Source organism: Pseudomonas sp. DWP3-1-3b3 (assembly GCF_049896305.1).
In the GTDB taxonomy this organism is placed as follows: Bacteria; Pseudomonadota; Gammaproteobacteria; order Pseudomonadales; family Pseudomonadaceae; genus Aquipseudomonas; species Aquipseudomonas azotoformans_A.
In genome coordinates this window covers 1,180,841-1,235,804 of sequence record NZ_JAFCUA010000001.1, presented here as the reverse complement: position 1 = coordinate 1,235,804, position 54,964 = coordinate 1,180,841, and the positions used below count along the sequence as shown (strand labels likewise).

Below are 54,964 nucleotides of genomic sequence, written 5' to 3'. Positions count from 1 at the left end.
TAGATGAAGTTGAAGTCAGCCTGACGCTTACCAATACCCCACTAACATGAAGGCGGATCACAATGTCATCTTGTCCTTCAAGTAAGGTTATTTGTTCTTTGCCGCTCTTCAACCAGTCAATGATGAGCGCTTTCAAATCACTGAAAGCTCTCGATGGTTGTTTTGATCGTTTCGTGAATGACGCGCCCTTGCTCCAGATAGGCAAAGTTGGCGAAGTCTTGCTGTAGTATGAGCGAGTAGAACGCCTGAATGTCTTCCGATGTTGCAGGATCTTCACCCGCGCGTACGACTTTCTGGTTGGCGGTGGTGCTGTTTCTCGCAAGCTGAAGCGATAAGTTGCTTAAAGAACTCATAGTGATTCCTCAATGTTTTTTGTGTTGTGGTTTGTCACCGCCAGTCAGTTCCGTGCACAAGAAACTATTTGATACGAGGTGAACCATTGAGCAAGCGCTTATGGTTTTATCGACTCTGTTTGAGAAACATCTCGAGCATCGATTGCCAGTTGATCAGAAAATCTCCCTCGTCTGTCCTCAGTGTCAGGGTTTGAGGGAGGGCGGTGGCGTCTGGTTGCAGCTTCCAGAGTGTCGCCCCGTGAGAAGCAAGGTACTTTTTTATATACTCGAATTCGGTTGGGCAGCAGAGCAGCGTTGCGTTGACCTGCGGTATCTGATTTGCCAGCAGCTGCTGGATGAGAGCTTGCAGACGCTGAGGCTCGACAGTCTCGTCAAGGATGCGCTGGATGGCTTGGTTGATAACTAAGGTCGCATGGTGTTCAAGACTTGCCAGAATTGCCTCACGCTCATGTTCCCAGCACTTGAGCTGCTTATCGGCGCGTTGCCAAAGTTCCAGCGAGGCTTTTTTCTGCATCGCCTCACATTTCTCACCTGCTCTTCTTATCAGCTCGTCAGCCTTCGCTTGCGCATGCAATAGGATCTGATTGGCGTTTTCGACGTCTGCGAGCACTTCTCGGGGAACCAAGGGGTTTGGAAAACTGGCAGCGTTCTGGTGCAACTCAATTTTTTGCAGTTGAAGCATTATCGATCTCCTGGCGTGTGCATGTCAGGAAGTGTGTCGTGGCCGTTTCGTGATGTGGCACGCCAGACCACGGCTTGCCAGAGCGTGATCAATCGGCTGCATGCGTTTTCAAATGCAGGAGCTCTTTCTTCCACCGTGAGAACTCGCTCCACGGGAAAACGTAATCGAAGCCGCTGCCAGACTGCGGGTGCGATCCAATTGCACAGTAATTGCAAAGGGTCATCTTCGGGCAGAAGCATGTCAGGTGAGAGGGCTTTGGAAAGGCTCATGCACCATAGGTCATCGCCTTCGTTCAAAGAGGGTGCAGATTCAGGCGTGACAGTAAGGTGAATCAATTTGAGCGCAAGGTTGAGTTGGTCCGTTGAGGCAAGAGCCAGCCGAAGCACCGCGAACTGAGGCGCAGGGGGCAAGGAGGGGGCCGCGCCTGCAAGTCCGTTCTTCATCAGGACCTCACAGCATTGCATCAAAGCAATTTCGGGGTAAAAAGATCTCCAGCTTTCGTGAGAGGCTTTCCAGGGAAATGCCCACCATTGAGCCCAAGCAAGATGGTCACTCATGGATAAGGAGTGGCTAATGATCATGTGCAGGACCTGCCGTTACATCAGGTATCGACTGCGCCATCCGCTGTCGCCGGTTTAACAGGAAGAGTGAACCGGCCACCGTGACAATCAAACCACCCAGCACACCCACGAAGCACGTCCACCAAAAGCTACGGTCATCTGCCGGAATTAAGAAAGGTCCGAAGTAGACCAATCGTTTTTGTTCCTGGTAAGCCGCGGCGGGTACAAATATGACGCTAAGTTTTTGTGGGTTGTCCACGGCGGTTGTCATCCCCGGAATACTGCTTGCGACCATTCTGCGAACACGGGCTCTGATATTGTCGGGATCAAGACGAGGATCGTGTTTGATGAAAACCGAGGCGGATGCAGGCTGCACCGGTTCTCCTGGCGCAATGCGCTCGGGAAGCACGACGTGCACTCGGGCAACGATGACGCCGTCGATGTTCGACAGGGTGGCTTCGAGCTCCTGGGATAAGGCGTAGATGTAGCGTGCGCGCTCTTCCAGTGGCGTAGAGATAACGCCCTCTTTGCGAAACGTATCGCCGAGTGTGGCGCGAGCGAGCTTGGGCAGGCCCACAGCCTCCAGCGTGCGAACGGCTCGGCCTATGTCGTTTGCATCAACACTTACCGTTACACCATCCTTGGTCGGGATCTTTTGAGCTCGAATATGTTTGTCTGCCAGTTCTGCAATGACTTCATTGGCCTCCTGCTCGGAGAGTTGTCGATGCAGTTCGACACGGTCACCGCAGCCACTCAACAGAAACAGAAAACTGAGCGCCAATAGCGTTGACTGCAGGAAGCGCCTGCGCGCTACTGCAGGTTGCATATTTTGTCGATGCACTGGGTTGTTTTACCAAGGGTTTTTACGATCAAGTGCGACATGAGCAAAGCGTTGGAAAGATCATTTGGATACTTACGTAACGCCTCTCTGTCGATATTTTTGCTGAGTTTGCTGAGGTCTCTCGTGATTTTGTTTTTTGTTGTATCGATCGCCGTTGCCGCGTTCGCCAGCAAACTCATTGCTTCAAATTGTGCTGCCATAGGTTTTGTTGAAACGGGACGTTAGAGTTCTGAGGTGAAAAAGTCGACATCCGTACTTGAGGGTGGGCTATCAGATGAACGAAGGGTGCTTTTATGGCTGCTAAGCGCGATTGAGCTATTGTCTTCTACAAGCATCGGTAATCCCGGTAGGTGAGCAATGGTACTTTTACGCAGGCTTTAAGTGTCGGCATCCTTTTTAATACAAGATGCACCTCCTCGGCGGGTAAGCCGAGGAGGTCTTGCATTAACGCCTTTTCTCAGCAGCGCCTTTGACGTTGCTATCTTGAGTTGCGTCGTTGCTCAGTTTCAGGCCCTGAGTCTGTATTTCCTTCGACCGCTGACTTTCTGCATCAAGGCCGGGGTTTCCAGCGGTGTCGCCGGCGCCGTAGCCGGAGTTATAGGGGTTGTAGGAACCGTAACCGTTAACTTGAGACATGGACCTTCTCCACTTCGCTAGTTTTAAATATAGTGCATTACTCAGTCATCATTTTTTGCAAGGTTTTACAGTGTGATGTCTGACGTTAACTGTGTGGTATTCGCTATTTAAGTAGTTCCAAGCTATTGCAAAAAAAACTGGAGGCCTCCAACTTTTTACAACAGTGTTGGGATTTAAACATTGGTTTAATCAATCCCCAATTGTTTCATCCGGTAATAGAATGTACGTTTGGCGACTCTCAAGTCAGCCGCCGCCAGGTCCACATTACCGTTGTGCCGATGCAGTGATTCCTCAATCAGTGACTTCTCAATACGTTGTAAGCGTTCCTTGAGGCCTGCTTCAGATACCTCAGGATTCCTATCCCTCACTGAGAGTGGAGGAAGGCCCAAAACAAAGCGTTTAGCGGTGGAACTCAGTTCGCGAACATTACCAGGCCAGGGATGGCATAACAGCTGCTGTAACAAGGAATTTGGAGGCTGCGGAGAAGGGCACTTAAAAGATTCCGCTTCTTGGCGGATCATGCTCAAAAAAAGCGGAATGATACGATCTTTGCATTCTCGCAAAGACGGGAGCTGGATATCGACGACACTTAAACGAAAATACAGGTCCCGTCGGAAAGTCCCTCGTTCAACCATTTCGTAGAGCGACTGTTGAGCCGATGCGATAACACGCATGTCTACCGGTATAAACCGGGTCGAGCCGAGGCGCTCGACACCGCGCGACTCCAGCGTGCGCAGTAGCTTGGCTTGCAAGGAAAGCGGCATGCTGTCGATTTCATCCAGGTACAAAGTGCCTAGATGTGCGGCTTCGATAAAGCCTGCCCTGGACTGTACAGCGCCCGTGTAGGCTCCGCTATTGACGCCGAACAGTTGGCTTTCTGCAAGGGTTTCTGGAATGGCGGCACAGTTCACTGCGATGAAGCTCCCCCGTCGTCCGGATAAACGATGGATTCGCTGTGCCAAGGTGTCCTTGCCGGTTCCGGTTTCTCCCAGCAGCAAAATATCAATATTGAGCGAGGCAGTGCTGCTCAATATTTCTTCAATGTCGGGGCCTGCAAGCAGTGAAACATTCGCTTTATTGTCCAGGGTGTCAGAGGCCGACATTGCATGATTACTCCATAATCGTTATTACTTCGCTATTGGTGTGCAGGCTCGGCTCAGTAGATAGAATTCTATAAGTGTTGTCACTTATTGTTGATCGTGTTGGTCGCCAATGTTGTGTAGGATAAGTTTGGTTTTGACTTGGATTTAATTTCTCGTCACAAGACTCAGGAATGTCAGTAGGGGAAGTCTGAAAAACTCTAATGCTTGGCGTACGTATTGTTGAATGTGGATAAACAGCGCCCACAAAAAAGCCGATGCAATGCATCGGCTTTTTTATTCGCGGTATAAACCGCAGGTAACGCTTACACGTTAAAACGGAAGTGCATCACATCGCCATCTTTAACGATGTATTCCTTACCTTCCAAGCGCCACTTACCCGCTTCCTTGGCACCGGCTTCACCCTTGAACTGGATGAAGTCGTTGTAGGCAATCACTTCGGCGCGGATAAAGCCTTTTTCGAAGTCGGTGTGGATCACGCCAGCAGCCTGTGGTGCGGTAGCACCGACCTTGACGGTCCAGGCGCGGACTTCTTCGACACCGGCGGTGAAGTAAGTCTGCAGGTGCAGCATTTCATAGCCAGCGCGGATCACGCGGTTCAGGCCAGGCTCTTCCAGGCCCAGGGCCTCGAGGAACATGTCTTTTTCTTCGCCGTCATCCAGTTCGGCAATTTCTGCTTCGATCTTGTTGCACACCGGTACCACGATCGCGCCTTCTTCGTCGGCGATGGCCTTGACCACGTCGAGCAGCGGGTTGTTCTCGAAACCGTCTTCGGCGACGTTGGCGATGTACATGACAGGCTTGGTAGTCAGCAGGTGGAAGCCCTTGATCACCGCTTTTTCGTCGGTGCTCATGTTCTTCATCAAGCTGCGCGCAGGCTTGCCTTCGGTGAAGTGAGCGATCAACTGCTCCAGCAGGCCTTTCTGGACCACGGCGTCCTTGTCACCACCCTTGGCGTTGCGTGCGACTTTCTGCAGTTGTTTCTCGCAGCTGTCGAGGTCGGCGAAGATCAGTTCCAGGTCGATGATCTCGATGTCGCGCTTGGGGTCGACACTGTTGGAGACGTGAATCACGTTCTCGTCTTCAAAGCAGCGGACCACGTGGGCGATGGCATCGGTTTCACGGATGTTGGCCAGGAACTTGTTGCCCAGGCCTTCACCTTTCGAGGCGCCGGCAACCAGGCCAGCGATGTCGACGAATTCCATGGTGGTCGGCAAGATGCGCTTCGGATTGACGATGGCCGCCAATGCCGCCAGGCGCGGGTCCGGCATGGCCACGATACCGCTGTTAGGCTCGATGGTGCAGAAGGGGAAGTTCTCCGCTGCAATACCGGACTTGGTCAGAGCGTTGAACAGGGTGGATTTGCCGACGTTGGGCAGGCCGACGATGCCGCAATTGAATCCCATGGTGTTTCCCCTCGGTAAGAGTCAGGCCTTCTGGCTGTGCAGGTTTTTCATCGCGCGGTTCCATTCACCGGCGAAGATATCCGGCAGCACGCCGAGGGCAAAGTCGATGCTGGCATCGAGTTTTTCCTGTTCGGCGCGTGGCGCACGACCCAGGACGAAATTTGAAACCATACTGGCAACGCCTGGGTGGCCAATGCCGAGCCGCAGACGGTAGAAATTATTCTGATTGCCCAGCTGCGCAATGATGTCGCGCAGGCCATTGTGCCCGCCATGCCCGCCGCCCAGCTTGAGCTTGGCAACACCGGGTGGCAGGTCCAGTTCGTCATGGGCCACCAGGATCTCCTCAGGTTTGATCCGGAAGAAGCCCGCAAGCGCCGCGACAGCCTGGCCGCTGCGGTTCATGTAGGTGGTGGGAATCAGCAGACGAACATCCTGACCCTGGTGCGAAAAGCGCCCGGTCAGGCCAAAATATTTGCGATCGGCCACCAGGTTCACACCTTGCGCGTGGGCGATGCGCTCAACAAAAAGGGCCCCCGCGTTATGCCGGGTCTGTTCGTATTCGGCGCCTGGATTTCCCAGGCCAACGATCAGTTTAATGGCAGTCACGACAGGGGCCCTTCCTTTGGAGTTGTGGATAACATCGCCGCAACCTGTGTGCGGCGAAAGTGGACGACAGAAGCTATTTACTCAAGAGTAAACGCCGCGTTATCGCCCGCTTTCTCGCTACGTTCCGGTCCGCGATGTTTCCTCAAGCTCCGGCAATACAGAGTGAATTACTCTGCAGCGCCTTCTTCAGCTTCTGGAGCAACGCGTGGAGCGTGAACGTTGGCAACCGCTTTGTCATCACCGTGAGCCAGTGCAACAAACTCAACGCCTTTAGGGGCTTTGAGGTCGGACAGGTGGATGATGGCGCCAACTTCAGCAGCCGACAGGTCGACTTCGATGAACTCAGGCAGGTCTTTCGGCAGGCAGGTCACTTCGATTTCGTTCACAACGTGAGAAATCTCGCCGCCTTTCTTGATCGGAGCTTCTTCACCGATGAAGTGAACAGGCACGATAGCGGTCAGTTTCTGGCCAGCTACAACGCGAACGAAGTCAGCGTGCATGATGAACTGCTTGGACGGGTGACGCTGCATCGCTTTAACGATGACGTTCTGCTTGGCGCCGTCGACGTTCAGCTCGATAACGTGGCTGTAGGCAGCTTCGTTTTCGAACAGCTTGGCGATTTCCTTGGCCAGGATGGTCACGGATTCAGCAGGCTTGTTACCACCGTATACAACGGCTGGGATGTTGGCGGCGTGACGCAGGCGGCGGCTCGCACCTTTCCCCAGGTCAGTACGCGCTTGAGCGTTCAGAGTAAAGTCAGTCATTTTGTATCTCCAAAATAGCCATCATCGAGGGGCGTTTGCGACCAGCGCCGTACTCGACATGGGCAAAAAAGCCCCGCCCCAACAGAATGTCGGGGCGGGGCGCTTTTCGTCAGTGGGATGTGCCGAAGGTGTGACCCTTAGCGGAACATCGCGCTGATCGATTCTTCATTGCTGATGCGGCGGACCGCCTCGGCAACGACCGGTGCGATATCCAGTTGACGGATACGCGCACAGGCTTGAGCAGCGGCGGACAACGGGATGGTGTTAGTCACCACCAGTTCGTCCAGCACGGAATTCTCGATGTTCTCGATCGCTCGGCCCGACAGCACAGGGTGTGTGCAGTAGGCGAAGACTTTAGCCGCACCGTGCTCTTTCAAGGCTTTCGCCGCGTGGCACAGGGTGCCGGCGGTGTCGACCATGTCATCAACCAGAATACAGGTACGCCCTTCGACATCACCGATGATATGCATCACTTCAGAGTGATTGGCTTTCTCACGGCGTTTGTCGATGATCCCGAGGTCCACGCCCAGGGATTTGGCAACAGCCCGTGCACGCACGACGCCACCAATGTCCGGGGACACGATCATCAGGTTTTCAAAGCGCTGGTCTTCGATGTCATCCACCAATACGGGGGAGCCGTAGATGTTATCTACCGGAATATCAAAGAACCCCTGGATTTGGTCAGCGTGCAGGTCAACCGTGAGAACACGGTCGATACCTACCACGGTCAGCATGTCAGCGACGACTTTCGCGCTGATAGCCACACGTGCGGAACGCGGACGGCGATCCTGACGGGCATAACCAAAATAAGGGATTACAGCTGTGATTCGAGTCGCTGAGGAGCGGCGGAAGGCATCAGCCATCACGACGAGTTCCATCAGGTTATCGTTGGTCGGAGCGCAAGTCGGCTGAATAATGAAGACGTCTTTACCGCGAACGTTTTCATTGATCTCGGCTGTAATTTCGCCGTCGGAAAACTTACCGACAGAGATGTCACCGAGAGGGATATGCAGCTGACGTACGACACGCCGAGCCAGATCGGGGTTAGCATTCCCCGTAAAGACCATCATCTTGGACACGCGCAGTACCTAGAGGCTGAGGGTAACCTGGATGAGTATAGAAAATGGCAGGGGCGGCTGGATTCGAACCAACGCATGGCAGGATCAAAACCTGCTGCCTTACCGCTTGGCGACGCCCCTGTATCTGTTGCAACGAGTGCCTAACACTCGGTTCCTTTAGAGCAGACTTTGCAGCTTGCGATGCAACATCGAAACGTTGCTTCCCTTTGCTACAAACCCTGTAAGGGTCTCTGTAAGAAGGGCCGAGACTTTATCAGCTTCAGCTTTGCTTGGGAAGCCCCCAAACACACAACTTCCAGTTCCGGTTAATTTTGCTTCGGTAAATTTACCTAACAAATTCAAAGCGTTACGTACCTCTGGATAACGCCTTGCTACAACCGGTAAGCAGTCATTTCGACTGTTTCCCTTGGGAACGGGGCGCACTTTAATGGGAGAAGAGTTACGTGTCAACAACGGATCTGAAAAAATTTCTGCTGTACTTACAGATACTTGCGGCACAAGCACGACATACCATGGCTCTTCGGGGTATTCCGGGCTGAGTTTCTCCCCCACGCCCTCGGCGAAAGCCGCGTGCCCACGCACGAAAACCGGGACGTCGGCGCCCAGTGTCAGGCCCAGCGCGGCCAGGCGATCTTCGTCCCAACCCAGTTGCCACAAGTGATTCAGACCCAGCAATGTGGTGGCGGCATTCGAGCTGCCGCCGCCGATTCCACCGCCCATGGGCAAAATTTTATCGATCCAGATATCGATACCTAGCCCGCATCCGGATTGTTCCTGAAGTTTTTTCGCCGCCTTCACGATCAGGTTGCTGTCGTGAGGCACGCCTTCGAATTCGGTATGCAGCTTGATCACGCCGTCGTCGCGCACGGAGAAGGTCAGCTCATCGCCGTAGTCGAGAAATTGAAACAGCGTCTGCAACTCGTGATAGCCGTCTTCACGGCGACCGAGAATATGCAGCATCAAATTGAGTTTCGCGGGGGAGGGCAGCGTCAGGCGTTCTACAGTCACTTTATTGCCCCAGTTTGCGCGGTTGCCAGTCCTTGATCACCAGCGTGACGTCAAGGTCGGGACCGTGCAGCTTGATGCGCTCAGGCAGCGAATAACCGCTTTGCTCTACGTAGCTCAAATATTCCACCTGCCAGCCATCCTGCTCCAGTGTGGCCAGGCGGCTGTCGCCATTGAGGCTCAGGCGGCTCTTGCTGTCAGGCGCGGGCAGGCCGCGTACCCACCAGACCAGGTGAGACACCGGCAGCTTCCAGCCAATCTGTTCTTCCAGAAGCGTTTCCGGCGAAGTCGCTTCATAGCGCCCCTGATTGGCCACCTCGAGGCTGACTTGCCCTGGTCGACCGGTCAGGCGTGCCGCGCCACGCCCCAGCGGGCCGGACAGGCGAATATCGTAGTAATCCTGGCGTTGCAGCCAGAACAAAGTGCCGCTGCCCGAATCCTTTGGCGCGCGAACCCCGACTTTGCCTTCGATCTGCCAGCCGTCGATGCTGCTGAGCTGATCTTTATGCTGCTTCCATTGCGCCGGGTTGCCCTGGCCTTCAACGGATTCACGGGCGCCGAAACCCGCGCAACCGGCGAGCAGGGCGATGAAGCTGAAAACGACAATGTGGCGCAAGAACATAAGCTTAAAGGGTCTCGGATCCGGTCAGGCGCTTGATGGTGCCGCGCAGGATGGGGCTTTCGGGTTGTTCCTTGAGGAATTTTTCCCAGATCTGGCGTGCTTCGCGCTGTTTGCCATTGGCCCAGAGCACTTCGCCCAGGTGAGCAGCGACTTCCTGGTCGGGGAAGCGTTCCAGCGCCTGGCGCAGCAAGCGTTCGGCTTCGTCGAGGTTGCCCAGGCGGTAATTCACCCAGCCCAGGCTGTCGAGCACGGCCGGGTCTTCCGGGTTGAGCTTGTGGGCTTGTTCGATCAACACCTTGGCTTCGGCGTAACGCGTGGTGCGGTCGGACAGCGTGTAACCCAAGGCGTTGAGGGCCATGGCGTTGTCCGGGTCGCGCTTGATGATCAGGCGCAGGTCTTTTTCCATCTGTGCCAGGTCATTGCGTTTTTCCGCCTGCATGGCGCGGGTATACAGCAGGTTCAAATCGTCGGGGAATTGCAGCAAGGCCTGTTGCAGCAGTTTCCAGGCGCGCTCACCCTGATTGTTGGCCGACAAGGTCTCGGCCTGGATCAGGTACAGCTGGATCGCATAGTCCGGCTCGGCATCGCGGGCCGCAGCCAGGCGTTTTTCCGCCTCGTCGGTGCGACCGTTGCTCATCAGTATATCGGCCTGGCGCAATTGGGCTGGCAGGTAGTCATTGCCGGGGCCGACCTGGGCGTATTCGAGCAGGGCGGCCTGTGGATCGTTGCGCTCCTCGGCGATACGGCCAAGGTTCAGGTGCGCCGAATCCACATGGCTTTCGCGCTGGATCAGCTCTTCCAGGTAACCCTTGGCCTCGTCCCAGGCCTTGGCTTCCAGGCACACCAGTGCCAGTGAATAGCGCAATTCGTCATCGTCCGGGTATTGCTGGACCAAACTGGCGAACTGCACTTTGGCGTCCTCCATGCGGTCCTGCTCGACCAGCATGCGCGCGTAGGTCAGGCGCAGGCGCTTGTCTTCCGGATACTTCTTGATGCTTTTTTCCAGCAGTGGAATCGCTTCCTTGCCGCGATTGAGGTTCTGCAGCAGGCGCGCACGCAGCAGGATCGGCGCGATTTCGCCTTCTTCCGGCGGATTCTGCTCCAGCAGCTTCAGCGCGGCGTCGGCTTCGTCATCCTGTTGCAGCAGCAAGGCCTTGCCGAAAATCAGCTGGCTGTTCTTCGGGTGTTTTTGCAGCAGGCGGTCGAAGCTCTTCATCAAACCGTTGCGCGTGTCCTGGTCCGTGTCGGCCGCCGACAGCGCGAGAAAGTCGAAATGGGTGTCGCCCTTGCCCTGCAGGACCTTCTCCATATAGACCATGGAGTCGTCATAGCGCCCGGCGCGTGCCAGTTGAACGGCCGCCGCGCGTTGGGCTTCGAGGTCGTCCGGTGCGTTTTTGGCCCAGATCAGCGACGTGTCCAGCGCAGCCTGGTCGGCGCCCAGGTACTCGGCGATGCGGAACGCGCGCTCGGAAATCCCCGGATCCTGAGTGTTGATGGCCTGGGTCACGTAGTTATCCAGGGCAATGTCGAAACGATTGCGCTGGCCGGCGAGTTCTGCGGTCAGCAGGCTGTACACCGTTTCTTCAGTGAACGAGGAATAAACCTTGGGCTTTTCAGGGGCGGGGGTGCTCTCTTCCACCGGCGGCGTACCGTCCGGCGACACGGGTGCCATGGCCTGGCAGCCGCTGAGGAAGACAAAAGCAAGGAGCAACGCGGAAGATCTATTCATATAGGAAAAGGACGACTAACCTGCGGTCGGATCATCATGACACAAGCCTTCGGCCAAACATAACCGAGTCTCAATGGGTGCCTTTATAGACACAAGGCATTAGGACAATAGCTTACGGTGGTTGTTCTGAATCTTTCGAAGTAGGACAATTGTCGGCTTCCCGACATCATCAGCGATATTGAATGGCCTTCCTCGCACTCGGTATTAACCACAAGACTGCCTCCGTAGACGTGCGCGAGCGCGTGGCGTTTACGCCAGAGCAGTTGGTTGAGGCCCTGCAGCAGCTCTGCCGGCTCACCGACAGTCGCGAAGCTGCGATCCTTTCGACCTGCAATCGCAGCGAGCTTTATATAGAGCAGGAACATCTTTCAGCGGATGTCGTACTGCGCTGGCTCGCCGATTACCACCATTTGGACCTCGACGACCTGCGCGCGAGCGCTTACGTGCACGAAGAGGATGCGGCAGTTCGTCACATGATGCGTGTGGCGTCCGGTCTCGATTCGCTGGTGTTGGGTGAACCGCAGATTCTTGGCCAGATGAAGTCCGCCTATGCCGTGGCGCGCGAGGCCGGCACTGTTGGCCCGTTATTGGGCCGTTTGTTCCAGGCCACCTTCAATTCCGCCAAGCAGGTACGCACTGACACCGCCATCGGTGAAAACCCGGTATCGGTGGCGTTTGCTGCCGTCAGCCTGGCCAAACAGATTTTCAGTGACTTGCAGCGCAGCCAGGCCCTGCTGATCGGCGCCGGCGAGACCATCACCCTGGTCGCCCGCCACCTGCATGACCTGGGCGTGAAGCGCATTGTGGTCGCCAACCGTACCCTGGAACGGGCGAGCATCCTCGCCGAGCAGTTCGGTGCGCATGCCGTGTTGCTGGCGGATATCCCGGCCGAGCTGGTGCGCAGCGATATCGTCATCAGCTCCACCGCCAGCCAGTTGCCGATCCTGGGCAAGGGCGCGGTCGAGAGCGCCTTGAAGCTGCGCAAGCACAAGCCCATCTTCATGGTGGATATTGCCGTTCCACGCGATATCGAGCCCGAAGTCGGCGAGTTGGACGACGTTTACCTCTATAGCGTCGACGATCTGCACGAAGTGGTCGCCGAAAACCTCAAGAGCCGCCAGGGCGCCGCCCAGGCGGCCGAAGAGATGGTCAGCACCGGCGCCGAAGACTTCATGGTGCGCCTGCGTGAACTGGCGGCGGTGGATGTGCTCAAGGCGTATCGTCAGCAGGGCGAACGCCTGCGCGACGAGGAGTTGATCAAGGCCCAGCGTTTGCTGGCCAACGGCAGCAGCGCCGAAGAAGTGCTGATGCAACTGGCGCGCGGTCTCACCAACAAATTGCTCCATGCGCCCAGCGTACAATTAAAAAAGCTTACCGCCGAAGGCCGCCTCGATGCGCTGGCCATGGCCCAGGAACTCTTTGCCCTCGGTGAGGGCGCGTCAGATAGCTCTTCGGATAAAAAACCGCAATGAAAGCGTCACTGCTCAATAAACTGGACGTGCTCCAGGACCGTTTCGAAGAACTGACCGCCTTGCTCGGTGATGGCGAAGTCATCTCTGATCAGGCAAAATTCCGTACGTATTCCAAGGAGTACGCGGAAGTTGAGCCAATTGTGACCACCTATGGGCAGTGGCTTAAAACCCAGGCCGACCTCGAAGGCGCCCAGGCGCTGCTCAAGGATAGCGACCCGGACATGCGCGAAATGGCCGTGGAAGAAGTCCGCGAAGCCAAGGAAAAGCTGGCTGCGCTGGAGGGCGACCTGCAACGCATGCTGCTGCCCAAAGACCCGAATGATGGGCGCAACGTATTCCTTGAAATCCGTGCCGGCACCGGCGGTGACGAGGCGGCGATTTTCTCCGGCGACCTGTTCCGCATGTATTCGCGGTATGCCGAGCGTCGCGGTTGGCGGGTAGAAATCCTCTCCGAGAACGAAGGCGAGCACGGCGGCTATAAAGAAGTCATCGCGCGGGTTGAAGGCGACAACGTCTACGGCAAGCTCAAGTTCGAATCGGGTGCGCACCGCGTACAGCGCGTACCGGCGACCGAGTCCCAGGGCCGAATTCACACATCCGCCTGCACCGTGGCCGTGCTGCCCGAGCCGGATGAGCAGGAAGCCATCGAGATCAACCCGGCCGACTTGCGCGTCGACACCTACCGCTCGTCGGGCGCTGGCGGTCAGCACGTCAACAAGACCGACTCCGCCATCCGCATCACTCACTTGCCGTCGGGCATCGTGGTGGAATGCCAGGAAGAGCGCTCCCAACACAAGAACCGTGCGCGGGCCATGTCCTGGCTGTCGGCCAAACTCAACGACCAGCAGACCAGCGCCGCCGCCAACGCGATTGCCAGCGAGCGCAAGCTGTTAGTGGGCTCGGGCGACCGCTCCGAGCGCATCCGTACCTACAACTTCGCCCAGGGCCGGGTCACCGACCACCGGGTCAACCTCACGCTTTACTCCCTGGACGAGATTCTCGCTGGTGGCGTAGACGCCGTGATCGAGCCGTTGCTCGCCGAATACCAGGCGGATCAACTCGCAGCGATAGGTGAATAAATGACCATCATCGCCAGCCTGCTGCGCGCCGCCGACCTGCCCGACTCGCCTACCGCGCGCCTGGATGCCGAATTGTTGCTGGCGGCGGCCCTGGGTAAGTCCCGCAGCTACCTGCACACCTGGCCCGAGAAAATCGTCAGCAGCGAACACGCGCTGGCGTTTGCCGGTTACCTGCAACGCCGTCGAGGCGGTGAGCCGGTGGCGTATATCCTTGGCCAGCAAGGTTTCTGGAAGCTGGACCTGGAGGTCGCGCCCCACACGCTGATCCCACGTCCGGACACTGAGTTGCTGGTGGAAGCCGCCCTGGAATTGTTACCGGCCACGCCCGCCAAGGTCCTCGACTTGGGCACCGGCAGTGGCGCCATCGCCTTGGCCTTGGCCAGCGAACGCCCGGCCTGGCAAGTCACCGCCGTCGACCGTGTGCTGGAAGCCGTGGCCCTGGCCGAGCGCAACCGTCAGCGGTTGCACCTCAATAACGCCACAGTGTTGAACAGCCATTGGTTCAGTGCGCTGCAAGATCAGGCCTATGACCTGATCATCAGCAACCCGCCGTACATCGCAGCCAACGATCCGCACCTGGTGGCGGGCGATGTGCGCTTTGAGCCGGCCAGTGCATTGGTGGCTGGCCATGATGGCTTGGACGACCTGCGCCTGATCATCAAACAGGCCCCCGCTCATCTGAAGGCGGGCGGCCGCCTACTGTTGGAGCATGGTTACGATCAGGCTCCGGCTGTGCGCGACCTGCTGTTGAGTGAAGGTTTCGAAGACGTGCACAGCCGCATCGACCTCGGCGGCCACGAGCGCATCACCCTGGGACGCCTGCCGTGCTGACCGATCAGGAGCTGTTGCGCTACAGCCGACAGATTCTGTTGCAGCATGTCGACATCGACGGCCAATTGCGCCTGAAAAATGGCCGTGCCTTGATCGTCGGTCTCGGTGGCCTGGGCGCGCCCGTTGCGCTGTACCTGGCGGCGGCGGGCGTGGGCGAACTGCATCTGGCGGACTTCGACACTGTCGACCTGACCAACCTGCAACGCCAGATCATCCACGACACCGACAGTGTCGGGCAGACCAAGGTCGACTCGGCCCTGCGCCGCCTGACCGCCATCAACCCCGAGATCAAACTGATCGCTCATCGCTCCGCGCTGGATGCCGACACACTGGCAGCAGCGGTCGAAGTGGTGGATGTGGTGCTTGATTGCAGTGACAACTTCTCTACCCGCGAAGCGGTCAACGCGGCTTGCGTCGCGGCCGGCAAACCCTTGATCAGCGGTGCCGCCATTCGCCTTGAAGGGCAACTGTCGGTGTTCGACCCGCGCCGCGCCGAGAGCCCGTGCTACCACTGTTTATATGGGCACGGCAGCGATACCGAACTCACCTGCAGCGAAGCCGGCGTAGTCGGCCCGCTGGTGGGGCTGGTCGGTAGCCTGCAAGCGTTGGAAGCCTTAAAACTGCTGGCCGATTTCGGTGAGCCCCTGGTGGGCCGTTTGTTGCTGATCGATGCCCTGACCACGCGTTTTCGCGAGTTACGCGTCAAGCGAGACCCCGGTTGCAGCGTGTGCGGGACGCAACATGGTTAAGGGCGCGCCAATCGGTGTGTTCGATTCCGGTATCGGCGGGTTGACCGTGCTGGAGGAAATCCAGCAGCTGTTGCCCCACGAATCACTGCTGTATGTGGCCGATTGCGGGCACATCCCCTACGGTGAGAAAAGCCCGGCATTTATCCTTGAGCGTTCGCGGCGGGTGGCGGCTTTTTTTCGGGAGCGGGGCGCCAAGGCGTTCGTGATTGCCTGTAATACCGCCACGGTCGCCGCTGTCGCTGATCTGCGCCTGGATTTTCCTGATTGGCCGTTGGTAGGCATGGAGCCCGCCGTCAAGCCCGCAGCCGCCGCTACCCGCAGTGGCGTCGTCGGCGTGCTTGCCACCACCGGCACGCTGCAAAGCGCCAAGTTCGCCGCCTTGCTCGACCGCTTCGCCACCGATGTAAAGGTCATCACCCAGCCGTGCCCGGGCCTGGTCGAACTGATTGAAAGCGGTGACCTGAACAGCCCAGCCCTGCGCCAGATGTTGCAGGGTTACATCGAACCGCTGCTCAGCGCCGGCTGCGACACCATCATTCTTGGTTGCACCCACTACCCCTTCCTCAAGCCACTCCTGGCGCAGATGCTGCCCCCCAGCATCATCCTCATCGACACCGGCGCCGCCGTGGCCCGCCAGCTCAAGCGTCTGCTGGGCGAGCGCGACCTGCTGGCCGACGGCAATCCTGAACCCGCGCAGTTCTGGACCAGCGGCGATGTGTATCACCTAAGAAATATCCTACCGACACTATGGAAATATCCGGGCGATGTGCGAAGCTTCGCTTCGTGAAAAATTCGTGAAATACCGGCGTTATAAGCTGGAACTTCTGACTACACGCCAGCTTCTATAGCGAGATAGCCTGTACAAAACCATATAACTTCGTTTGGAAAGGATGTTTCTTATGAAGCGCTTGTTCTGTTTGGCCGCGATTGCGGCCGCTGTAGTGGGGCACTCTGTTTCGGCGCAGGCCGCTGGCCTGGAGTTCGGTGTGGGGAGCACCAGCGATTCGACCATGACCTATCGGCTGGGGCTGACATCGGACTGGGACAAAAGCTGGTGGCAGAGCGATACCGGTCGACTGACCGGCTACTGGAGCGGCGCCTACACCTATTGGGACGGTGACAAGCGCGCCAGCGTCAGCAGCCTGTCGTTCTCGCCGGTGTTTGTGTATGAGTTTGCCGGGGAGAAGGTCAAGCCGTACATCGAAGCGGGGATTGGCGTAGCGGTGTTCTCGCGTACCAAAGTGGAAGACAACAACATCGGCCAGGCTTTCCAGTTCGAAGACCGTTTGGGTTTCGGCCTGCGCTTTGCGGGCGGACATGAAGTGGGCATTCGTGCCACGCATTATTCCAACGCGGGCATCAGCAGCAACAACGATGGGGTCGAGAGTTACTCGGTGCACTACACCCTACCGCTGTAACTCCCAAAAAGAACTGTGGTGAGCGAGCTTGCCTCGCGCGGGCAAGCCCGCTCACTACAAAAGCCAAGGGATCAGCGATAGGCCGTCGCAATCCCCTGCCGCTCCTCCAGGCACTCCGGCGCTCCCATCTCGAACTCCCGGCAGATCAGCGGCCGTCGCTCGTAGATCGTGCACATCATCGTGTCCCGATCCAGCGCCGCGCACCAGCCGTCGTCCAGACGCAACATCACTTCGCCGCCCCAGTCATCGGTATCGATATAGCGTTCCGGCACACCGGTGTCGGTGATCAGCATGACTTCCAGCTGGCAACAGCAGGCCGCGCACGTCGAGCATGTGACGGCGGGTTCGGTGATTTGGGTGTGGGGGATGTTGGTCATAGGCGCGCAGTGTAAGGCAAGCGGGTGACGCAGGTGTGAAACGACTGACAGACGTCAGCGCGCCAGCCGGTGCAGGCCTACAAACACCGCCGCCCACAGCAGCGCCAGTAAGGCCATAGTGGGTGTGAGGCCGAAACCGAACTGCACGCCGGCCAACTGGCTACCGGCATAGTAAGAGAGCGGGCCGCCCACTGCGCCGAGTACAGCCGCACGCCACCAGGGGCGAGCGCTCCAGGCCAAACAATGGCGCAACGTGGTCGCCAGCAACGCCCATAACAGGATCAGCCAGAAGGGAATCATCGGGCCCGGTTCAGTGAAATGAAACACGCCCAGCGTGCGCAACGCCGTATCCAGCAGGGTGCCCACTACCGTCACGCAGAGGATCAGCCTGCCGTCTTCAGCCCAAGAACTTATCCACAGCAGATTAATGGCGAGTACGGCCAGCCCTCCCAGCAGCCACACGCTGTCACCGCCGAGCACACACGCAAACCAACCGCACTGAAACAGCACGGCGTTGGCCAGCGTCTTAAGCACTGAAGCGCCCGAGCAGCGGCGGGTTGATCGCGGACGGCTTGGCCAGCAGCAATTGCGCGGTGCCGATGGTGCGCTCCATAAAGCCACCTTCGCAGTAGCACAGGTAAAACTCCCACAGCCGCAGGAAGTATTCGTCGTAGCCCAATTCTGCAAGGCGGCCGTGTGCGCGGCGAAAGTTCTCATGCCACAGGCGCAAGGTTCGCGCGTAGTGCAGGCCAAAATCTTCCATGTGCAGCAAGTTCATATCGGTGTCGCGGCTGACGATCTGCAGCATCTTTTGCACGCAAGGCAGGGCGCCGCCCGGAAAGATGTAGCGCTGGATAAAGTCGACGTTGGTTTTGGCCTGCTCGTAGCGTTGGTCGCGAATGGTGATGGCTTGCAGCAACATCAGGCCGTCGCTCTTGAGCAGGTGCGCGCACTGTTTGAAGTAGGTCGGCAGAAAGCGATGGCCCACCGCCTCGATCATCTCGATGGACACCAGCTTGTCGTACTGGCCAGTAAGGTCGCGGTAATCCTGCAACAGCAGCGTGACCTGGTCCTGCAAACCCAAGGCCGCGATGCGTTTTTCGGTGTAGGCAAACTGCTCCTTGGACAAGGTCGTGGTGGTGACCTTGCAGCCATAATGCTGCGCGGCATACAGCGCCATGCTGCCCCAGCCGGTGCCTATTTCCAGCAGATGGTCGCTCGATTTGAGCGCCAGCTTCTGGCAGATGCGTTCCAGTTTGTTCAGTTGCGCCTGTTCCAAAGTGTCATCGGCGGTCAGGAACTGCGCCGCCGAGTACATCATGGTCGGGTCGAGGAATTCTTCGAACAGGTCATTGCCCAGGTCGTAGTGGGCGGCGATGTTTTTCTGCGAGCCCTTGCGTGTATTGCGATTGAGCCAGTGCAGGCCCTGGGTGAACGGACGGGCCAGGCGAGCGAGGCCGCCTTCCATCGCGTCGAGCACGTCGAGGTTGCTGACCATCACGCGAACCACTGCCGTCAGGTCCGGGCTGCTCCAGTAACCGTGGATAAATGCCTCACCGGCGCCGATAGAACCGTTGGCTGCCACCAGGCCCCACACGGCCGAATCAAGGATCTGGATTTCGCCCAGCAGGTGCGCTTCGCGTGCGCCGAAGACTTGCCGCTCGCCGTCCTCGACCACCACCAACTGGCCATGGCGCAGTTGGCTGAGTTGACGCAGCACGGCCTTGCGCAGCAGCGCGGCGGTCATGCCGTTGACGTTCAGGCGATGGGTCTTGACCGATAAGCTAGGGGATTTCATGGCGGCGATCCTTGGTGTACCCGACTGCGGTGCGAGAGGCGCCATCGGCGGCCCGGTGGGAAAAAATCGGTGTGCGTTTGAGCAACAGGCGCAGGGCCTGCCAGTAGATCGCGAGACACGTCTTGGCGGTCATCCAGGGAAAACGCCACAGGTAGCGGTGCAGGCTGGCGCGGTCGAGCGTTTCTTTTTGCAGGCTCAAGGTCGCATCGAAGACTTTCAGTTCGCCCTGCCAATCGGCCATATGCACGCCGAGTCTGGCGGCGGGCGGGCTGAAGCTCATGCGGTATTCCAGGTCGCGCGGCAAGAATGGCGACACATGGAAGGCCTTGGCCACGGCGAAGTGTTGGTGCTCCTCCGCAGCCAGGGCCTGGGCCGGCAGCACGTAGTGATAACGCTCGCGCCACGGGGTGTTGGTCACTTCACACAGGATCGCGGCCAGACGTCCGTCGGCCTCGAAGCAGTAGAAGAAACTCACGGGATTAAAAGCCAGGCCCCAACTGCGAGCCTGGGTCAGTAGGCAGATAACGCCCTGGGGTGTACGCCCCAGTGCCTTGCCGACTTCCTGGCGCACCGCATCGCTCAAACTCATGCCGGTGCGCGTCAATTCACGCAGGTAGTCCTGCTGGCGAAAACCGAAGGGCGTCAGGCGGCTACGCCCGGCCAGGGGCGAAAGGCCAAGCACTTCGTGTTCTTCGCTCAAATCCAGGTACAGCAAGCCGATGCGGTAGCGAAAGGCATGGGCCTTGGGCGCAAATCGGCGATGGGCGATCCAGCCGCTGTACAGGGCGCTGTTCACAGGGTTTCCCCAAAGGCTTGGGCCACGTGCAGCGCGCTGACCACGCCGTCTTCGTGGAAGCCGTTGGCCCAATAGGCGCCGCAATAAAAGGTATTGCGCACGCCCGAAATTTCTTCCCGACGCCCTTGGGCGGCCACCGCCGCCAGACTGTATTGCGGGTGGGCGTAGGTGTAGCGGGCGAGCACCTTCAGCGGGTTGATCATCGGCGTCTGGTTGAGGCTGACGCAAAAGGTGGTGGCGCTGTCGATGCCTTGCAGGATGTTCATGTCATAGGTCACGGCCGCCTGCTTCTGCGCCGTGCCGCTCAGCCGGTAGTTCCAGCTGGCCCAGGCCAGTTTGCGGTCGGGCAGCAGGCGGGTGTCGGTGTGCAACACCACGTCGTTGTCGGCGTAGGGCAGGGCTCCTAGGATGTCTTGTTCGGCCTGGCTCGGGTCGGCTAGTAACGCCAGGGCCTGATCGCTGTGACAGGCGAAGACCACGCGATCGAATGCCTCACTGCCGGCCAGGCTGTGGATAACCACGCCGTCGTCGCTGCGCTCGACGTTATGCACAGGGCAATTGAGGCGGATCTGTTCACGAAAGCTGCGGGTCAGCGGTTCGATGTAACGGCTGGAGCCCCCCTCGATCACGCACCATTGCGGGCGGTTGCTCACTGACAGCAAACCGTGGTTCTTGAAGAAACGCACGAAGAACTGCAAGGGGAAACCCAGCATGTCGGCCAGGGACATCGACCAGATCGCCGCGCCCATCGGTACGATGTAATGGCGGATAAACCGCTCGCCATAACCGTTGGCGTCGAGGTAGTCGCCCAGGGTCATCTCGGCGCTGATGCGTTGTTCCTGCAGATCGAGCGGCGCCTGGCGATTGAAGCGCAAGATGTCACGCAGCATGCCCCAGAACCCCGGCGACAAAATATTGCGACGCTGGGCAAACAAGCTGTTGAGGTTATTGCCGTTGTATTCGAACCGAGTGTTTTCGTCGCACACCGAAAAGCTCATCTCGGTGGGTTTGAACGTCACCCCGATCTGCCCCAGCAGGCGAATGAAGTTGGGGTAGGTCCAGTCGTTGAATACGATGAAGCCCGTATCCACCGCATAGCTTTTACCCTCGACGGTCACGTTGACCGTGTGGGTATGCCCGCCGATGCGGTCGCCCGCTTCGAACAGCGTGACCTCATGCTGGCGGCTGAGCAGGTAGGCACTGGTGAGCCCCGCGATACCGCTGCCGATGATGGCGATCTTCACAGGTCGTCCTTCTTCGGCGGTGGGCTGCGCAGCATGCGCTTGCCGATGACCAACTGCGCGCGATTCGGCAGTTTCGACAGCGGCCAGAGGGCGGCAATGAACAGCGCGGGAAAGGCAATCTCCAGAGGACGCTTTTCCAGCTTGTTGAAGATATGCTTCGCAGCCTTGTCCGCCGGCCAACTGAGTGGCATCGGGAAGTCATTGCGTTCGGTGAGCGGCGTGTCGACAAACCCCGGGCTGATCACTGTAACGTCGATATTTTCCGGCGACAGGCTGATGCGCAAGGATTCGAACAGGTAGCGCAGGCCGGCCTTCGACGCGCCGTAGGCTTCGGCGCGGGGCATCGGCAGGTAGGTCACGGCGCTGGCGACACCCACCAGGTGCGGCGTGTGCCCTGCGCGCAACAGTGGCAACGCGGCTTCGATGCAATAACTGCTCGCCAGCAGGTTGGTGCGCACCACGTGCTCGATGATCGATGAGTCAAACTGCCGTGCGTCCACGTACTCACAGGTGCCGGCGTTGAGAATCACGGTGTCCAACGAACCCCAGACCACACCGATATGCTCGCCGATCTCGCGCACGGTCTGGCTGTTTGTCAGATCGCCCGCGACTACCAGCACTTGGCCGGGATAACGCTGCGCGAGCGCTTCCAGAGGCCCTTTGGTGCGGGAACTCAGCGCTACATGGGCGCCGCTGTTGAGCAACTCCACGGCCAGCGCGGCCCCGATGCCACTGCTGGCGCCGGTCAGCCAATAACGGCGGGGCACTGTGCTGCTCATCCCATTCTCCTTTTCAGCCAACTGATGACGCTGCCCAGTACGGGCAAGTGTTCGTACAGCAGGGCGCCGGCATCGAAATAATCTCGATGGCGGTACACCTTGTCACGCCACATCAAGTGCGAGCAGCCTTCCACGCGGATGACCTTGCCGCCTGCCAGGCGCGGGTGGCAGAAACTCATTTTCCAGCGCAGGTAACCTTCGCCTTCGGCCACTTGGTCGAAACCGTGGAAGTCGAAGCGCAGTTGGCTGACGTTGCTGTACAGCTCTGCAAAGTAGCGGTGCAGGGCTGGCAGGCCATGCACTTCATGCAGCGGGTCGGCAAAGGCGATGTCCGGGCTGTACAGGTTGTCGAGCAAATGCAGGTTGTGCTTGTCCAGCGTGGCGAACGCCTGGGCGAAGCGGCGCAGGAAATCACTCATGTTCGCCCCCGACAGCTTGGCGCGAAGGTAGGCTGCGGAAGGCGGCCAGGGCGCGTTCGCGGGACTTTTTCAGGTCGACAATCGAACGCGGGTAGTCGGCCACGCCGAACAAGCCGCCGACGGCTTCGGGGTTGTGCACTTCTTTTTTATTCAGCGCGGCCAACTCCGGCAGCCAGTGCTTGATGAAAATGCCTTCGCTGTCGAATTTCTCCGACTGACTCAACGGGCTGAATATCCGAAAGTACGGCGCCGAATCAGTACCGGTGGACGAGCTCCACTGCCAGCCGCCGTTGTTGGCAGCGAGGTCGCCATCGATCAAGTGGCGCATGAAGAAACGCTCGCCTTCGCGCCAGTCGATCAGCAGGTTCTTGGTCAGGAACATCGCCACCACCATGCGCAGGCGGTTGTGCATCCAGCCGGTTTCCAGCAGTTGGCGCATGGCGGCGTCGATGATCGGCAAGCCGGTGCGCGCTTCCTGCCAGGCAGCCAGGTCCTTGGGCGCGTTGCGCCAAGCCACGGCTTCGGTTTCGGGGCGGAACGCACGATGGCGCGACACCCGTGGATAACCCACCAGGATATGTTTGTAGAACTCGCGCCAGAGCAGTTCGTTGATCCAGGTGATGGCGCCCATGTCGCCACTTTCGAACTCGCCGCCGTTGGTTTGCAGCGCGGCATGCAGGCACTGGCGCGGCGAAACCACACCCGCCGCGAGGTAGGCGGAGAGCTGGCTGGTGCCGGGCTTGGCGGGGAAGTCGCGCTCGTCCTTGTAGTAGCTGATTTGCTGGTCGGCAAAGGCGTCGAGGCGACGCCGCGCTTCGTCTTCACCGGCAGGCCAGAGAGCGCGCAGTGCTTCGCTGGGTGGTTCGAAACCATCGACCGTGTTCGGCACGGGATCGCTTTTGAGCTTGATCGGTGCCTGGGCTTTTGGTGCTGCGACCGTGCGCGGCAGAGCGCTGTGCAGGCGGGTGTAGCAAACCTTGCGGAACTGGCTGAACACCTGGAAATACGTGCCCGTCTTGGTCAACACGCTGCCGGGTTGGAAGAACAGTTGATCAAGGTGGCCGTGGAACGTCACGCCATCGGCTTCCAAGGCCTTGGACACCGCAGCGTCCCGGCGACTTTCGTGGATACCGTATTCCTCGTTGACGTGGACCGACTCAACCGACAGTTCACGGCACAGTTTGCTCAATACGTCGGGCGCCTGATCCCAGGTGGCCGCAGTGCGAATCAGCAGGGGGATGTTCAGCGCACCCAGCGTCTTGCTCAGGTCTTGCAAGTTGCGCAGCCAGAAGTCCACTTTGCACGGCGCATCGTCATGAGCCAGCCATTGCTGCGGCGTGATCAGGTACACGGCCGCAATCGGGCCCCGCTGGCTCGCGGCGGCCAGGGCGGTGTTGTCGTGTAGGCGCAGGTCGGTGCGCAGCCAGATCAAATGCATTTAAACGAGTCCACGCTGGATCAGTAACTGGTGGGCCGACAACAGCTCTTCGGCGACGAACAGATCAGGAATGTCCTGGGTTAATACGGTCAACTCGGCCTGGTGGATGCATACCGTTGGTCCGACCATCAATTTTGGGCAACTGACGCCACTCAAAAGTTTTGCGAAGGCCGACAGGTGGAGCGCCTTGCTCGAATACAGCAGCACGGCGCGCGGTTGCAGGTGCTCCACGGCCAGCGCCAGTTCGCCGGCAGGCAGCGGCCAGTCGAACACTTCCACAGGGCAATCGGCGCTGCTGGCGAGCCAGGCGCTGAGCCACAGGTGCGGCTCCAAGGGCAGGTCGGATTGATTCACCAGCAGCAGCGGCGCGCCATGCAGCTGGCGATTGTTGTGATAGATGCGCGCACCAAACTTGCTACGCAGCCAGGACAGGAAAAACACCCGCTCCATCTGTGCGCCGAACTGGCCTTGCCAGCGTTGTTCCAACTCCTGCAGCAATGGCAGCAGCAGTTGCTCGCACAGTGTGCGCGGCGGGTATAGCGCCATGGCTTGGTTGAAGGCGTCATCCACCCGGCGCTCGGCCAATTCGCTGATGGCCTGCACCAGGGTCTGGCGCAAGGTGTGCCATTCGTTTTCCACGGCATCGGGAACGCTGAGTGCTGAGTCGATCAGGCCTTTGACCTGGCTCACCGGCACGCCGCGATTAAGCCAGGTGAGGATGGTGTGGATGCGTTGTACATGTTCGGCGCTGAACAACCGATGGCCCTTGGGCGTGCGCTGGGGCACGATCAGGCCATAGCGGCGTTCCCAGGCGCGCAGGGTCACGGCGTTGACGCCGGTCTGGCGCGCCACCTCGCGGATCGGCAGCCAGCCGTCTTCGAGGGCTTGGGCGATGTCTTCGCCGGGTTCGTCTTGCAGGGCAGCTTTCATGGTCTAGATCGCATTTCGCAGGCTGAGGTTTTCCGGGTGCGGTTGCAGGTAGGCCTGCTGCGCGATGTAGCGGTCCGGGTGTTGGCGAAAGTGGTGCTTGAGCAGGGTCAGTGGCACCACCAGCGGCACGATGCCTTGGCGGTACTGGCCGATGACGGTCTGCATTTCCTGCTTATCGTCGGCACTGATGACTTGTTTGAGGTAACCGCTGATGTGTTGCAGCACATTGGTGTGGGTGCCGCGGGTGGCGCATTGGCTCAGGCCGGTCATCAGGTCGCTGAAGTAACAGGCGGCCAACTCATCGAGGTGGGTCTCTTTGGTCATGCTGCCCAGCAGGTGGCCGAGGCTTTTGTAGTGCGCCGGGCTGTGGGCCATCAACAGGTATTTGTAGCGTGAATGGAAGGCCAGTAGGCGGTGGCGGGTCAGCCCTTCAGCCAACAGCTGTTGCCAATCGGCGTAGACGAAGACGCGGGTCAGGAAGTTTTCCCGCAGCACAGGGTCATTCAATCGACCGTCTTCTTCCACTGGCAGATTGGGGTGACGCGCGCAAAAGGCTTGGGCGTAGATGCCGCGCCCGCCACCGTCGACTGGGGTGCCGTTGTCGCGGTAGACCTTGACCCGTTCCAGGCCGCACGACGGTGACTTCTGCATGAAGATATAGCCACACAGGTCGGTGTGTTCCGACGCCATCTGCTGGCCGTAATCGTCCAGCGGCTGGGTGACGTTCAGTTCGCGGTGCACCGTGCCGACGGCTTGCGGGTGGGCCGGGTCGCCCACCAGGCGGATCGGTTCGCGTGGAATGCCCAGGCCGATGGCGACCTCGGGGCACAACGGCACGAAGTCGAAATAGTCGGCGAGGGTCTGGCTGCACAGCAGGGATTGTTTATGGCCGCCGTTGAAGCGCACGTTCTCGCCCAGGAGGCAGGCGCTGATGGCGATCTTTGGTTTGGTGGGGCTGGACATAAACGAACCTCTGCAAGATTCCTGTACAAGGCTTAAATCTTGTACAACTAAATCCCATCATAGATTCGATGCTGTACAAGTCAATTTTTTTGTACAAGTTTTTTGCAGGGCAATTATTTCCAGCCGATTTTCCAGGCGTCGGCATTTTGCAGGGTTTGCCAGGTGAAGCGTTCGGCGCGCCGGGTCATGACGGCTTGCAGTTCGATTTCCAGCACCACGCCCTCTTCATCCCGAAACAGTTCGGTGACCAAAAAGTGTTTTTCTTTGTTGCGAGGATGAGCTGCTGTCCATTTCGACAGCAGCAATTTAGCCGGATTGATGCGGTTCATTGCAGGTGTTCGATCAAGCGTCGCGCGGCTTCCTGGCCACTGAGCCATGCCCCTTCGACCCGGCCCGACAGGCACCAGTCGCCACACACGTACAAGCCCAGGTCGGCATCGGCGAGCACGCCGAATTCGTGGCTGCTGGACGGTCGCGCATAGAGCCAGCGGTGCGCCAGGCTGAACGACGGCGCGGGCATGGCGCTGTGCAGCAATTCGGCGAAGGCGCCATGCAGGTGCTCGATTACCGCCTCCTTGGGCAGGTCCAGGTGGGCCTTGCTCCACGTGCTGGTAGCGTGCAGTACCCAGGTGTCGAGGTGGGTGTCACGTCCCGGTTTACTGCGGTTACGCGCAAGCCAATCGAGGGGGCTGTCTTGCACGAAACAGCCCTCCATCGGCGTATCCAATGGCTTGTCGAATGCCAGGGCGATGGCCCAGGTCGGGTCCATTTTCACGCCCGCGGCGGCACTGGCCAGCTTGGGGGCGGCGGCCAGCAGGGCGGTGGCCTGGGGCGCTGGGGTGGCGATGATCACGTGGCTGAATGGGCCGTGGTTTTCGCCGTCGGCATCCAGCAGGTTCCAGTGTTGTTTGCCTTGGAAGACTTCGGTGATACGGCAACCGAACGCCACCGGCAGGTCGTCGAGCAGGGCACGGGTGATTGTGCTCATGCGCGGCGTGCCGACCCAGCGGATCTGTTCATCGGGGGAGGGCGTGAGTTGGCCGGACTTGAAGTTGTACAGCTGGGGTTTCCATTGCTCGGCCCAGCCATTGCTTTGCCAGCGTTGCACTTCGTTGACGAAGCGCCGGTCGCGTGCGGTGAAGTATTGCGCGCCCATGTCCAGGGAGCCGGCATCGCTGCGCTTGCTGGACATGCGGCCACCACTGCCGCGGCTTTTATCGAAGAGTTGTACAACGTGCCCCGCGTCTCGTAACGCTCGGGCGGCGGAGAGACCGGCGATGCCGGTGCCGATGATCGCGATGGGAACAGTCATGGGAGGCCTCGTTTTACCGTTGGGTACAGACTACGCCGACACCAATAGCTGTACAATATTGTTTTTTGGTATAAGTTTTGGCTTACCTGTTCTTACGGCGTGACCTATTGTTAAAGCAGAGGCTTAATCCAACGTTACGCTCGCTGCTTATAAAATAGACCAGTGAGGGGCGGCGAACGTTACATGAGGAAGATCCCATGCACATTTTGCTGACCGGCGGTACTGGCCTGATCGGCCGCCAACTCTGCCAGCACTGGCGTGCGCAGGGGCATCGGCTGACGGTGTGGAGTCGTCAGCCGGAACAGGTCGCCAAGCGATGTGGCGCTCAAGTCGCAGGCGTCGAACACCTGCAACAGGTGATCGGCCCGGTGGATGCGGTCATTAACCTGGCCGGCGCGCCCATTGCTGATCGCCCCTGGACCCACAAGCGCAAGGCGTTGTTGTGGAGCAGCCGCATCAGTCTGACTGAAACCTTGCTGGCATGGCTTGAAGGTCTGGAGCAAAAACCTGCAGTGTTGATTTCCGGTTCAGCAGTCGGCTGGTACGGCGACGGCGGCGAGCGGGAATTGACCGAAGCCAGCGGTCCGGTGCAGGACGATTTCCCCAGTCAGCTGTGCATTGCCTGGGAAGAAACCGCCCAGCGCGCCGAAGCCTTGGGCATTCGTGTCGTGTTGGTGCGGACCGGCCTGGTGCTGGCAGCCGAGGGCGGCTTTTTGTCGCGGCTGTTACTGCCCTTCAAACTGGCGCTGGGCGGGCCTATCGGCAATGGTCGACAGTGGATGCCGTGGGTGCATATCAAGGATCAAATCGCCCTGATTGATTTTCTTCTGCACAAGCCTGATGCCAGTGGTCCTTATAATGCCTGCGCGCCTCACCCGGTGCGCAATCGCGAGTTTGCGAAAACTCTGGGCCAGGTGCTGCACCGTCCAGCGTTCATGCCGATGCCGGCCTTTGCATTGAAGGTGGGCCTGGGCGAGTTGGCTGGCCTGTTGCTGGGTGGGCAGAAGGCGGTGCCCGAACGCTTGCTGGCCGCCGGTTTCACTTTCCAGTTCACTGAGTTGCGCGCGGCCTTGGACGACTTGTCCAGCCGCCTCTAGAGATAGGATGTTGCATGACGGATCACGCGTTGTTACTGGTCAACCTGGGCTCGCCAAAGTCCACTTCGGTGGCCGATGTGCGCAGTTACCTCAATCAGTTCCTGATGGACCCTTATGTGATCGACCTGCCGTGGCCGGTGCGGCGCTTGCTGGTGTCGCTGATCCTGATCAAGCGCCCCGAGCAGTCGGCCCACGCCTACGCGTCCATCTGGTGGGACGAAGGTTCGCCGTTGGTGGTACTCAGCCGTCGTTTGCAGCAGCAGATGACTTCGCAGTGGACCCAAGGCCCGGTGGAGTTGGCGATGCGCTATGGCGAACCGTCCATTGAAAACGTGCTGACCCGCCTCGCCGCCCAGGGCATCCGCAAGGTCACCCTGGCGCCGCTTTACCCGCAGTTCGCTGACAGCACCGTGACCACGGTGGTGGAAGAAGCACGGCGTGTGGTGCGAGAGAAAAAACTCGACCTGCAATTCGCCACCCTGCAACCGTTCTACGATCAACCTGAATACCTCGACGCCCTGGTGGCCAGTGCCAAGCCGCATTTGCAGCAGGACTACGATCATCTGCTGTTCAGCTTCCACGGCCTGCCGGAACGCCATCTGCAAAAACTCAACCCTGGGCATACCTTCGATGGCGCCACCGATTGCTGCGTGAACGCGTCCCCCGAAGTGCGCGCCACCTGCTATCGCGGGCAGTGCTTCAGCGTCGCGCGGGACTTTGCCGCGCGCATGGGTCTGCCGGAGGATAAATGGTCAGTGGCCTTCCAGTCGCGCCTGGGCCGGGCCAAATGGATCGAGCCCTACACCGAAGCGCGCCTGGAAACCCTGGCCCAGCAAGGCGTGAAAAAACTGCTGGTGATGTGCCCGGCGTTTGTCGCCGACTGCATCGAAACGCTGGAGGAAATCGGCGATCGCGGGCTGGAGCAGTTCCGCGAGGCCGGGGGCGAGGAATTGGTGCTGGTGCCGTGTCTGAATGATGATCCACAGTGGGCGAAGGCGCTCAATACCTTATGTGAAAGAGCGCCGGGTTCCCTATAGGCTCAGCGTCAAACTGACGGTTAGATTGCGCGGCTCACCGGGGTTGATCCAATAGTTGCTGTAGGACCGCTCGTAGTACTTCTCATCAAACAGGTTGTTGAGGTTCAGGCCCACGGTGACGTTCTCCGTGGCCTTGTAATGCGCCAGCAGATCGACCGTGTGATAGGCCGGCAGCTCGAAATTCGTGCCGGCCTCACCGGAACGATCGCCCACATACGTGAATGCCGCGCCCAGGTCCGAGCCGCGCAACGCGCCATCCTGAAACTCATACACGCCCAAAAGACTGCCGCTGCGCTTGGCCACGCCAAGGATGCGGCTGCCGGCCGGAATGGCTTTATCGCCTTTGGTTACTTCGGCGTCGATGTAGGCAAACGCACCAATCACCCGTACCGCATCGGTCACTTGCCCGGTCAGTTGCAGGTCAAAACCCTGGCTGCGAGCCTTGCCCACGGCGCGGTTGAGGTTGGTGGCCGGGTCCAGGGTCAGCACGTTTTCCTTTTCGATATGGAAGGCGGCGAGGGTGGCGCTGAGGCGATCGTCGAACAGCTCGCTCTTGATTCCCACTTCATAGCCCACGCCTTCTTCGGGCTTGAAGGATTTGTTGTTGGCGTCCAGGCCGCTGTTGGGCTTGAACGATGTGGAGGCGTTGGCAAACACCCCGACCTGCGGTGTGAGCTGATAGAGCAGGCCGGCGCGTTGGGTAAAAGCGTCGTGGGTCTGCTGGCTCTTGGCGTGGTTGCGGGTGAAGTCGTCGATGCTCTGTTCGAAATGCTCGAAGCGCGCACCGAGCATGCCACGCAGGCGGTCAGTGAAGATGATCTGGTCTTGCAGGTTCAGCGCGTGGCTTTTGGTCTGTTCGAAGAAGTCGGTGCCGGAGCGTGTGCCGTTGGGTTTGGGCTGGCCGTAGACCGGGCGGTAGATATCGATGGCGTACGGGCTACCGGCGATAGCGGTCACGCGCTCCTTCTTGCGGTAATCCTCGTATTCAGTGCCGACCAGCAATTCGTGCTGCCAACTGCCAATGTCGAACAGGCCGCGCAGTTCCAGCTGGGTAATGCTGTCGTGCCAACCCGTCGAGCGTTCGCGGTAGCGGCGGTTGACGGTGTGGCCGTCGGCGTTCAGCGCGCGGTTTTCCGAGGCGTCGCCCCACAGGCTGCCTTGCTTGTAGTGGCTGGCCAGGCGCAGTTTCCAGGCGTCGTTGAGGTGGTGTTCGAGGGTGGCCTGAATGCGGTTGTTGTGGTTGTCGATGTCGCCGTCGTTGGGTTCGCCGAGGAAGGTGGAGCGGGATATACCGGGAGCGTCGACGATGCCACGGTCGAAGGTGGAGCTGTGGCGCACGAATTCGCTTTCCACCAGCAGGCTGGTGTCCGGGTCCAATTGCCAACTGAACGAAGGCGCGACGAATACCCGCTTGCTCTGCACGTGGTCGCGGAAGCTGTGGTTGTCTTCCACCGCCAGGTTGACCCGCGTCAGTACCTTGCCCTCGCTGTCCAGCGGGGTATTGACGTCCACGGCGGTGCGATAACGGTCCCAACTGCCGGCGCTGGTTTGCAGGGTGGTGAAGGTTTCAGGCTGGGGCTTCTTGGTGACGATGTTCACGGTGCCGCCGGGATCGCCACGCCCGTAGAGGCTGGCGGCGGGGCCCTTGAGCACTTCGATGCGTTCGATGTTCGCCGCGTCCGGTGTGCTCGGGTAGCCACGGTTGGCACTGAAGCCATCCTGATAGAACTCCGACGTGGTGAAGCCGCGCACGCTGTATTCGTAGAGGGTCAGGCCACCGAAGTTGTTCTGCTTGGACACGCCACCGGCAAATTCCAGGGCGCGCTCTACGTTGGTGCTGCCCAGGTCTTTGAGCACCGTCGCGGGAATCACGCTGATGGATTGTGGGATGTCACGAATCGCGGTGTCGGTCTTTGTCGCGCTGGCCGAGCGGGTGGCGCGATAGCCTTTGACGGGGCCGGTGGCGGACTCATAGGCGTCGGTGGTGACGCTGATGGTGTCGAGTTCCAGGGTGTTGTCTTCGGCGTAGGCGGGGTCGAGCAGCAAACCCAAGGCCAGGCCAGCCAAGGGGGCGATTCTTCGAGACGGCATGATAGAGCGTTCCAATAGCGATATTGAAACAATATAACATGCCAAATGAGAATGGATTGCCTTGAAACATCAACTTACAGGTGCCCACGAATGGGCACCTGGGCGAGGCGCTTTATTCCTCTTCTTTGACCGGTGCCGGCGGTGGACGCAAACCGATTTCCGCCAGCAACTTGATCTCCTTGCCGTTGCGCATCACCTGGATCGCCACCTTGTCGGTCGGCTTGATCCGCGCCACCTGGTTCATCGACTTACGGCCATCACCCGCCGGTTCACCATTGATGCTGAGGATCACATCCCCTAGTTGCAGGCCGGCTTTCTGCGCCGGGCCGTCGCGGAAGATCCCGGCGACCACGATGCCTGGGCGTCCGGTCAAGCCAAACGACTCGGCCAGTTCCTTGGTCAACGGCTGTACTTCAATCCCCAACCAGCCACGGATCACCTGGCCGTGCTCGATGATCGACTTCATCACTTCCATCGCCAGCTTCACCGGGATCGCAAAACCAATGCCCTGTGAGCCGCCGGACTTGGAGAAAATCGCCGTGTTGATACCGGTCAGGTTGCCATTGGCATCCACCAGCGCACCGCCGGAGTTACCCGGGTTGATCGCGGCGTCGGTCTGGATGAAATCTTCGTAGCTGTTCAGGCCCAACTGATTACGCCCGGTGGCGCTGATAATGCCCATGGTCACGGTCTGGCCCACACCGAACGGGTTGCCGATGGCCAGCGCCACATCACCGACGCGCAAGCCATCGGAGCGGCCGAGGGTGATGGACGGCAGGCTTTTCAGGTCGATCTTGAGTACCGCGAGGTCGGTTTCCGGGTCGCTGCCCACCACGCGGGCCAGGGTTTCGCGGCCGTCACGCAGGGCCACCACGATCTGGTCGGCGCCGGTGGTCACATGGTTGTTGGTGAGGATGTAGCCTTCTGGGCTCATGATCACGCCCGAACCCAGGCTGGATTCCATGCGCCGCTGCTTGGGCCCGTTGTCGCCGAAGTAGCGGCGGAACTGCGGATCTTCGAACAACGGGTGCGCCGGTTTGTTGATGACCTTGGTCGTGTAAAGGTTGACCACCGCCGGGGCGGCGATGGTGACCGCATCGGCGTAGGTCACCGGGCCTTGCACCACCGCGCTGGTCTGCGGTGCCTGTTGCAGGTTCACATCCAGGCTGGGCAGGCCCACCAGTTGCGGGTAACGCTGAATAATCAGCATCGCGATCAGCACGCCAGCCAACAATGGCCATCCAAAAAAACGCAGCGCCTTGAGCATCAAGTAAGTCCTGACAGGTTGCAGGGGGCGAGAGAGCGCCCATAATGTCGCGCATTATACGAGGCTGTGACGCCTGCGAACGGGATATTTAGGAGTCTTTTATGGCCGTCCCCCTTACCACCCTCGTCGAGGAAGCGGACCGCTACCTCGGCAGTGCCAAAATTGCCGATTATTGCCCCAATGGCCTGCAGGTCGAGGGCCGCCCGCAAGTGATGCGCATCGTCAGTGGCGTGACCGCGAGCCAAGCCCTGCTGGACGCGGCCGTCGAAGCCCAGGCCGATCTGATCCTGGTACACCACGGCTATTTCTGGAAAGGCGAAAACCCCTGCATCACCGGCATGAAGCAGCGTCGCCTCAAGACCCTGCTCAAGCACGACATCAGCCTGTTGGCCTACCACCTGCCGCTGGACCTGCACCCCGACGTCGGCAACAACGTGCAACTCGCCCGTCAACTCGACATCACCGTCGAAGGCCCGCTGGACCCGAGCAACCCCAAGATCGTCGGCCTGGTCGGCTCCCTCGCTGAGCCCCTGTCGCCCCGTGATTTCGCGCGCCGCGTGCAGGAAGTCATGGGCCGCGAACCGCTGCTGATCGAAGGCAGCGACATGATCCGCCGTGTCGGCTGGTGCACCGGCGGTGGCCAGGGCTACATCGACCAGGCGATTGCCGCTGGCGTCGACCTGTACCTGAGCGGCGAAGCCTCCGAGCAGACCTTCCACAGCGCTCGCGAAAACGACATCAGCTTCATTGCCGCCGGCCACCACGCCACCGAGCGCTACGGCGTACAGGCCCTGGGCGATTACCTGGCGCGGCGCTTTGCCCTGGAGCATCTGTTCATCGATTGCCCCAACCCGATTTGAGGGCCAAACCTGGGGGTATATTCATATACCGTTTCGATCTAGCTGGCTCCCTGAATAGAAGCAGGTGCTGTGCTAGCATGCCCCGCTCGAACACGGCCCGCTGGCCGTCCATAAGATCGTTTTTCCGTGAGTAACCATGGTCGACAAACTGACGCATCTGAAACAGCTGGAGGCGGAAAGCATCCACATCATCCGCGAGGTCGCCGCCGAGTTCGACAACCCGGTGATGCTCTACTCGATCGGTAAAGACTCCGCCGTGATGCTGCACCTGGCACGCAAGGCCTTCTTCCCGGGCAAACTGCCGTTCCCGGTGATGCACGTCGACACCCGCTGGAAATTCCAGGAGATGTACAAGTTCCGCGACAAGATGGTCGAGGAGCTGGGCCTGGACTTGATCACCCACGTGAACCCGGACGGCGTGGCGCAGGGCATCAACCCCTTCACCCACGGCAGCGCCAAGCACACCGACATCATGAAGACCGAAGGCCTCAAGCAGGCGTTGGACAAACATGGTTTCGACGCCGCTTTCGGCGGTGCCCGTCGCGATGAAGAGAAATCCCGCGCCAAAGAGCGCGTGTATTCATTCCGCGACAGCAAACACCGCTGGGACCCGAAAAACCAGCGTCCCGAGCTGTGGAACGTCTACAACGGCAACGTCAACAAGGGCGAGTCGATCCGTGTGTTCCCGCTGTCCAACTGGACCGAGCTGGACATCTGGCAGTACATCTACCTCGAAGGCATCCCGATCGTGCCGCTGTACTTCGCCGCCGAGCGTGAAGTGATCGAGAAGAACGGCACGTTGATCATGATCGACGACGACCGCATCCTCGAGCACCTGTCCGACGAAGACAAAGCCCGAATCGTCAAAAAGAAAGTACGTTTCCGTACCCTTGGCTGCTACCCGTTGACGGGCGCGGTGGAGTCCGAAGCCGAGACGCTGACGGACATCATTCAGGAAATGCTCCTGACGCGAACTTCCGAGCGCCAGGGCCGTGTCATCGACCACGATGGTGCAGGCTCGATGGAAGATAAAAAACGTCAAGGCTATTTCTAAGGGGCTGTCATGTCGCATCAATCTGATTTGATCAGCGAGGACATCCTCGCCTACCTGGGCCAGCACGAGCGCAAGGAAATGTTGCGCTTCCTGACCTGCGGCAACGTCGACGACGGCAAGAGCACCCTGATCGGGCGCCTGCTGCACGACTCCAAGATGATCTACGAAGATCACCTGGAAGCCATCACCCGCGATTCGAAGAAGTCCGGCACCACCGGCGATGATATCGACCTGGCACTGCTGGTCGACGGCCTGCAGGCCGAGCGTGAGCAAGGCATCACCATCGACGTTGCCTACCGCTACTTCTCCACCGCCAAGCGCAAATTCATCATCGCCGACACCCCCGGCCATGAGCAGTACACCCGCAACATGGCCACCGGCGCGTCCACCTGTGACCTGGCGATCATCCTGATTGACGCGCGTTATGGCGTGCAGACCCAGACCCGGCGCCACAGCTTCATCGCCTCGTTGCTGGGCATCAAGCACATCGTGGTGGCCGTCAACAAGATGGACATCAACGGCTTCGACCAGAGCGTATTCGAGCAGATCAAGGCCGATTACCTGAAGTTCGCCGACGGTATCGCGTTCAAGCCGAGCACCCTGGCGTTCGTGCCAATGTCGGCGCTCAAGGGCGACAACGTGGTCAACAAGAGCGAGCGTTCGCCTTGGTACACCGGGCAGTCGCTGATGGAGATCCTCGAAACCGTCGAGATCGCCAACGACCGCAACTACACCGACCTGCGTTTCCCGGTGCAGTACGTGAACCGTCCGAACCTGAACTTCCGTGGTTTTGCCGGCACCCTGGCCAGCGGCATCGTGCACAAGGGCGACGAAGTCGTGGTGCTGCCGTCGGGCAAGAGCAGCCGCGTCAAATCCATCGTCACCTTTGAAGGTGAGTTGGAACACGCCGGCCCAGGCCAGGCCGTGACCCTGACCATGGAAGACGAGATCGACATCTCCCGTGGCGACCTGCTGGTACACGCCGACAACGTGCCGCAAGTGACCGACGCCTTCGACGCCATGCTGGTGTGGATGGCCGAAGAGCCGATGCTGCCGGGCAAGAAATACGACATCAAGCGCGCCACCAGCTACGTGCCGGGTTCCATCACCAGCATCGTGCACCGCGTGGATGTGAACACCCTGGCCGAAGGTCCGGCGAGTTCGCTGCAACTGAACGAAATTGGCCGGGTCAAGGTCAGCCTCGACGCCGCCATCGCCCTGGACGGTTACGACAGCAACCGCACCACGGGCGCGTTCATTGTTATCGACCGGTTGACCAACGGCACCGTGGCAGCGGGCATGATCATCGCGCCGCCGGTCACCCATGGCAGCTCGGCGCAGCACGGCAAGTTGGCTCACGTCGCCACCGAAGAACGCGCACTGCGCTTTGGCCAGCAACCGGCCACCGTGTTGTTCAGTGGCCTGTCGGGCGCCGGCAAGAGCACCTTGGCCTACGCGGTTGAGCGCAAGCTGTTCGACATGGGCCGTGCGGTGTTCGTGCTTGATGGCCAGAACCTGCGTCATGACCTGAACAAGGGCTTGCCGCAGGACCGGGCTGGGCGTACCGAGAACTGGCGTCGTGCCGCGCACGTGGCGCGTCAGTTCAACGAAGCGGGCCTGCTGACCCTGGCCGCGTTTGTGGCGCCGGATGCCGAAGGCCGCGAACAGGCCAAAGCGCTGATTGGCAGTGATCGTTTGCTGACCGTCTACGTGCAAGCGTCGCCGTTGGTGTGCGCCGAGCGTGATCCGCAGGGCCTGTACGCGGCGGGTGGGGATAACATCCCTGGCGAGTCCTTCCCGTACGACGTGCCGTTGAATGCCGACCTGGTGATCGACACCCAGGCCTTGTCGTTGGAAGAAAGCGTCAAGCAAGTGCTGGAGCTGTTGCGTCAGCGCGGCGCGATCTAAGTATCGCGCGCACAAAAAAAGCCCGCCACCGATCACTCGGTGGCGGGCTTTGTACATTCTCAAGATCGAACTCGGTCAATGTGGGAGCTGGCTTGCCTGCGAAAGCGGCCTGTCAGTTGATACATATACAGCTGACCCACCGCCTTCGCAGGCAAGCCAGCTCCCACATTTTGATCACTGTTTGCCTGGGAATTCGGTGTGCAGCCGATCCAGCAGCGCATCCTTGTCTTCCCACAACCGGTTGATCCAACCCTGGAACGCCGTCCGGTACTCCCCATCTTGCTCATAATTCTTGCCAATGAACGCGGCCGGGATCTGCACTTCTTCGAACTGCACCACCACATCCTGCACATTCCCGCATAGCAAATCCCAATACCCAGGGCGACCGGCGGGGTAGTGAATGGTCACGTTGACCAATGACTTCAACTGCTCACCCATCGCATCCAGCACAAACGCAATGCCACCGGCTTTAGGCTTGAGCAGATAACGGAACGGCGACTTTTGCTGCGCATGCTTGCCCGGGGTAAACCGTGTGCCTTCGGCAAAGTTGAAAATGCCCACCGGGTTGTCGCGAAACTTCGCACAGGTCTTGCGGGTGGTTTCCAGGTCCTTGCCTTTCTTTTCCGGGTGTTTTTCCAGGTAGGCCTTGGTGTAGCGCTTCATGAACGGAAAGCCCAAAGCCCACCAGGCCAAACCAATCACCGGCACCCAGATCAGCTCCTGTTTCAGGAAGAACTTCAGCGGACGAATCCGCCGGTTCAGCACGTATTGCAGCACCATGATGTCGACCCAGCTCTGGTGGTTGCTGGTCACCAGGTACGAGTGCTGATAGTCCAGCCCTTCCAGGCCGGTGAGGTGCCAGCGCGTGCGCCGCACCAGGTTCATCCAGCCTTTATTGTTGGTCACCCAGGCTTCATGGGTGTGGTTCATCAGCCATTCACTGAAGCGCTTGGCAAACGGCAACGCCTTGAACAGCGCGACGATGAACAGGAACGAGCACAACAGGATCGTGTTCAGTGCCAACAACAACGAAGCGATCACCCCGCGCACGGCGGCAGGTAGAAAATCCAGCATTTAGATATCCATAGGTCGGTTGGCGGCTTGGATCGCGGTGAGCGCGATGGTGTACACGATGTCGTCTACCTGGGCGCCGCGCGGCAGGTCGTTGACCGGTTTGCGCAGGCCTTGGAGCATTGGCCCCAGGCTCACGCAATCGGCGCTGCGCTGCACGGCCTTGTGCGTGGTGTTGCCGGTGTTGAGGTCGGGGAACACGAATACGGTGGCCTTGCCGGCGACCTGGCTGTTGGGCGCCAGTTGCCGGGCGACGTTTTCGTTGGCGGCGGCGTCGTATTGCAGCGGCCCGTCGATCAGCAACGAGCTTTGCTGTTCGTGGGCGAGCAGGGTGGCTTCGCGGACTTTCTCCACTTCCTCGCCGCTGGCCGAGTCGCCGCTGGAATAGCTGATCATCGCCACGCGCGGCGTGATGCCGAATGCCGCCGCCGAGTCGGCACTTTGCAACGCGATCTCCGCCAATTCGGCGGCGCTTGGGTGCGGGTTCATCACGCAGTCGCCGTACACCAGCACCTGCTCGGGGAACAGCATGAAGAACACCGACGACACCAGCGTGCAGCCCGGCGCCGTTTTGATCAGCTGCAGGGCAGGGCGGATGGTATTGGCGGTGGAGTGGATGACGCCGGACACCAGGCCGTCCACTTCGTCCAGCGCAAGCATCATGGTGGCGATCACCACGGTGTCTTCCAGCTGCTGCTCGGCCATCGGCGCGTTGAGGCTCTTGCTCTTGCGCAGCGCGACCATGGGTTCGACGTAGCGTTGGCGGATCAGGTCCGGGTCGAGAATCTCCAGGCCTTCGGGCAATTCGATGCCCTGGGCGCGGGCGACCGCTTCCACGTCCGCCGGCTTGGCCAGCAACACGCAGCGCGCAATGCCCCGCGCCTGGCAGATCGCGGCGGCTTGCACAGTCAGCGGCTCGCTGCCTTCGGGCAGCACGATGCGCTTGTTGGCGGCCTGGGCGCGCTGGATCAGCTGGTAGCGGAACACCGCCGGCGACAGGCGCATCTCCCGTGGCGTGCCGCAACGCTGATGCAACCAGCGCGCATCTAGATGGCTGGCGACGAAGTCGGTGATGATCTCCGCACGTTCGCGGTCATCAATCGGGATTTCCTTGTTGAGGCTGTTGAGCTGGTTCGCCGTGTCGTAGGAACCGGTGCTCACTGACAACACCGGCAGCCCGGCCTGGAACGCGCCACGGCACAACTCCATGATGCGCGGGTCGGGCAGGGTGTCGCTGGTCAGCAATAGGCCGGCCAGGGGCACGCCGTTGATCGCGGCGAGGCTGACAGCGAGGATGATGTCGTCGCGGTCGCCAGGGGTCACCACCAGTACGCCGGGCTTGAGCAGCTCCACGGTGTTACGCATGGTGCGGGCGCAGATGATGATCTTGGTCATGCGCCGGGTTTCGTAGTCGCCGGCGTTGAGGATCTGCGCGCCCATCAGGTCGGCCACGTCGCGGGTGCGCGGTGCGTTGAGTTCCGGTTGATAGGGAATGCAGCCGAGCAGGCGGAAATCGCCGCTGCGCAACAGGGGCGAATGCTCTTTGAGGCGCGCCGCGAAGGCTTCCATGCTTTCGTCGGTGCGCACCTTGTTGAGGATCACGCCGAGCACTTTGGGGTCTTTCGGGCCGCCGAACAGTTGGGCCTGCAATTCCACGCGGCCGGAGAGTTCGGTGAGCACTTCGTTTTCCGGGGCCGAGACCAGGATCACTTCTGCGTCGAGGCTCTTGGCCAGGTGCAGGTTGACCCGCGCTGCATAGCTGGCGCTGCGGGTCGGCACCATGCCTTCGACGATCAGTACGTCCTTGCCCACGGCGGCTTGCTGGTACAGCGTGATGATCTCTTCAAGCAGCTCGTCGAGCTGGCCGTCGCCGAGCATGCGCTCTACGTGGGCCAGGCCCAGGGGCTGTGGCGGCTTGAGGCCATGGGTGCGCGCCACCAGTTCGGTGGAGCGCTCGGGACCGGTATCTCCGGGGTGCGGTTGGGCAATCGGCTTGAAGAACCCGACTTTCAGCCCGGCCCGCTCAAGGGTACGCACCAGCCCAAGGCTGATGGAGGTCAGACCCACACCAAAATCGGTGGGCGCGATAAAAAAAGTCTGCATGCGAATTCTCTGAAGGTGCATGGCTTCGGTGAGGTTCTATGGTTGAACGTCTACCGGGAATCAGGCGCCAAGGTTATCGTTATTCGTGTGCTTGCGCACACCAGCCGCAGGCAAAGGGCTGGCCTATTTTTTCAAGGCGTTGCGCGGGGTCGAGTACCCAGGCGCGGGACTGCCAGGGTGGCTGGTGGCGCAGGTGCTGGGTGTGGCCACAGGACAGCTCCGCGACCCAGTGCTGGTCGTCATCCTGATGGAACCCGATGATGAAGGATGCCGTTGATCGGTCCCGTCTGTCCGGGTTCTGTTCGCTTTCGGGCAAATCCTTGTTTAGACTTGTCCGTTCTTCATTCTTATGCAAAAGGTCTCGCCCCATGACGATCGCCGCTAACAAGGCTGTCTCCATCGACTATACCCTGACCAACGACGCTGGTGAGGTCATCGACAGCTCCGCCGGCGGCGCGCCGCTGGTCTACCTGCAAGGCGCAGGTAACATCATCCCAGGCCTGGAAAAGGCTCTGGAAGGCAAGAACGTCGGTGATGAGCTGACCGTTGCCGTAGAACCTGAAGATGCCTACGGCGAGTACTCGGCCGAACTGGTCAGCACCCTGAGCCGCAGCATGTTCGAAGGCGTTGACGAGCTGGAAGTGGGCATGCAGTTCCACGCTTCCGCGCCGGATGGCCAAATGCAGATCGTGACCATCCGTGATCTGGATGGCGACGACGTGACCGTCGACGGCAACCACCCACTGGCTGGCCAGCGTCTGAACTTCCAAGTGAAGATCGTTGCCATCCGCGACGCTTCCCAGGAAGAAGTGGCCCACGGCCACGTCCACGGTGAAGGCGGTCATCACCATTGATTGTGGTTTGATCAATAGGTAGCAAAAACGCCCCGACTGGTTCGGGGCGTTTTTTTTTTGTGCTCGAAAAGTGACTCAGGCTCGCCACAGGCACAAACAAAAATGCCCCGGACCTTTCGGTACGGGGCATTTCTTAACTGTTTCGCAACCTGGGTCGCGTTGCAGTTGTTACCACTTAGGCAGCAGCAGGAACGCTCAAAGCCTTGATGTGGCCATTCAGGCGGCTCTTATGACGAGCGGCCTTGTTCTTGTGGATGATGCCTTTATCGGCCATGCGGTCGATAACTGGCACAGCCAGAACGTAAGCTGCTTGAGCTTTTTCAGCGTCTTTGGTGTCGATGGCTTTAACTACATTCTTGATGTAGGTACGAACCATGGAACGCAGGCTGGCGTTGTGGCTGCGACGCTTCTCAGCCTGTTTTGCACGTTTTTTGGCGGAAGGTGTGTTGGCCACCGTCGAGCTCCTCGAAAGACTTTTTAGGAAATAGCAAACAAAATAGGCCGCGAATCATGCCGATGACTTGATGTGTTGTCAAGGGCGGCTGATGCGAACTGCTGAGTGGTCGATCTGAAGAGGCGGGTGATTTATTTCCGGCGCTTGACCTGTAAACTCGCGAGCTTTGGCTCTGTGCTGTTGCAGGCGCGCAGTATCGCATAAGTAGGCGCTTTGTTCGCCTGCTCTTTATCTAAAGGCGCAAACTCTTTCAATGAATCTGCTCAAATCGTTGGCCGCCGTCAGCTCTATCACGATGATCTCCCGGGTTCTGGGGTTTGTGCGCGACACGCTGCTGGCGCGTATTTTCGGCGCCAGCATGGCCACGGATGCCTTCTTTATTGCCTTCAAACTGCCCAACCTGCTGCGGCGGATCTTTGCCGAAGGCGCGTTTTCCCAGGCCTTCGTGCCGATCCTGGCCGAATACAAGACCCAGCAGGGCGAAGAAGCCACCCGCACCTTTATTGCCTACGTCTCAGGCTTGTTGACCCTTGTTTTGATGCTGGTGACCGTCCTCGGCATGCTCGCCGCGCCCTGGGTGATCTGGGCCACGGCGCCTGGTTTTGCCAATACACCGGAAAAATTTGCGCTGACCACCGACCTGCTGCGGGTGACCTTTCCTTATATATTGCTGATCTCCCTGTCCTCCCTGGCCGGGGCGATCCTCAACACCTGGAACCGTTTCTCGGTGCCGGCCTTCGTGCCGACCCTGCTGAACGTCAGCATGATCATCTTCGCGCTGTTCCTCACGCCTTACTTCGATCCACCGGTGATGGCCCTGGGCTGGGCCGTACTGGCCGGCGGCCTGGCGCAATTGCTCTACCAACTGCCGCACTTGAAAAAGATCGGCATGCTTGTACTGCCGCGCCTGAACCTCAAGGACACCGGCGTATGGCGCGTGATGCGCAATATGCTGCCGGCGATCCTCGGCGTGTCGGTCAGCCAGATTTCCCTGATCATCAATACGGCGTTCGCCTCGCTGCTGGTGTCCGGCTCGGTGTCGTGGATGTACTACGCCGACCGTCTGATGGAGTTACCGTCCGGCGTGCTGGGCGTGGCGTTGGGCACGATTCTGCTGCCGACCCTGGCGCGCACCTATGCCAGCAAGGATCGCCAGGAGTATTCACGCATTCTCGACTGGGGCCTGCGCCTGTGCTTTGTATTGGTGCTGCCATGTGCCCTGGCGCTGGGGATCCTGGCCGAGCCGTTGACCGTGTCGCTGTTTCAATACGGCCAGTTCGATGCCCATGACGCCTTGATGACCCAGCACGCGCTGGTCGCCTATTCCGTCGGCCTGCTTGGCATTATCGTGATCAAAGTGCTGGCTCCCGGCTTCTATGCCCAACAGAACATCCGTACGCCGGTGAAAATCGCGATATTCACGCTGATCGTCACGCAACTGCTCAACCTGGTGTTTATCGGCCCGTTGGCCCACGCCGGCCTGGCCCTGGCAATCAGTGCGGGTGCGTGCATCAACGCCGGGCTGTTGTTTTACCAATTACGTAAGCAGCAGATGTTCCAGCCGCAGCCAGGCTGGGGCCTGTTTGCCCTCAAGTTGCTGGTGGCGGTGGCCATGATGTCGGCCGTGCTGCTGGGCCTGATGCACTTCATGCCGGCGTGGGATGAAGGCCATATGCTGGAGCGCTTCATGCGTCTTGGCGTGTTGGTCGTCGCGGGCGTGGTGGTGTACTTCGGGATGTTGCTGCTGCAGGGCTTCCGCCTGCGGGATTTCAATCGCAAGTCCCTGGGCTAGAGAGTTTGCCGCGATAAAACCGTTGTTTTATCGATTCGATCCATTTGGCCTGTGCTGTTGCCTGTCGTCCGGGGCCGGGTGTGGTTATAATCGACCACTTTATGAGCAAGAAGCGCGTTATGCAGCTGGTTCGAGGTCTCCACAACCTGCGCCCCGAGCATCGGGGCTGCGTCGCCACTATTGGCAACTTTGACGGTGTTCACCGTGGCCACCAGGCTATCCTGGCTCGGCTGCGCGAACGCGCGGTCGAGTTGGGCGTGCCCAGCTGCGTGGTGATTTTCGAGCCACAGCCGCGGGAATACTTCACCCCCGAAACCGCGCCAGCCCGCCTGGCCCGTCTGCGGGACAAGCTGCAATTGCTGGCTGAAGAGGGCGTGGACCGTGTCCTCTGCCTGGCCTTCAACCAGCGTTTGCAAAGCCTGAGCGCTGCCGAGTTCGTCGACCGTATTCTGGTCGATGGCCTGGGCGTGCAGCATTTGGAGGTCGGTGACGATTTCCGCTTCGGTTGCGACCGTGTCGGGGATTTCGATTTCCTGCAACACGCGGGCGTCAACCAGGGTTTTACCGTCGAAGCCGCGCAAACCGTCGAACTGGACGGCCTGCGCGTGAGCAGTACCCAGGTGCGTAACGCCCTGGCTGCTGCCGACTTCGCCTTGGCCGAGCGTTTGCTCGGTCGCCCGTTCCGCATTGCCGGGCGGGTCTTGCACGGCCAGAAGCTGGCGCGCCAATTGGGCACGCCAACCGCCAACGTGCAACTCAAGCGCCGTCGTGTGCCGCTGACCGGGGTCTACCTGGTGAGCGTCGACATCGACGGCCAATCGTGGCCCGGAGTCGCCAACATAGGCGTCAGGCCCACGGTTGCAGGTGATGGCAAGGCCCACCTGGAAGTACACCTGCTGGATTTTGCCGGTGATCTGTATGACCGGCGTTTGACGGTGGTTTTCCACCAGAAGCTGCGTGAAGAGCAGCGTTTCGCCTCCCTTGAGGCGTTGAAAACGGCGATCAATGCGGATGTCGCCGCCGCCCGTGCACTAGCCGCACCTAGCGCCCATCGCTAACCGAAGAGCCTTAAATGACCGACTATAAAGCCACGCTAAACCTTCCGGACACCGCCTTCCCAATGAAGGCCGGCCTGCCACAGCGCGAACCGCAGATTCTGCAGCGCTGGGACAGTATTGGCCTGTACGGAAAGTTGCGCGAAATTGGCAAGGATCGTCCGAAATTCGTCCTGCACGACGGCCCTCCTTATGCCAACGGCACGATTCACATCGGTCATGCGCTGAACAAGATTCTCAAGGACATGATCCTGCGCTCGAAAACCCTGTCGGGCTTTGACGCGCCGTATGTGCCGGGTTGGGACTGCCACGGCCTGCCGATCGAACACAAAGTCGAAGTGACCTACGGCAAGAACCTGGGCGCGGATAAAACCCGCGAACTGTGCCGTGCCTACGCCACTGAGCAGATCGAAGGGCAGAAGTCCGAGTTCATCCGCCTGGGCGTGCTGGGCGAGTGGGACAACCCTTACAAGACCATGAACTTCAAGAACGAGGCCGGGGAAATCCGTGCCTTGGCCGAGATCGTCAAGGGCGGTTTCGTGTTCAAGGGCCTCAAGCCTGTGAACTGGTGCTTCGACTGCGGTTCGGCCCTGGCTGAAGCGGAAGTCGAGTACGAAGACAAGAAGTCCTCGACCATCGACGTGGCCTTCCCGATCGCCGACGACGCCAAGCTGGCCGAGGCCTTTGGCCTCTCTTCCCTGGCCAAGCCGGCCGCCATCGTGATCTGGACCACCACCCCGTGGACCATCCCGGCCAACCAGGCGCTGAACGTGCACCCGGAATTCACCTACGCCCTGGTGGACGTCGGTGACCGCCTGCTGGTGCTGGCCGAGGAAATGGTCGAGTCCTGCCTGGCCCGCTACGAGCTGCAAGGTTCGGTCATCGCCACCACCACCGGCAGCGCGCTGGAGCTGATCAACTTCCGCCACCCGTTCTACGACCGCCTGTCGCCGGTGTACCTGGCTGACTATGTCGAGTTGGGTTCGGGCACCGGTATCGTTCACTGCTCGCCGGCCTATGGCGTAGACGACTTTGTGATCTGCAAGAAGTACGGCCTGGTCAACGACGACATCATCAACCCGGTGCAAAGCAACGGCGTGTACGTGCCGTCGCTGGAGTTCTTCGGCGGCCAGTTCATCTTCAAGGCCGACCAGCCAATCATCGAAAAGCTGCGTGAAGTCGGTGCGTTGATGCAAACCGCCACCATCCAGCACAGCTACATGCACTGCTGGCGCCACAAGACCCCGCTGATCTACCGCGCCACCGCGCAGTGGTTCATCGGTATGGACAAAGAGCCCACCAGCGGCGACACCCTGCGTGTGCGCTCGCTCAAAGCCATCGAGGACACTAAGTTCGTCCCGGCCTGGGGCCAGGCGCGCCTGCACTCGATGATCGCCAACCGTCCGGACTGGTGCATCTCCCGTCAGCGTAACTGGGGCGTGCCGATCCCATTCTTCCTGAACAAGGAAAGCGGCGAGCTGCACCCACGTACCGTCGAACTGATGGAAGAAGTGGCCCAGCGCGTTGAGCAGGAAGGCATCGAGGCCTGGTTCAAGCTGGACGCCGCCGAACTGCTGGGCGATGAAGCGCCGCAGTACGACAAGATCAGCGACACCCTCGACGTGTGGTTCGATTCGGGTACTACCCACTGGCACGTGCTGCGTGGCTCGCACCCGATGGGTCACGAGACCGGCCCGCGTGCCGACCTGTACCTGGAAGGCTCCGACCAACACCGTGGCTGGTTCCACTCGTCGTTGCTGACCGGCTGCGCCATCGACAACCACGCGCCGTACCGCGAACTGCTGACTCACGGTTTTACCGTCGACGAGACGGGCCGCAAGATGTCCAAGTCGCTGAAGAACGTGATCGAGCCGAAAAAGATCAACGACACCCTGGGCGCCGACATCATGCGCCTGTGGGTTGCGTCGACCGACTATTCGGGCGAAATCGCCGTATCGGACCAGATCCTGGCCCGCAGCGCCGATGCCTACCGCCGCATCCGTAATACCGCACGCTTCCTGCTGTCGAACCTGACCGGTTTCAACCCGGCCACCGACATCCTGCCGGCCGAGGACATGCTTGCCCTCGACCGTTGGGCCGTGGACCGTACCCTGTTGCTGCAACGCGAGTTGCAGGAAAACTACGGCGAATACCGCTTCTGGAACGTGTACTCGAAGATCCACAACTTCTGCGTGCAGGAGCTGGGCGGCTTCTACCTCGACATCATCAAGGACCGCCAATACACCACCGGCGCCAACAGCAAGGCGCGCCGCTCGGCGCAGACCGCGCTGTATCACATCTCCGAAGCGCTGGTGCGCTGGATCGCACCGATCCTGGCCTTCACCGCCGACGAACTGTGGGAATACCTGCCGGGCGAGCGTAACGAGTCCGTGATGCTCAACACCTGGTACGAAGGCCTGACCGAACTGCCGGCCGACTTCGAACTGGGCCGCGAGTACTGGGAAGGCGTGATGGCCGTGAAGGTTGCGGTGAACAAGGAGCTGGAAGTGCAACGTGCGGCCAAGGCCGTCGGTGGCAACCTGCAAGCCGAAGTCACCCTGTTCGCCGAAGACGGCTTGACCGCCGACCTGGCCAAGCTGAGCAACGAGCTGCGCTTCGTGCTGATCACCTCCACCGCGAGCCTGGCGCCATTCGCCCAGGCCCCGGCGGATGCGGTCGCCACCGACGTGCCAGGCCTCAAGCTCAAAGTGGTCAAGTCGGCCTTCCCTAAGTGCGCCCGTTGCTGGCACTGCCGTGAAGACGTCGGCGCGAACCCTGAGCATCCGGAAATCTGTGGTCGCTGCGTCGACAACATCTCGGGTGCTGGTGAGGTTCGCCACTATGCCTGATGCCAGCCGTTTCGGACGTCTGGGCTGGCTCGTACTGAGTCTGCTGGTCCTGGTCATCGACCAGGTCAGCAAGGCTCATTTCGAAGGCTCCCTGCAGATGTTCCAGCAGATTGTGGTGATCCCGGATTACTTCAGCTGGACCCTGGCCTACAACACCGGCGCCGCTTTCAGCTTTTTGGCTGATGGCGGTGGCTGGCAGCGCTGGCTGTTCGCCCTGATCGCCGTGGTGGTCAGTGCGGTGCTGGTGGTGTGGCTCAAGCGTCTTGGTCGCGATGACACCTGGCTGGCTGTCGCCTTGGCCCTGGTGTTGGGCGGCGCGCTGGGCAACCTTTACGACCGTATCGCCCTTGGCCATGTGATCGACTTTATCCTGGTGCATTGGCAGAACCGCTGGTACTTCCCGGCGTTCAACTTTGCCGACAGCGCCATCACCGTCGGTGCAATCATGCTGGCGTTGGACATGTTCAAAAGTAAGAAAACCGGAGAGACCGTCAATGACTGATCAGGTATTGGCTGAGCAACGCATCGGCCAGAACACGGAAGTCACCTTGCATTTCGCACTGCGCCTGGAGAATGGCGACACGGTCGACAGCACGTTCGACAAAGCCCCGGCCACCTTCAAGGTCGGCGATGGCAACCTGCTGCCGGGTTTCGAAGCGGCTCTGTTCGGCTTCAAGGCCGGCGACAAGCGCACCCTGCAGATCCTGCCGGAAAACGCCTTTGGCCAGCCCAACCCGCAAAACGTGCAGATCATCCCGCGTTCGCAGTTCCAGGACATGGACCTGTCGGAAGGCCTGTTGGTGATCTTCAATGATGCGGCGAATACCGAACTGCCTGGCGTGGTGAAAACCTTCGATGACGCGCAAGTGACCATCGACTTCAACCACCCGTTGGCCGGTAAAACCTTGACCTTTGATGTTGAAATCATCGACGTTAAAGCGATCTGATCAACGACGCGGTTAAAAATGTGGGAGCGGGCTTGCTCGCGAATGCGGTGGGTCAGTCAACAGATTTATTTACTGACCCACCGCATTCGCGAGCAAGCCCGCTCCCACCTTTGATCTCTATTGTCAGGTGGGTTAGCGTCTAGCTTGAACCCAAGTGGCTGCAAGACACGAGGCACAGCATGCAAATCAAACTCGCCAACCCCCGTGGCTTCTGCGCCGGCGTGGACCGGGCGATCGAAATCGTCAACCGCGCCCTGGAAGTCTTCGGGCCGCCGATTTACGTGCGTCATGAAGTCGTCCACAACAAATTCGTGGTCGAAGACCTGCGCGCGCGTGGCGCCATCTTTGTCGAAGAGCTGGACCAGGTGCCGGACGACGTCATTGTCATCTTCAGCGCCCACGGTGTTTCCCAGGCTGTGCGTACCGAAGCGGCAGGCCGTGGCCTCAAAGTCTTTGATGCCACCTGCCCGCTGGTGACCAAGGTGCATATCGAAGTCGCGCGCTACAGCCGTGACGGTCGAGAGTGCATCCTGATCGGTCATGCCGGCCACCCCGAAGTTGAAGGCACCATGGGCCAGTACGACGCCAGCAATGGCGGGGCGATTTACCTGGTGGAGGACGAAAAAGACGTCGCCAACCTGCAGGTACACAACCCCGAGCGCCTGGCATTCGTGACCCAGACCACCTTGTCGATGGACGACACCAGCCGCGTGATCGACGCGCTGCGCAGCCGCTTCCCGGCCATTGGTGGGCCACGCAAGGACGACATCTGCTACGCCACTCAAAACCGACAGGACGCGGTCAAGCAACTGGCCGATGAATGCGATGTGGTCCTGGTTGTCGGCAGCCCCAACAGCTCCAACTCCAACCGCTTGCGTGAGTTGGCGGAACGTATGGCAACTCCGGCGTACCTGATCGACGGCGCCGAAGACATGCAGCGTAGCTGGTTCGATGGCGTCGAGCGTATTGGTATCACGGCGGGCGCTTCGGCCCCGGAAGTGCTGGTGCGCGGCGTTATCCAGCAACTGCATGCCTGGGGTGCCACCGGTGCCGACGAACTGGCTGGGCGCGAAGAGAACATCACCTTCTCTATGCCCAAGGAACTGCGGGTTCGCTCGCTGCTCTGAGTGCCTGTGTGCCGGAGTCACTCCGGCACAACGCCTGCTCGGCACGCTCGCTGCGCAGGCTGATGCGCCCGCTGGGCGCCAGTACCACCTGATACAGGCTCTGCGCCTGATCCATCTCGCATACATGCACAGTGCCCGCGCGAAAACCTCCCCCTGAAAACACCGGTTCGCCCAATCCGCTGAAGCGCACCTGGCTCTTGACCGGCCCATTGCCGACTATTGGCACACGACCGTTATCCTGATGCTCCCGCAACACGGGGTTGTCGTCATCCAGGTAGCCGCGTCCGCTCACATCCACAATGACCCGCCAACCCTGGCTCCAGTCGTCTTCCCGTGCATGAATGACCACCGGTTGGTTACGGGCGATGGCTTCAGTGCGTGCGTAGCGCAGGCCTGCGGTCAAGGACTGTGCCGCGCTGTGTCGCTGCTGTGATTCCAGCAATCCCTTGAAATTCGGGGTTGCCAGGCTGGCCAGGATGCCGCTCACGATCAGCCCGAACAGCAGTTCAATCAGGGTGAAACCTTGTTGGCGCATGTATCGTCCCTCCTTGGATTCAGGTGCAGTCCTAGGTATAGCGCCCCGTGCGTTACGCCGAATGATGGCCTTCATGTCCAAAGTATTTCCCTTTGTTCCGGGAGCAGCGCGAGCGAAAAACCGGCGCTAGTCTTGGGCCGCACAGCAGATTTTTCCTGCTTTTTTCGGACCTCGACACGGATGACGACGGTAATGCTTGCCTGCCCCAACAGCGGTTTTCCTCAGGATTTTTCTCGACACCAAATCGGCATGACGCTGATCGAGGTGCTTGTTGCCGTGCTGGTTCTCGCCATCGGCCTGCTGGGCGCGGCGGTGATCCAGCTCAATGCGCTCAAGTACACAGACAGTTCCCGAATGACCAGCCAGGCCAGTTTCATTGCCTACGACATGCTTGACCGAATCCGCGCCAATTCCGCTGTCGACTACTCCTGGGGCCGGGCCGAACGTGCACCGGCCAGCAGCGCGTCTGCCAGCGTGCGCGACCTGGACCTGCATGATTTCGAGGCCAATATCCTCGGCTTCGCCGGGGCGAGTGCCAAAGGCTCGGTGTCGGTCAGTGCGGGTGAGGTGACTGTCAGCATCAGTTGGGACGATAGCCGGGGCACGAACAGGCCGGGGGCTCGGGAAACATTCACCCTGACCAGTCGCGTCAGCGATGGATCGAGGGGGTCGCAATGAGGCGTCGTGTTGGGGGATTCAGTCTGGTGGAATTGCTGCTGGCGTTGGCCACCGGCTTGGTATTGGTGTTGGGCGGTACCCAGGTGCTGATAGGTTCCAGAGCCACCCACGCCAGCCAGCAGGCTGCGATGTTGCTGCAGGATGACGCACGGTTCGTGCTGGGCAAGATGACCCAGGATATTCGCCAGGCGGGCATGTTTGGCTGTTTGGCCACGGCGTTTATCGACAATGCCCCGCCGGCCTTTGATCGGCCTGTCAGTTGGAAGATCGAGGCGGGGGCGAAGTCGCTGACGCTAGTCACGGCAGATGTTGGTAACGAGAATGGCAAGGCTGACTGGACCGTATTGTCCGACTGCACGGGCGCCGCGCAGGCCTACGCAGGTAGTTCTCCTGCGCCTGCCCCCGGGCAAATCCGCTTTGCGCTGCGCCAGATCACCTACACCTTCGAAGCCGGTCAATTGAAAGTCAGCACGCCTGCGGCCCCCGCCAAGGCCGTGCTGGTGGATAACGTGCAGGCTTTCGATATCAGCTTTGGCGTGGCTGCCAAACCCTCGTCGACGGAGGTGGCGCGTTACGACGCGAGCCCGGCGGACCTGGGCTTGATACGCAGCGTGCGCATCCTGATGACGCTGCAAGATCCCGCCGGACGCGTGAAGGATCAAACCTACAGCGTCGTGGCTGCGCTGCGAAACCGTCTGGGGTAGGGCGGCGATGAAACTTATAGAGAATATTCGTTTACGGCAGGCCGGCATGGTGCTGCTGATCAGCCTGGTGTTCCTGCTGTTGTTATCGCTGATCGGTCTGTCATCCATGCAAGGCGCGGTCACCCAGCAAAAGGTCACCGCTAGCCTCTGGCACCGCAATCAGTCGCTGCAAAGCGCCGAGAGCGGCCTGCGACGCGGAGAGTCGAGCGTGCAGCGGTCCTTTGCGACGCTGCTGCCGTGCTGGTCGATTGTCACCTGTGCACCGCCGGCCGCCGCCTATTCGGTGGTTGGGGCTGGGCTGGACCCTGTCTCGGGTGTCACTTGGGTAGCGCTGAGCGGAGGTTTGTACGGCATTCAATCCCTGGGACCTGCGGTGGGGCTGGCGCATGTACCACCACAAACCTTGGCCGACGCATATCGAGTAACGGCCGTCGGGTTAAGCGGCCAATTGCGCACGGTGCTGGAGAGCGTCTATGCGCGGGTAGAAGAGGAGGGCGGCTCGCGTTTTCGGCGGGTGGCCTGGCGGCAACTTCAATAAGGAGCGTTGAAATGGGCATGGACAGCCAGGGCTTTACCCTGATCGAGTTACTGATTGCCGTCGTGATCATTGCGGTGCTGGCCGGGATTGCTTACCCCGGCTACGCCAGCCATATGAAAAAGGTCTATCGCGCTGAAATCGCCGCGTTATTGATCGACCAAGCTCAGCATCTGGAGCGGTTTTATACGAGGAGCGGCACTTTTATTGATGCAAGCGGCGTCAGCGAGGGCAATGATCGCTATAGAATCACCGCTGCATTGAACCCTCAGGATTTCCAGTTGGTGGCTACGCCTGGCGTCGGCTCGGTGATGACCGGCGACCTTTGCGGCGACTTCAGCCTGACCAGCGCAGGCGCGCGGACCAATCCGGGCGCCGCTCCGGACATGTCGCGCAAGCTGTGCTGGGGGCAATGATGAGGGTGCTGGACGACTGGGCGCCAGGTGCGTGTGTTCCTATTTATCGGCTGGATCAAATGATGGCAGAGCAACAGCAGGTAGTGATTGTCGGTGGCGGGGTCATCGGCTTGTTGACGGCGTTCAACCTGGCGACCCAAGGGCAAGCCGTGGTGCTGCTGGAGCGCGCGGGGTTGGGACAGGAGTCCTCCTGGGCGGGCGGCGGTATTGTCTCGCCGCTGTATCCGTGGCGCTACAGCCCGGCTGTCACTGCGCTGGCCCATTGGTCCCAGGACTTTTATCCACAGCTGGCGCAGCGCCTGTTCGCCCAGACGGGGGTTGATCCAGAGGTGCATACCACCGGCCTTTACTGGCTGGACCTGGACGACGAAGCCGAAGCCCTGGCCTGGGCTGCGCGGGAAGGTCGCCCCTTGAGCAAGGTGGATGTCTCGGCTGCCCATGATGCCGTTCCGGTGCTGGGCGGCGGGTACTCCAGCGCGATCTACATGGCTGACGTCGCCAATGTGCGCAACCCGCGCCTGGTCAAATCCCTCAAGGCGGCGCTGCTGGAGTTGCCCGGCGTGACCGTTCACGAACAATCTGAAGTGACTGGGTTTGTTCTGGATGCGGGCAATGTCGTGGGGGTGAACACCGCCAATGGGCCGATCTTCGGCGATCAGGTCGTACTGGCAGCTGGCGCCTGGAGTGGTGAACTGCTGGGTACGTTGGGCCTGTCGCTGCCGGTCGAGCCGGTCAAGGGCCAGATGATCCTGTACAAATGCGCCTCGGACTTCCTGTCGAGCATGGTCCTGGCCAAGGGGCGTTATGCGATCCCGCGACGTGACGGGCACATCTTGATCGGCAGTACCCTGGAGCATGAAGGTTTCGACAAGACCCCCACCGAAACAGCGCTGCAAAGCCTCAAGGCATCGGCGGTGGAGTTGATTCCCGCCCTGGCGGGCGCTGAGGTGGTTGGGCACTGGGCCGGATTGCGCCCCGGTTCGCCGGAAGGCATTCCTTACATCGGCCCAGTGCCGGGCTTCAGCGGCTTGTGGCTCAACTGCGGGCATTACCGCAATGGCCTGGTGCTGGCGCCGGCGTCCTGCCAGTTGTTTACCGACCTGCTGCTGGCGCGTACGCCGATCATCGACCCCGCGCCTTATGCGCCCGAAGGTCGGATCAACGCTGGATAGACTTCGGTCCTTGTTCCAGATGCGCCTGGGTGCAATACCACTCCTGGCGCGAGCTCAAGGCACGATCCTGTGGCAGGTGCACGCCACAATGGGCGCAGCGCACCATCAGGGCTGCGTCAGGCTCGCTGGCGCGATGCTGCTTGGCGGCCGGGCTTTTGAATTTGCGCCAGAACCATACTGCGGCGGCAATGACGGCAATCCAGAACAATAGACGAAGCATGATGGGCAGTTTCTCGACAAGGAATGCGCCAGTTTAGCCAAGGACGTGCCAGGCGCACAGCGCAATAAATATCACCCACAAAAAAGGAGCCTCGAAAGGCTCCTTCTTGATGACACCGGGTGCTATCAGTCAAACACACCGAAAGTCATGTAGCTGAACCACGAACGATCCTGGTTGTTGCCCAGGGCCTCAGGCTCTTCTTCTTTGATCACGTCGCCGTTCTCGTCATGCGGCTTGAGCTCCGAAGGAATAGCGTCCTTGGCGTCCTGGTACTGCTTGATCACGTCCTGGTTGGCGCGGGTTTCGCCCGGCGGCAGTGGTGGACGGGATTCGATCAGGCCCAGGGTGTACTTGCTCAGCCACGAACGATTGTCGGCTTCGGCAACCTGAGGCACGAACTGGCCGTCTTTCAGGCTTGGGTGATCCGGGTAGTTGAGCTTCAGGGTTTCCAGGCTGGTGCTGGCCAGTTCGTCCAGGTGCAGACGCTGGTAAGCCTCGGTCATCACGGCCAGGCCGTCACCCACGGAAGGGGTTTCCTGGAAGTTCTCTACGACATAACGACCACGGTTGGCGGCGGCTACATAAGCCTGACGGGTCAGGTAGTAGTGCGCCACATGGATCTCGTAGGAAGCCAGCAGGTTGCGCAGGTAGATCATGCGCTGCTTGGCGTCTGGCGCGTAGCGGCTGTTGGGGTAGCGGCTGGTCAGCTGCGCGAACTCGTTGTAGGAGTCGCGGGCAGCGCCCGGGTCACGCTTGGTCATGTCCAGCGGCAGGAAGCGCGCCAGCAGGCCGACGTCCTGGTCGAACGAGGTCAGGCCCTTCATATAGTAGGCGTAGTCGACGTTCGGGTGCTGCGGGTGCAGGCGGATGAAACGCTCGGCGGCGGACTTGGCAGCTTCCGGCTCAGCGTTCTTGTAGTTGGCGTAGATCAGCTCGAGCTGGGCCTGGTCGGCGTAGCGCCCGAACGGATAGCGCGACTCCAGTGCCTTCAGCTTCGCTGTGGCGCTGGTGAAGCTATTATTGTCCAAGTCTTTCTGAGCCAGTTGGTACAACTCGACTTCGCTCAGGTTTTCGTCGACGACTTCCTTTGTTGACGAGCAAGCAGCAGTCATGGCGAGGATGGCGATCAGCAGCAGGTGTTTCACTTGCATGGCGGCTTGCGTCCCTATGACGGCCGCTGTCTTGGGCGGGGCCGTCCTGTTATGATGAGCGCCCCGTTGAAAGCCTCGGGGCAAAAGACGCCGTATTTAACCACAAGCGCGCAGCCGAAACCAAAGGCTGTGCCACGCCTAGTCTGAGCATGTCCGATAAAATTGAACTTCGCGCAGAGGTGCCGTCCGAATTGGGCGGCCAACGCCTCGATCAAGTCGCCGCACAATTATTCGCTGAGCACTCGCGCTCGCGCCTTTCCGCCTGGATCAAAGACGGCCGCCTGACTGTGGATGGAGCGGTTATCCGCCCGCGAGACATAGTCCATGGCGGTGCGATTCTTGAGCTGACTGCCGAGCAGGAAGCCCAGGGAGAATGGGTCGCCCAGGACATCGAGCTGGATATCGTCTATGAAGACGACGACATCCTGGTCATCAACAAACCCGCAGGCCTGGTGGTTCACCCGGCGGCCGGGCACGCTGATGGCACTTTGCTCAATGCCCTGCTGCACCACGTGCCGGACATCATCAATGTCCCGCGCTGCGGCATCGTGCACCGTCTGGACAAGGACACCACCGGTTTGATGGTGGTAGCCAAGACCATTCAGGCGCAGACGCAGTTGGTCACACAATTGCAAAGCCGCAGCGTCAGCCGGATCTACGAGTGCATCGTGATCGGCGTGGTGGTAGCGGGTGGCAAGATCAACGCCCCGATCGGTCGCCACGGCCAGCAGCGCCAGCGTATGGCGGTGATGGAAGGCGGCAAGCAGGCCGTTAGCCACTATCGTGTGCTGGAGCGTTTCCGTTCCCACACCCACGTGCGGGTCAAGCTGGAAACCGGTCGTACGCACCAGATTCGCGTGCACATGGCGCACATCAACTTCCCGTTGGTCGGCGATCCGGCCTACGGCGGTCGTTTCCGTATTCCGCCTGCGGCCAGCCAGACCATGGTTGAATCGTTGAAAACCTTCCCACGCCAGGCACTGCATGCGCGCTTCCTGG

60 protein-coding genes and 1 tRNA gene (2 of these 61 cut by a window edge) are annotated in these 54,964 nt (G+C 60.0%); 24 read left to right on the top strand and 37 right to left on the bottom strand.

From position 1 onward, the window contains the following. From ACP7BX_RS06045 to ACP7BX_RS05970, 16 genes are all read right to left on the bottom strand, one after another. Positions 1–136: the 5' portion of a type III secretion protein gene (locus ACP7BX_RS06045; protein ID WP_314533468.1), read on the bottom strand. It extends 257 nt beyond the left edge of the window; 136 of the gene's 393 nt are visible here — the first part of the coding sequence; its start codon is at positions 134–136; its stop codon lies off the left edge, out of view. Between the two features lies 1 nt (position 137). Continuing rightward, entirely contained in the window at positions 138–353 is a 216-nt protein-coding gene (locus ACP7BX_RS06040) for a hypothetical protein (protein ID WP_178952434.1), read from the bottom strand. A 106-nt stretch (positions 354–459) separates the two neighbouring features. Next, positions 460–1,035: a type III secretion system stator protein SctL gene (gene sctL / locus ACP7BX_RS06035; RefSeq protein WP_314533470.1), complete on the bottom strand. Its 576-nt coding sequence runs from the start codon at positions 1,033–1,035 to the stop codon at positions 460–462. Then, positions 1,035–1,616, bottom strand: a complete 582-nt coding sequence (locus ACP7BX_RS06030) for a type III secretion protein (RefSeq protein ID WP_426128036.1) — start codon at positions 1,614–1,616, stop codon at positions 1,035–1,037. Before ACP7BX_RS06030 ends, sctL begins: the two co-directional genes overlap by 1 nt. Beyond that, complete coding sequence (sctJ, locus tag ACP7BX_RS06025; protein WP_314533472.1) at positions 1,606–2,421, bottom strand: type III secretion system inner membrane ring lipoprotein SctJ; 816 nt, start codon at positions 2,419–2,421, stop codon at positions 1,606–1,608. Before sctJ ends, ACP7BX_RS06030 begins: the two co-directional genes overlap by 11 nt. Then, positions 2,406–2,636, bottom strand: coding sequence for an EscI/YscI/HrpB family type III secretion system inner rod protein (locus tag ACP7BX_RS06020; RefSeq protein WP_426128038.1), 231 nt, complete (start codon positions 2,634–2,636; stop codon positions 2,406–2,408). The genes sctJ and ACP7BX_RS06020 overlap by 16 nt, the downstream gene beginning before the upstream one ends. A 244-nt stretch (positions 2,637–2,880) precedes the next feature. Beyond that, the gene (locus ACP7BX_RS06015; RefSeq protein ID WP_133074821.1) at positions 2,881–3,072 is read right to left on the bottom strand and encodes a hypothetical protein; all 192 of its coding nucleotides are present in this window, start codon (positions 3,070–3,072) and stop codon (positions 2,881–2,883) included. A gap of 185 nt (positions 3,073–3,257) precedes the next feature. Next, the gene (locus ACP7BX_RS06010; protein WP_314533477.1) at positions 3,258–4,175 is read right to left on the bottom strand and encodes a sigma 54-interacting transcriptional regulator; all 918 of its coding nucleotides are present in this window, start codon (positions 4,173–4,175) and stop codon (positions 3,258–3,260) included. A gap of 302 nt (positions 4,176–4,477) precedes the next feature. After that, positions 4,478–5,578, bottom strand: a complete 1,101-nt coding sequence (ychF, locus tag ACP7BX_RS06005; protein WP_033896952.1) for a redox-regulated ATPase YchF — start codon at positions 5,576–5,578, stop codon at positions 4,478–4,480. 21 nt (positions 5,579–5,599) lie between these two features. Then, the gene (gene pth, locus ACP7BX_RS06000) at positions 5,600–6,184 is read right to left on the bottom strand and encodes an aminoacyl-tRNA hydrolase (protein WP_010213318.1); all 585 of its coding nucleotides are present in this window, start codon (positions 6,182–6,184) and stop codon (positions 5,600–5,602) included. Between the two features lie 167 nt (positions 6,185–6,351). After that, positions 6,352–6,948 (bottom strand): 50S ribosomal protein L25/general stress protein Ctc, encoded by a 597-nt coding sequence (locus tag ACP7BX_RS05995; protein WP_426128041.1) that lies wholly within the window; start codon positions 6,946–6,948, stop codon positions 6,352–6,354. 137 nt (positions 6,949–7,085) lie between these two features. Then, positions 7,086–8,027, bottom strand: coding sequence for a ribose-phosphate pyrophosphokinase (locus ACP7BX_RS05990; RefSeq protein ID WP_003171603.1), 942 nt, complete (start codon positions 8,025–8,027; stop codon positions 7,086–7,088). A gap of 45 nt (positions 8,028–8,072) precedes the next feature. Continuing rightward, positions 8,073–8,147: transfer RNA gene (locus tag ACP7BX_RS05985), tRNA-Gln, on the bottom strand. A 36-nt stretch (positions 8,148–8,183) separates the two neighbouring features. Further along, positions 8,184–8,987 (bottom strand): 4-(cytidine 5'-diphospho)-2-C-methyl-D-erythritol kinase, encoded by an 804-nt coding sequence (gene ispE / locus ACP7BX_RS05980; protein WP_314533512.1) that lies wholly within the window; start codon positions 8,985–8,987, stop codon positions 8,184–8,186. 49 nt (positions 8,988–9,036) lie between these two features. After that, positions 9,037–9,654 carry a lipoprotein insertase outer membrane protein LolB gene (gene lolB / locus ACP7BX_RS05975; protein ID WP_033896955.1) on the bottom strand — a complete coding sequence of 206 codons (618 nt, stop codon included), beginning with the start codon at positions 9,652–9,654 and terminating at the stop codon, positions 9,037–9,039. 4 nt (positions 9,655–9,658) lie between these two features. Then, the gene (locus ACP7BX_RS05970; RefSeq protein WP_314533480.1) at positions 9,659–11,383 is read right to left on the bottom strand and encodes a tetratricopeptide repeat protein; all 1,725 of its coding nucleotides are present in this window, start codon (positions 11,381–11,383) and stop codon (positions 9,659–9,661) included. Between the two features lie 182 nt (positions 11,384–11,565). Between ACP7BX_RS05970 and hemA the strand changes: the two genes are divergently transcribed. The 6 genes from hemA to ACP7BX_RS05940 all read left to right on the top strand — a co-directional run bounded on the left by hemA (position 11,566) and on the right by ACP7BX_RS05940 (position 16,932). Next, positions 11,566–12,855, top strand: coding sequence for a glutamyl-tRNA reductase (gene hemA / locus ACP7BX_RS05965; RefSeq protein WP_033896957.1), 1,290 nt, complete (start codon positions 11,566–11,568; stop codon positions 12,853–12,855). After that, entirely contained in the window at positions 12,852–13,934 is a 1,083-nt protein-coding gene (gene prfA, locus ACP7BX_RS05960) for a peptide chain release factor 1 (RefSeq protein WP_095014625.1), read from the top strand. Before hemA ends, prfA begins: the two co-directional genes overlap by 4 nt. Continuing rightward, positions 13,935–14,765, top strand: coding sequence for a peptide chain release factor N(5)-glutamine methyltransferase (gene prmC / locus ACP7BX_RS05955; protein WP_426128044.1), 831 nt, complete (start codon positions 13,935–13,937; stop codon positions 14,763–14,765). Beyond that, positions 14,759–15,514, top strand: a complete 756-nt coding sequence (locus tag ACP7BX_RS05950) for a molybdopterin-synthase adenylyltransferase MoeB (RefSeq protein ID WP_426128046.1) — start codon at positions 14,759–14,761, stop codon at positions 15,512–15,514. The genes prmC and ACP7BX_RS05950 overlap by 7 nt, the downstream gene beginning before the upstream one ends. Then, positions 15,507–16,301: a glutamate racemase gene (gene murI / locus ACP7BX_RS05945; RefSeq protein ID WP_426128048.1), complete on the top strand. Its 795-nt coding sequence runs from the start codon at positions 15,507–15,509 to the stop codon at positions 16,299–16,301. Before ACP7BX_RS05950 ends, murI begins: the two co-directional genes overlap by 8 nt. 112 nt (positions 16,302–16,413) lie before the next feature. Next, entirely contained in the window at positions 16,414–16,932 is a 519-nt protein-coding gene (locus ACP7BX_RS05940; RefSeq protein WP_038842863.1) for an acyloxyacyl hydrolase, read from the top strand. A 71-nt stretch (positions 16,933–17,003) separates the two neighbouring features. Here the strand turns inward: ACP7BX_RS05940 and ACP7BX_RS05935 are convergent, their stop codons facing one another. From ACP7BX_RS05935 to ACP7BX_RS05880, 12 genes are all read right to left on the bottom strand, one after another. Continuing rightward, complete coding sequence (locus ACP7BX_RS05935) at positions 17,004–17,309, bottom strand: YkgJ family cysteine cluster protein (RefSeq protein WP_056859129.1); 306 nt, start codon at positions 17,307–17,309, stop codon at positions 17,004–17,006. Between the two features lie 54 nt (positions 17,310–17,363). After that, positions 17,364–17,843 (bottom strand): DUF2878 domain-containing protein, encoded by a 480-nt coding sequence (locus ACP7BX_RS05930; protein ID WP_426128051.1) that lies wholly within the window; start codon positions 17,841–17,843, stop codon positions 17,364–17,366. Next, positions 17,836–19,107, bottom strand: coding sequence for a class I SAM-dependent methyltransferase (locus tag ACP7BX_RS05925; RefSeq protein ID WP_426128053.1), 1,272 nt, complete (start codon positions 19,105–19,107; stop codon positions 17,836–17,838). Before ACP7BX_RS05925 ends, ACP7BX_RS05930 begins: the two co-directional genes overlap by 8 nt. Then, positions 19,094–19,903 (bottom strand): DUF1365 domain-containing protein, encoded by an 810-nt coding sequence (locus tag ACP7BX_RS05920; RefSeq protein ID WP_426128055.1) that lies wholly within the window; start codon positions 19,901–19,903, stop codon positions 19,094–19,096. Before ACP7BX_RS05920 ends, ACP7BX_RS05925 begins: the two co-directional genes overlap by 14 nt. Continuing rightward, on the bottom strand, positions 19,900–21,147 hold the full coding sequence (locus ACP7BX_RS05915) for an NAD(P)/FAD-dependent oxidoreductase (RefSeq protein ID WP_426128057.1): 1,248 nt from the start codon (positions 21,145–21,147) through the stop codon (positions 19,900–19,902). Before ACP7BX_RS05915 ends, ACP7BX_RS05920 begins: the two co-directional genes overlap by 4 nt. Next, on the bottom strand, positions 21,144–21,926 hold the full coding sequence (locus tag ACP7BX_RS05910; RefSeq protein WP_133074806.1) for an SDR family NAD(P)-dependent oxidoreductase: 783 nt from the start codon (positions 21,924–21,926) through the stop codon (positions 21,144–21,146). Before ACP7BX_RS05910 ends, ACP7BX_RS05915 begins: the two co-directional genes overlap by 4 nt. After that, a complete protein-coding gene (locus ACP7BX_RS05905) occupies positions 21,923–22,345 on the bottom strand; it encodes a nuclear transport factor 2 family protein (RefSeq protein WP_033896974.1) in 423 nt (140 codons plus the stop codon). Before ACP7BX_RS05905 ends, ACP7BX_RS05910 begins: the two co-directional genes overlap by 4 nt. Then, entirely contained in the window at positions 22,338–23,783 is a 1,446-nt protein-coding gene (gene phrB, locus ACP7BX_RS05900) for a deoxyribodipyrimidine photo-lyase (protein ID WP_426128060.1), read from the bottom strand. Before phrB ends, ACP7BX_RS05905 begins: the two co-directional genes overlap by 8 nt. Further along, on the bottom strand, positions 23,784–24,713 hold the full coding sequence (locus tag ACP7BX_RS05895; RefSeq protein WP_177111371.1) for a MerR family transcriptional regulator: 930 nt from the start codon (positions 24,711–24,713) through the stop codon (positions 23,784–23,786). It abuts the gene before it with no gap. Positions 24,714–24,716: 3 nt separating this feature from the next. Continuing rightward, positions 24,717–25,676 (bottom strand): DUF523 and DUF1722 domain-containing protein, encoded by a 960-nt coding sequence (locus ACP7BX_RS05890; RefSeq protein WP_314533493.1) that lies wholly within the window; start codon positions 25,674–25,676, stop codon positions 24,717–24,719. A gap of 113 nt (positions 25,677–25,789) precedes the next feature. Next, entirely contained in the window at positions 25,790–26,005 is a 216-nt protein-coding gene (locus ACP7BX_RS05885) for a TIGR02450 family Trp-rich protein (RefSeq protein WP_038845743.1), read from the bottom strand. Beyond that, positions 26,002–26,988, bottom strand: a complete 987-nt coding sequence (locus tag ACP7BX_RS05880; RefSeq protein ID WP_426128062.1) for an NAD(P)/FAD-dependent oxidoreductase — start codon at positions 26,986–26,988, stop codon at positions 26,002–26,004. Before ACP7BX_RS05880 ends, ACP7BX_RS05885 begins: the two co-directional genes overlap by 4 nt. Before the next feature lie 197 nt (positions 26,989–27,185). Here ACP7BX_RS05880 and ACP7BX_RS05875 point away from each other — a divergent pair, with 197 nt between their 5' ends. Together ACP7BX_RS05875 and hemH are read left to right on the top strand one after the other, a co-directional pair. Continuing rightward, a complete protein-coding gene (locus tag ACP7BX_RS05875) occupies positions 27,186–28,085 on the top strand; it encodes a TIGR01777 family oxidoreductase (protein ID WP_426128064.1) in 900 nt (299 codons plus the stop codon). Positions 28,086–28,099: 14 nt separating this feature from the next. After that, positions 28,100–29,122: a ferrochelatase gene (gene hemH, locus ACP7BX_RS05870; protein ID WP_426128066.1), complete on the top strand. Its 1,023-nt coding sequence runs from the start codon at positions 28,100–28,102 to the stop codon at positions 29,120–29,122. On the opposite strand, the gene ACP7BX_RS05865 is transcribed toward hemH, so the two are convergent. Both ACP7BX_RS05865 and algW read right to left on the bottom strand, forming a co-directional pair. After that, complete coding sequence (locus ACP7BX_RS05865) at positions 29,117–31,213, bottom strand: TonB-dependent siderophore receptor (protein ID WP_426128068.1); 2,097 nt, start codon at positions 31,211–31,213, stop codon at positions 29,117–29,119. The two genes, hemH and ACP7BX_RS05865, sit on opposite strands and share 6 nt — an antisense overlap. A 112-nt stretch (positions 31,214–31,325) precedes the next feature. Continuing rightward, complete coding sequence (algW, locus tag ACP7BX_RS05860; RefSeq protein ID WP_269132815.1) at positions 31,326–32,480, bottom strand: Do family serine endopeptidase AlgW; 1,155 nt, start codon at positions 32,478–32,480, stop codon at positions 31,326–31,328. Between the two features lie 101 nt (positions 32,481–32,581). Between algW and ACP7BX_RS05855 the strand changes: the two genes are divergently transcribed. From ACP7BX_RS05855 to cysN, 3 genes are all read left to right on the top strand, one after another. Then, positions 32,582–33,340: a Nif3-like dinuclear metal center hexameric protein gene (locus ACP7BX_RS05855; RefSeq protein WP_033896983.1), complete on the top strand. Its 759-nt coding sequence runs from the start codon at positions 32,582–32,584 to the stop codon at positions 33,338–33,340. Between the two features lie 136 nt (positions 33,341–33,476). Next, on the top strand, positions 33,477–34,394 hold the full coding sequence (gene cysD, locus ACP7BX_RS05850) for a sulfate adenylyltransferase subunit CysD (RefSeq protein WP_005784641.1): 918 nt from the start codon (positions 33,477–33,479) through the stop codon (positions 34,392–34,394). A 9-nt stretch (positions 34,395–34,403) separates the two neighbouring features. Next, positions 34,404–36,302: a sulfate adenylyltransferase subunit CysN gene (cysN, locus tag ACP7BX_RS05845; RefSeq protein WP_133074797.1), complete on the top strand. Its 1,899-nt coding sequence runs from the start codon at positions 34,404–34,406 to the stop codon at positions 36,300–36,302. A 174-nt stretch (positions 36,303–36,476) separates the two neighbouring features. Here the strand turns inward: cysN and ACP7BX_RS05840 are convergent, their stop codons facing one another. The 3 genes from ACP7BX_RS05840 to ACP7BX_RS05830 all read right to left on the bottom strand — a co-directional run bounded on the left by ACP7BX_RS05840 (position 36,477) and on the right by ACP7BX_RS05830 (position 39,846). After that, positions 36,477–37,376: an acyltransferase gene (locus tag ACP7BX_RS05840; protein ID WP_426128071.1), complete on the bottom strand. Its 900-nt coding sequence runs from the start codon at positions 37,374–37,376 to the stop codon at positions 36,477–36,479. Beyond that, positions 37,377–39,476: a phosphate acetyltransferase gene (gene pta, locus ACP7BX_RS05835; RefSeq protein ID WP_033896986.1), complete on the bottom strand. Its 2,100-nt coding sequence runs from the start codon at positions 39,474–39,476 to the stop codon at positions 37,377–37,379. A 79-nt stretch (positions 39,477–39,555) separates the two neighbouring features. Continuing rightward, complete coding sequence (locus ACP7BX_RS05830; protein ID WP_033896987.1) at positions 39,556–39,846, bottom strand: DUF3565 domain-containing protein; 291 nt, start codon at positions 39,844–39,846, stop codon at positions 39,556–39,558. Between ACP7BX_RS05830 and ACP7BX_RS05825 the strand changes: the two genes are divergently transcribed. Then, complete coding sequence (locus ACP7BX_RS05825) at positions 39,845–40,330, top strand: FKBP-type peptidyl-prolyl cis-trans isomerase (RefSeq protein ID WP_003188398.1); 486 nt, start codon at positions 39,845–39,847, stop codon at positions 40,328–40,330. The two genes, ACP7BX_RS05830 and ACP7BX_RS05825, sit on opposite strands and share 2 nt — an antisense overlap. 175 nt (positions 40,331–40,505) lie before the next feature. Here the strand turns inward: ACP7BX_RS05825 and rpsT are convergent, their stop codons facing one another. Further along, positions 40,506–40,784, bottom strand: coding sequence for a 30S ribosomal protein S20 (gene rpsT, locus ACP7BX_RS05820; RefSeq protein WP_003188401.1), 279 nt, complete (start codon positions 40,782–40,784; stop codon positions 40,506–40,508). A 253-nt stretch (positions 40,785–41,037) separates the two neighbouring features. On the opposite strand from rpsT, the gene murJ reads away from it, so the two are divergent. The 6 genes from murJ to ispH all read left to right on the top strand — a co-directional run bounded on the left by murJ (position 41,038) and on the right by ispH (position 48,554). Beyond that, positions 41,038–42,576, top strand: a complete 1,539-nt coding sequence (gene murJ / locus ACP7BX_RS05815) for a murein biosynthesis integral membrane protein MurJ (protein WP_038844672.1) — start codon at positions 41,038–41,040, stop codon at positions 42,574–42,576. Positions 42,577–42,695: 119 nt separating this feature from the next. Continuing rightward, positions 42,696–43,634, top strand: a complete 939-nt coding sequence (ribF, locus tag ACP7BX_RS05810; RefSeq protein WP_010213269.1) for a bifunctional riboflavin kinase/FAD synthetase — start codon at positions 42,696–42,698, stop codon at positions 43,632–43,634. A gap of 14 nt (positions 43,635–43,648) precedes the next feature. Further along, complete coding sequence (gene ileS / locus ACP7BX_RS05805; RefSeq protein ID WP_426128074.1) at positions 43,649–46,480, top strand: isoleucine--tRNA ligase; 2,832 nt, start codon at positions 43,649–43,651, stop codon at positions 46,478–46,480. Continuing rightward, the gene (gene lspA, locus ACP7BX_RS05800; protein WP_016976310.1) at positions 46,473–46,982 is read left to right on the top strand and encodes a signal peptidase II; all 510 of its coding nucleotides are present in this window, start codon (positions 46,473–46,475) and stop codon (positions 46,980–46,982) included. Before ileS ends, lspA begins: the two co-directional genes overlap by 8 nt. A 7-nt stretch (positions 46,983–46,989) precedes the next feature. Continuing rightward, positions 46,990–47,427 (top strand): FKBP-type peptidyl-prolyl cis-trans isomerase, encoded by a 438-nt coding sequence (gene fkpB, locus ACP7BX_RS05795; protein ID WP_173390393.1) that lies wholly within the window; start codon positions 46,990–46,992, stop codon positions 47,425–47,427. A 179-nt stretch (positions 47,428–47,606) separates the two neighbouring features. Continuing rightward, complete coding sequence (ispH, locus tag ACP7BX_RS05790) at positions 47,607–48,554, top strand: 4-hydroxy-3-methylbut-2-enyl diphosphate reductase (protein WP_025856583.1); 948 nt, start codon at positions 47,607–47,609, stop codon at positions 48,552–48,554. Here ispH and ACP7BX_RS05785 read toward each other — a convergent pair. Further along, positions 48,517–49,089, bottom strand: a complete 573-nt coding sequence (locus tag ACP7BX_RS05785) for a GspH/FimT family pseudopilin (RefSeq protein ID WP_426128077.1) — start codon at positions 49,087–49,089, stop codon at positions 48,517–48,519. The genes ispH and ACP7BX_RS05785 overlap by 38 nt on opposite strands. Positions 49,090–49,281: 192 nt before the next feature. On the opposite strand from ACP7BX_RS05785, the gene pilV reads away from it, so the two are divergent. The 5 genes from pilV to thiO all read left to right on the top strand — a co-directional run bounded on the left by pilV (position 49,282) and on the right by thiO (position 52,594). Beyond that, a complete protein-coding gene (gene pilV, locus ACP7BX_RS05780; RefSeq protein ID WP_426128079.1) occupies positions 49,282–49,767 on the top strand; it encodes a type IV pilus modification protein PilV in 486 nt (161 codons plus the stop codon). After that, positions 49,764–50,471, top strand: a complete 708-nt coding sequence (locus tag ACP7BX_RS05775) for a PilW family protein (protein WP_426128081.1) — start codon at positions 49,764–49,766, stop codon at positions 50,469–50,471. Before pilV ends, ACP7BX_RS05775 begins: the two co-directional genes overlap by 4 nt. Positions 50,472–50,478: 7 nt before the next feature. After that, positions 50,479–51,009: a PilX N-terminal domain-containing pilus assembly protein gene (locus tag ACP7BX_RS05770; RefSeq protein ID WP_426128083.1), complete on the top strand. Its 531-nt coding sequence runs from the start codon at positions 50,479–50,481 to the stop codon at positions 51,007–51,009. 11 nt (positions 51,010–51,020) lie between these two features. After that, positions 51,021–51,422: a type IV pilin protein gene (locus ACP7BX_RS05765; RefSeq protein ID WP_426128084.1), complete on the top strand. Its 402-nt coding sequence runs from the start codon at positions 51,021–51,023 to the stop codon at positions 51,420–51,422. A 62-nt stretch (positions 51,423–51,484) separates the two neighbouring features. Then, positions 51,485–52,594: a glycine oxidase ThiO gene (gene thiO / locus ACP7BX_RS05760; protein ID WP_426128086.1), complete on the top strand. Its 1,110-nt coding sequence runs from the start codon at positions 51,485–51,487 to the stop codon at positions 52,592–52,594. Here thiO and ACP7BX_RS05755 read toward each other — a convergent pair. Then, the gene (locus ACP7BX_RS05755) at positions 52,581–52,814 is read right to left on the bottom strand and encodes a PP0621 family protein (protein ID WP_033896999.1); all 234 of its coding nucleotides are present in this window, start codon (positions 52,812–52,814) and stop codon (positions 52,581–52,583) included. The two genes, thiO and ACP7BX_RS05755, sit on opposite strands and share 14 nt — an antisense overlap. 125 nt (positions 52,815–52,939) lie before the next feature. Then, complete coding sequence (locus tag ACP7BX_RS05750; RefSeq protein WP_061435280.1) at positions 52,940–53,965, bottom strand: outer membrane protein assembly factor BamD; 1,026 nt, start codon at positions 53,963–53,965, stop codon at positions 52,940–52,942. Between the two features lie 149 nt (positions 53,966–54,114). Between ACP7BX_RS05750 and rluD the strand changes: the two genes are divergently transcribed. Next, a protein-coding gene (gene rluD, locus ACP7BX_RS05745; RefSeq protein WP_016976299.1) for a 23S rRNA pseudouridine(1911/1915/1917) synthase RluD crosses the window boundary here: on the top strand, positions 54,115–54,964 show its 5' portion. Its footprint extends 113 nt past the window's final position; 850 of the gene's 963 nt are visible here — the first part of the coding sequence; the start codon lies at positions 54,115–54,117; its stop codon lies beyond the right edge, outside the window.

Excerpts from the sequence above, each read along its gene's own strand:
- ACP7BX_RS06040 (WP_178952434.1), bottom strand. The coding sequence starts at position 353 with ATGAGTTCTTTAAGCAACTTATCGCTTCAGCTTGCGAGAAACAGCACC.
- sctL (WP_314533470.1), bottom strand. The coding sequence starts at position 1,035 with ATGCTTCAACTGCAAAAAATTGAGTTGCACCAGAACGCTGCCAGTTTT.
- ACP7BX_RS06030 (WP_426128036.1), bottom strand. The coding sequence starts at position 1,616 with ATGATCATTAGCCACTCCTTATCCATGAGTGACCATCTTGCTTGGGCT.
- sctJ (WP_314533472.1), bottom strand. The coding sequence starts at position 2,421 with ATGCAACCTGCAGTAGCGCGCAGGCGCTTCCTGCAGTCAACGCTATTG.
- ACP7BX_RS06020 (WP_426128038.1), bottom strand. The coding sequence starts at position 2,636 with ATGGCAGCACAATTTGAAGCAATGAGTTTGCTGGCGAACGCGGCAACG.
- ACP7BX_RS06015 (WP_133074821.1), bottom strand. The coding sequence starts at position 3,072 with ATGTCTCAAGTTAACGGTTACGGTTCCTACAACCCCTATAACTCCGGC.
- ACP7BX_RS06010 (WP_314533477.1), bottom strand. The coding sequence starts at position 4,175 with ATGTCGGCCTCTGACACCCTGGACAATAAAGCGAATGTTTCACTGCTT.
- ychF (WP_033896952.1), bottom strand. The coding sequence starts at position 5,578 with ATGGGATTCAATTGCGGCATCGTCGGCCTGCCCAACGTCGGCAAATCC.
- ACP7BX_RS05995 (WP_426128041.1), bottom strand. The coding sequence starts at position 6,948 with ATGACTGACTTTACTCTGAACGCTCAAGCGCGTACTGACCTGGGGAAA.
- ispE (WP_314533512.1), bottom strand. The coding sequence starts at position 8,987 with ATGCTGCATATTCTCGGTCGCCGTGAAGACGGCTATCACGAGTTGCAG.
- lolB (WP_033896955.1), bottom strand. The coding sequence starts at position 9,654 with ATGTTCTTGCGCCACATTGTCGTTTTCAGCTTCATCGCCCTGCTCGCC.
- ACP7BX_RS05970 (WP_314533480.1), bottom strand. The coding sequence starts at position 11,383 with ATGAATAGATCTTCCGCGTTGCTCCTTGCTTTTGTCTTCCTCAGCGGC.
- hemA (WP_033896957.1), top strand. The coding sequence starts at position 11,566 with ATGGCCTTCCTCGCACTCGGTATTAACCACAAGACTGCCTCCGTAGAC.
- prfA (WP_095014625.1), top strand. The coding sequence starts at position 12,852 with ATGAAAGCGTCACTGCTCAATAAACTGGACGTGCTCCAGGACCGTTTC.
- prmC (WP_426128044.1), top strand. The coding sequence starts at position 13,935 with ATGACCATCATCGCCAGCCTGCTGCGCGCCGCCGACCTGCCCGACTCG.
- murI (WP_426128048.1), top strand. The coding sequence starts at position 15,507 with ATGGTTAAGGGCGCGCCAATCGGTGTGTTCGATTCCGGTATCGGCGGG.
- ACP7BX_RS05940 (WP_038842863.1), top strand. The coding sequence starts at position 16,414 with ATGAAGCGCTTGTTCTGTTTGGCCGCGATTGCGGCCGCTGTAGTGGGG.
- ACP7BX_RS05935 (WP_056859129.1), bottom strand. The coding sequence starts at position 17,309 with ATGACCAACATCCCCCACACCCAAATCACCGAACCCGCCGTCACATGC.
- ACP7BX_RS05925 (WP_426128053.1), bottom strand. The coding sequence starts at position 19,107 with ATGAAATCCCCTAGCTTATCGGTCAAGACCCATCGCCTGAACGTCAAC.
- ACP7BX_RS05910 (WP_133074806.1), bottom strand. The coding sequence starts at position 21,926 with ATGAGCAGCACAGTGCCCCGCCGTTATTGGCTGACCGGCGCCAGCAGT.
- ACP7BX_RS05905 (WP_033896974.1), bottom strand. The coding sequence starts at position 22,345 with ATGAGTGATTTCCTGCGCCGCTTCGCCCAGGCGTTCGCCACGCTGGAC.
- phrB (WP_426128060.1), bottom strand. The coding sequence starts at position 23,783 with ATGCATTTGATCTGGCTGCGCACCGACCTGCGCCTACACGACAACACC.
- ACP7BX_RS05895 (WP_177111371.1), bottom strand. The coding sequence starts at position 24,713 with ATGAAAGCTGCCCTGCAAGACGAACCCGGCGAAGACATCGCCCAAGCC.
- ACP7BX_RS05890 (WP_314533493.1), bottom strand. The coding sequence starts at position 25,676 with ATGTCCAGCCCCACCAAACCAAAGATCGCCATCAGCGCCTGCCTCCTG.
- ACP7BX_RS05885 (WP_038845743.1), bottom strand. The coding sequence starts at position 26,005 with ATGAACCGCATCAATCCGGCTAAATTGCTGCTGTCGAAATGGACAGCA.
- ACP7BX_RS05880 (WP_426128062.1), bottom strand. The coding sequence starts at position 26,988 with ATGACTGTTCCCATCGCGATCATCGGCACCGGCATCGCCGGTCTCTCC.
- ACP7BX_RS05875 (WP_426128064.1), top strand. The coding sequence starts at position 27,186 with ATGCACATTTTGCTGACCGGCGGTACTGGCCTGATCGGCCGCCAACTC.
- hemH (WP_426128066.1), top strand. The coding sequence starts at position 28,100 with ATGACGGATCACGCGTTGTTACTGGTCAACCTGGGCTCGCCAAAGTCC.
- ACP7BX_RS05865 (WP_426128068.1), bottom strand. The coding sequence starts at position 31,213 with ATGCCGTCTCGAAGAATCGCCCCCTTGGCTGGCCTGGCCTTGGGTTTG.
- algW (WP_269132815.1), bottom strand. The coding sequence starts at position 32,480 with ATGCTCAAGGCGCTGCGTTTTTTTGGATGGCCATTGTTGGCTGGCGTG.
- ACP7BX_RS05855 (WP_033896983.1), top strand. The coding sequence starts at position 32,582 with ATGGCCGTCCCCCTTACCACCCTCGTCGAGGAAGCGGACCGCTACCTC.
- cysD (WP_005784641.1), top strand. The coding sequence starts at position 33,477 with ATGGTCGACAAACTGACGCATCTGAAACAGCTGGAGGCGGAAAGCATC.
- cysN (WP_133074797.1), top strand. The coding sequence starts at position 34,404 with ATGTCGCATCAATCTGATTTGATCAGCGAGGACATCCTCGCCTACCTG.
- ACP7BX_RS05840 (WP_426128071.1), bottom strand. The coding sequence starts at position 37,376 with ATGCTGGATTTTCTACCTGCCGCCGTGCGCGGGGTGATCGCTTCGTTG.
- pta (WP_033896986.1), bottom strand. The coding sequence starts at position 39,476 with ATGCAGACTTTTTTTATCGCGCCCACCGATTTTGGTGTGGGTCTGACC.
- ACP7BX_RS05825 (WP_003188398.1), top strand. The coding sequence starts at position 39,845 with ATGACGATCGCCGCTAACAAGGCTGTCTCCATCGACTATACCCTGACC.
- ACP7BX_RS05830 (WP_033896987.1), bottom strand. The coding sequence starts at position 39,846 with ATGGGGCGAGACCTTTTGCATAAGAATGAAGAACGGACAAGTCTAAAC.
- murJ (WP_038844672.1), top strand. The coding sequence starts at position 41,038 with ATGAATCTGCTCAAATCGTTGGCCGCCGTCAGCTCTATCACGATGATC.
- ribF (WP_010213269.1), top strand. The coding sequence starts at position 42,696 with ATGCAGCTGGTTCGAGGTCTCCACAACCTGCGCCCCGAGCATCGGGGC.
- ileS (WP_426128074.1), top strand. The coding sequence starts at position 43,649 with ATGACCGACTATAAAGCCACGCTAAACCTTCCGGACACCGCCTTCCCA.
- lspA (WP_016976310.1), top strand. The coding sequence starts at position 46,473 with ATGCCTGATGCCAGCCGTTTCGGACGTCTGGGCTGGCTCGTACTGAGT.
- ispH (WP_025856583.1), top strand. The coding sequence starts at position 47,607 with ATGCAAATCAAACTCGCCAACCCCCGTGGCTTCTGCGCCGGCGTGGAC.
- ACP7BX_RS05785 (WP_426128077.1), bottom strand. The coding sequence starts at position 49,089 with ATGCGCCAACAAGGTTTCACCCTGATTGAACTGCTGTTCGGGCTGATC.
- pilV (WP_426128079.1), top strand. The coding sequence starts at position 49,282 with ATGCTTGCCTGCCCCAACAGCGGTTTTCCTCAGGATTTTTCTCGACAC.
- ACP7BX_RS05775 (WP_426128081.1), top strand. The coding sequence starts at position 49,764 with ATGAGGCGTCGTGTTGGGGGATTCAGTCTGGTGGAATTGCTGCTGGCG.
- ACP7BX_RS05770 (WP_426128083.1), top strand. The coding sequence starts at position 50,479 with ATGAAACTTATAGAGAATATTCGTTTACGGCAGGCCGGCATGGTGCTG.
- ACP7BX_RS05765 (WP_426128084.1), top strand. The coding sequence starts at position 51,021 with ATGGGCATGGACAGCCAGGGCTTTACCCTGATCGAGTTACTGATTGCC.
- thiO (WP_426128086.1), top strand. The coding sequence starts at position 51,485 with ATGGCAGAGCAACAGCAGGTAGTGATTGTCGGTGGCGGGGTCATCGGC.
- ACP7BX_RS05755 (WP_033896999.1), bottom strand. The coding sequence starts at position 52,814 with ATGCTTCGTCTATTGTTCTGGATTGCCGTCATTGCCGCCGCAGTATGG.
- ACP7BX_RS05750 (WP_061435280.1), bottom strand. The coding sequence starts at position 53,965 with ATGCAAGTGAAACACCTGCTGCTGATCGCCATCCTCGCCATGACTGCT.